Annotated in this window: 35 protein-coding genes and 1 pseudogene; 21 read left to right on the top strand and 15 right to left on the bottom strand. The window is 38.5% G+C overall.

Annotated elements, in window-relative coordinates:
• From CAPGI0001_RS10235 to CAPGI0001_RS10280, 9 genes and pseudogenes are all read right to left on the bottom strand, one after another.
• Window positions 1-267 (bottom strand): DUF1963 domain-containing protein (locus CAPGI0001_RS10235; RefSeq protein WP_002669682.1); only part of this gene is annotated, 267 nt, incomplete at its 3' end.
• Between the two features lie 24 nt (window positions 268-291).
• Window positions 292-3,197, bottom strand: a pseudogene (locus CAPGI0001_RS10240) (serine hydrolase domain-containing protein).
• Between the two features lie 325 nt (window positions 3,198-3,522).
• The gene (gene trpA, locus CAPGI0001_RS10250; protein WP_002669639.1) at window positions 3,523-4,284 is read right to left on the bottom strand and encodes a tryptophan synthase subunit alpha; all 762 of its coding nucleotides are present in this window, start codon (window positions 4,282-4,284) and stop codon (window positions 3,523-3,525) included.
• Window positions 4,277-5,464 (bottom strand): tryptophan synthase subunit beta, encoded by a 1,188-nt coding sequence (gene trpB / locus CAPGI0001_RS10255; RefSeq protein ID WP_002669677.1) that lies wholly within the window; start codon window positions 5,462-5,464, stop codon window positions 4,277-4,279. Before trpB ends, trpA begins: the two co-directional genes overlap by 8 nt.
• Window positions 5,465-5,473: 9 nt before the next feature.
• Entirely contained in the window at window positions 5,474-6,118 is a 645-nt protein-coding gene (locus CAPGI0001_RS10260) for a phosphoribosylanthranilate isomerase (protein ID WP_002669687.1), read from the bottom strand.
• Window positions 6,118-6,846, bottom strand: a complete 729-nt coding sequence (locus CAPGI0001_RS10265; RefSeq protein ID WP_002669695.1) for an indole-3-glycerol phosphate synthase TrpC — start codon at window positions 6,844-6,846, stop codon at window positions 6,118-6,120. Before CAPGI0001_RS10265 ends, CAPGI0001_RS10260 begins: the two co-directional genes overlap by 1 nt.
• A 22-nt stretch (window positions 6,847-6,868) precedes the next feature.
• On the bottom strand, window positions 6,869-7,306 hold the full coding sequence (locus CAPGI0001_RS10270) for a hypothetical protein (protein WP_040360252.1): 438 nt from the start codon (window positions 7,304-7,306) through the stop codon (window positions 6,869-6,871).
• Window positions 7,307-7,320: 14 nt separating this feature from the next.
• The gene (gene trpD / locus CAPGI0001_RS10275) at window positions 7,321-8,964 is read right to left on the bottom strand and encodes an anthranilate phosphoribosyltransferase (protein ID WP_002669641.1); all 1,644 of its coding nucleotides are present in this window, start codon (window positions 8,962-8,964) and stop codon (window positions 7,321-7,323) included.
• Window positions 8,961-10,241 (bottom strand): anthranilate synthase component I family protein, encoded by a 1,281-nt coding sequence (locus tag CAPGI0001_RS10280; RefSeq protein ID WP_002669681.1) that lies wholly within the window; start codon window positions 10,239-10,241, stop codon window positions 8,961-8,963. Before CAPGI0001_RS10280 ends, trpD begins: the two co-directional genes overlap by 4 nt.
• Before the next feature lie 221 nt (window positions 10,242-10,462).
• On the opposite strand from CAPGI0001_RS10280, the gene radA reads away from it, so the two are divergent.
• The 6 genes from radA to CAPGI0001_RS10310 all read left to right on the top strand — a co-directional run bounded on the left by radA (window position 10,463) and on the right by CAPGI0001_RS10310 (window position 18,098).
• The gene (radA, locus tag CAPGI0001_RS10285) at window positions 10,463-11,836 is read left to right on the top strand and encodes a DNA repair protein RadA (protein ID WP_002669643.1); all 1,374 of its coding nucleotides are present in this window, start codon (window positions 10,463-10,465) and stop codon (window positions 11,834-11,836) included.
• Between the two features lie 97 nt (window positions 11,837-11,933).
• Entirely contained in the window at window positions 11,934-12,944 is a 1,011-nt protein-coding gene (locus tag CAPGI0001_RS10290) for a hypothetical protein (RefSeq protein ID WP_002669652.1), read from the top strand.
• A gap of 14 nt (window positions 12,945-12,958) precedes the next feature.
• The gene (locus CAPGI0001_RS10295) at window positions 12,959-14,131 is read left to right on the top strand and encodes a hypothetical protein (protein ID WP_002669667.1); all 1,173 of its coding nucleotides are present in this window, start codon (window positions 12,959-12,961) and stop codon (window positions 14,129-14,131) included.
• Between the two features lie 12 nt (window positions 14,132-14,143).
• A complete protein-coding gene (locus CAPGI0001_RS10300) occupies window positions 14,144-15,469 on the top strand; it encodes a hypothetical protein (RefSeq protein ID WP_002669691.1) in 1,326 nt (441 codons plus the stop codon).
• Between the two features lie 14 nt (window positions 15,470-15,483).
• A complete protein-coding gene (locus tag CAPGI0001_RS10305) occupies window positions 15,484-16,887 on the top strand; it encodes a hypothetical protein (protein ID WP_002669663.1) in 1,404 nt (467 codons plus the stop codon).
• A 14-nt stretch (window positions 16,888-16,901) separates the two neighbouring features.
• Window positions 16,902-18,098, top strand: a complete 1,197-nt coding sequence (locus CAPGI0001_RS10310; RefSeq protein WP_002669637.1) for a hypothetical protein — start codon at window positions 16,902-16,904, stop codon at window positions 18,096-18,098.
• 25 nt (window positions 18,099-18,123) lie between these two features.
• Here the strand turns inward: CAPGI0001_RS10310 and CAPGI0001_RS10315 are convergent, their stop codons facing one another.
• Together CAPGI0001_RS10315 and CAPGI0001_RS10320 are read right to left on the bottom strand one after the other, a co-directional pair.
• Window positions 18,124-18,483, bottom strand: coding sequence for a ribosomal maturation YjgA family protein (locus CAPGI0001_RS10315; RefSeq protein ID WP_002669685.1), 360 nt, complete (start codon window positions 18,481-18,483; stop codon window positions 18,124-18,126).
• Window positions 18,480-18,995 carry an NUDIX hydrolase gene (locus CAPGI0001_RS10320; RefSeq protein WP_002669669.1) on the bottom strand — a complete coding sequence of 172 codons (516 nt, stop codon included), beginning with the start codon at window positions 18,993-18,995 and terminating at the stop codon, window positions 18,480-18,482. Before CAPGI0001_RS10320 ends, CAPGI0001_RS10315 begins: the two co-directional genes overlap by 4 nt.
• Before the next feature lie 143 nt (window positions 18,996-19,138).
• On the opposite strand from CAPGI0001_RS10320, the gene CAPGI0001_RS10325 reads away from it, so the two are divergent.
• On the top strand, window positions 19,139-20,680 hold the full coding sequence (locus CAPGI0001_RS10325) for a YifB family Mg chelatase-like AAA ATPase (protein WP_002669673.1): 1,542 nt from the start codon (window positions 19,139-19,141) through the stop codon (window positions 20,678-20,680).
• Between the two features lie 12 nt (window positions 20,681-20,692).
• Here CAPGI0001_RS10325 and CAPGI0001_RS10330 read toward each other — a convergent pair whose 3' ends face one another.
• The 3 genes from CAPGI0001_RS10330 to speB form a co-directional block, all read right to left on the bottom strand.
• Window positions 20,693-22,216, bottom strand: coding sequence for an SGNH/GDSL hydrolase family protein (locus CAPGI0001_RS10330; RefSeq protein ID WP_002669671.1), 1,524 nt, complete (start codon window positions 22,214-22,216; stop codon window positions 20,693-20,695).
• 76 nt (window positions 22,217-22,292) lie between these two features.
• Window positions 22,293-25,028 (bottom strand): PD-(D/E)XK nuclease family protein, encoded by a 2,736-nt coding sequence (locus CAPGI0001_RS10335; protein ID WP_002669662.1) that lies wholly within the window; start codon window positions 25,026-25,028, stop codon window positions 22,293-22,295.
• Window positions 25,029-25,098: 70 nt separating this feature from the next.
• The gene (gene speB / locus CAPGI0001_RS10340) at window positions 25,099-25,989 is read right to left on the bottom strand and encodes an agmatinase (protein ID WP_002669634.1); all 891 of its coding nucleotides are present in this window, start codon (window positions 25,987-25,989) and stop codon (window positions 25,099-25,101) included.
• Between the two features lie 192 nt (window positions 25,990-26,181).
• Between speB and CAPGI0001_RS10345 the strand changes: the two genes are divergently transcribed.
• The 5 genes from CAPGI0001_RS10345 to CAPGI0001_RS10365 all read left to right on the top strand — a co-directional run bounded on the left by CAPGI0001_RS10345 (window position 26,182) and on the right by CAPGI0001_RS10365 (window position 32,582).
• Window positions 26,182-27,303 (top strand): DNA polymerase III subunit, encoded by a 1,122-nt coding sequence (locus CAPGI0001_RS10345; RefSeq protein ID WP_050769247.1) that lies wholly within the window; start codon window positions 26,182-26,184, stop codon window positions 27,301-27,303.
• Between the two features lie 137 nt (window positions 27,304-27,440).
• Entirely contained in the window at window positions 27,441-29,513 is a 2,073-nt protein-coding gene (metG, locus tag CAPGI0001_RS10350) for a methionine--tRNA ligase (RefSeq protein ID WP_002669665.1), read from the top strand.
• A 15-nt stretch (window positions 29,514-29,528) separates the two neighbouring features.
• Window positions 29,529-30,023: a hypothetical protein gene (locus CAPGI0001_RS10355; protein WP_002669670.1), complete on the top strand. Its 495-nt coding sequence runs from the start codon at window positions 29,529-29,531 to the stop codon at window positions 30,021-30,023.
• A 4-nt stretch (window positions 30,024-30,027) separates the two neighbouring features.
• On the top strand, window positions 30,028-30,354 hold the full coding sequence (locus CAPGI0001_RS10360) for a nucleotide pyrophosphohydrolase (RefSeq protein WP_002669672.1): 327 nt from the start codon (window positions 30,028-30,030) through the stop codon (window positions 30,352-30,354).
• A 20-nt stretch (window positions 30,355-30,374) separates the two neighbouring features.
• Window positions 30,375-32,582, top strand: a complete 2,208-nt coding sequence (locus CAPGI0001_RS10365; protein WP_002669648.1) for a patatin-like phospholipase family protein — start codon at window positions 30,375-30,377, stop codon at window positions 32,580-32,582.
• Here the strand turns inward: CAPGI0001_RS10365 and CAPGI0001_RS10370 are convergent.
• On the bottom strand, window positions 32,579-33,292 hold the full coding sequence (locus CAPGI0001_RS10370; protein WP_002669660.1) for a tRNA threonylcarbamoyladenosine dehydratase: 714 nt from the start codon (window positions 33,290-33,292) through the stop codon (window positions 32,579-32,581). The two genes, CAPGI0001_RS10365 and CAPGI0001_RS10370, sit on opposite strands and share 4 nt — an antisense overlap.
• A 277-nt stretch (window positions 33,293-33,569) precedes the next feature.
• On the opposite strand from CAPGI0001_RS10370, the gene dapF reads away from it, so the two are divergent.
• From dapF to CAPGI0001_RS10415, 9 genes are all read left to right on the top strand, one after another.
• Window positions 33,570-34,376: a diaminopimelate epimerase gene (gene dapF, locus CAPGI0001_RS10375; protein WP_040360255.1), complete on the top strand. Its 807-nt coding sequence runs from the start codon at window positions 33,570-33,572 to the stop codon at window positions 34,374-34,376.
• Window positions 34,377-34,380: 4 nt separating this feature from the next.
• Window positions 34,381-34,878, top strand: a complete 498-nt coding sequence (locus CAPGI0001_RS10380) for a GNAT family N-acetyltransferase (protein WP_002669661.1) — start codon at window positions 34,381-34,383, stop codon at window positions 34,876-34,878.
• A 117-nt stretch (window positions 34,879-34,995) separates the two neighbouring features.
• Window positions 34,996-35,997, top strand: coding sequence for a beta-ketoacyl-ACP synthase III (locus tag CAPGI0001_RS10385; protein WP_002669693.1), 1,002 nt, complete (start codon window positions 34,996-34,998; stop codon window positions 35,995-35,997).
• Between the two features lie 152 nt (window positions 35,998-36,149).
• The gene (gene accB / locus CAPGI0001_RS10390; RefSeq protein ID WP_002669679.1) at window positions 36,150-36,653 is read left to right on the top strand and encodes an acetyl-CoA carboxylase biotin carboxyl carrier protein; all 504 of its coding nucleotides are present in this window, start codon (window positions 36,150-36,152) and stop codon (window positions 36,651-36,653) included.
• Between the two features lie 89 nt (window positions 36,654-36,742).
• On the top strand, window positions 36,743-38,098 hold the full coding sequence (accC, locus tag CAPGI0001_RS10395) for an acetyl-CoA carboxylase biotin carboxylase subunit (protein WP_002669633.1): 1,356 nt from the start codon (window positions 36,743-36,745) through the stop codon (window positions 38,096-38,098).
• Window positions 38,099-38,122: 24 nt separating this feature from the next.
• Window positions 38,123-39,064 (top strand): thioredoxin-disulfide reductase, encoded by a 942-nt coding sequence (trxB, locus tag CAPGI0001_RS10400; protein ID WP_002669666.1) that lies wholly within the window; start codon window positions 38,123-38,125, stop codon window positions 39,062-39,064.
• Window positions 39,065-39,080: 16 nt separating this feature from the next.
• The gene (gene ung, locus CAPGI0001_RS10405; protein WP_002669658.1) at window positions 39,081-39,749 is read left to right on the top strand and encodes a uracil-DNA glycosylase; all 669 of its coding nucleotides are present in this window, start codon (window positions 39,081-39,083) and stop codon (window positions 39,747-39,749) included.
• A 90-nt stretch (window positions 39,750-39,839) separates the two neighbouring features.
• Window positions 39,840-41,753, top strand: coding sequence for a molecular chaperone DnaK (gene dnaK, locus CAPGI0001_RS10410; RefSeq protein ID WP_002669629.1), 1,914 nt, complete (start codon window positions 39,840-39,842; stop codon window positions 41,751-41,753).
• 285 nt (window positions 41,754-42,038) lie between these two features.
• Window positions 42,039-43,391 (top strand): Fic family protein, encoded by a 1,353-nt coding sequence (locus CAPGI0001_RS10415; protein ID WP_002669678.1) that lies wholly within the window; start codon window positions 42,039-42,041, stop codon window positions 43,389-43,391.
• Window positions 43,392-43,500 lie beyond the last annotated feature (109 nt).

Raw genomic sequence — 43,500 nt, forward strand, 5'->3', positions numbered from 1 at the left:
TATCCAAAACTGCAAGAGTCCTTTTTGGGGGTACAAAGTATTCTCCAGCAACTGCTCACAATTGATTTGCGCCAACATAAACAGCGGTTTGCCATTGACACTGGTAGGTAGAGTGCCGTCCTTAGGGATATAGGGTGTTCCACCAAATTTGCTATCGGTAAGGGCTAAGTTATCAGCTAAAGACAGCGAAATACGAATCACCTCCCGCTGGGTAGTAGCATTGAGGTTAGCAACGAATTGTTCGATTTGTGCTTGTGTAGGGGTCATATACTAAAAATTAAAAACTCAAAACTACATCAAGGATTCTTGTACTACCTTTTGGATTTTGGCGCGGATATTCTCGGTAATCAGTTTTTTGTTATCAGAAGTGGGAAAGGTACGGTTGGAGAGGAATACATAAATGGTCTGAGTGGCGGGGTCTGCCCAAGCCAAGGTACCTGTAAAACCTGTATGACCAAAGCTCTCAGGCGATACACAGCCACAGGTATAACCTCCCTGCCCTGGAAGCTGAGGTTTGTCAAAGCCCAAGGCACGGCGATTGCGTTCGGAGATAAAATAACTCTTATTAAAAGCATCAAAAGCATTGGCGGAGAAGTAGCGCACTCCCCCATAGTAACCTTTCTGTAGGAAAAGCTGCATCATCTTGGCTACATCATTGGCCGTACCGAAAAGCCCTGCATGACCAGCTACTCCACCGAGCATCGCCGCTCCCTGATCATTTACATAACCTCGAAGAAGCTGTTGGCGAAAACTCTTATCATCCTCAGAAGGCGCTATCTGTTCTTTAGGAAAGTGCTTTAGGGGTAGAAAAGTGAGCTGATAAGCACCCATACTTTGGTAAAAATCCTTTTCCACAGCCTCATTCAGTGGTTTTCCCTTAGTCATTTCTATATATTTCTGAAAAAGGTAATAGGAAAGATCACTATAAAGGTATTTTTTTGCTTTATAAGATCACTTTGGGCTATTGATTGAAGGATAGTATCGCGATAATTTTCCTTTATAAAAATATTCTCCGCTACTTGAGTAGGATATTTTGATGTAAGTGTTGCATTATAGATGTCAGTAGAAAGAACTTTTGTCTTGCTATCAATAGTTTTACGATAGAAAGGTAACCAAGCTTGTAACTGTCCATAGTGAGAAAGAGCTTCCTTGACTGTGATATCTGCTTTGTTGGTCCCGCTAAGCATAGGCAACAGGGTAGCGAGAGAAGCATTGAGTTTGATTTTTTGTTTGTCATACAGATCAATCAACTCAGGTACTGTAGCGAGTATCTTGGTAAGAGAAGCTAAGTCATATAAAGTATTATTGGTTACTTGTTCGGCATTCTTGTCATAGGTGCAGCGTCCAAAACTTTTTTGATAAACCACTACTCCATTGCGTGCCACCAATACTTGTGCCGAAGGAGTCATCTGTTTTTGGATAGCATCGGTTACAATGGAGTCTATTTTGTAGAAATTGGCTGAGTTCAACCCTGCATTCTCCGCTAATCCATAAGCCAAGCGGTTCAGGGGCTTGGTCGGAAGGTTACGCCCAAAAAGAACTCCTTTGTGAGCTGTTACTGGTAATACCCCTTCAAAGGGAATCGCCCCATAGATGAGTTGGGCGGCCTTCTGCTGAGCAAAAGGAGCATTCTGATAAGCTACAACCACCGCAGCAAAAGGGCTTAGGTCTGGCACATCCAAAAGCGCATAGGGCTTAGTAAAGACCGTAAGTATCACTTCCTTCTTCTCACCTATTATTTTTTGTAGTAGAGCAAGCTCTTGGGCATTGAACTTATAGTCTGCCCAAGGAGAAGCATTGGATCGGTGCAAACCTATGATAATACGATCAAAGGGTGCCATTTCCTTCTTGAGTGATTCCCAAGAGCCACTCTTGAGCTGTACTACATCCTGATAGTAGCGCAAGTTCTTGAAAAACTCCCAACCTGAATCGTCTCCAAACTTGATATAAGCAGTTTTCTTAGTATCTAAGTTCTTCAAAGGGAGTACATTTTTGGCATTCTGCAGAAGAGTAATAGCTTTCTCATAAATCTTCTCAGTAAGAAGATCGTCCTCCTTGGTATTGAGGTCTTTGGTCAGATTAGTCAGAGCCACTGGTTTGTACTTATTGAGTCCTGCCCAATACTTAGCTTTAAGAATTTTCTTGACAGAATGTGCCAAACGATATTCGTTGATGGTACCAGCACTATACGCATTTTTGAGTGTCTCTATTCCCTTAATAGGATCAGAGGACATAAGTAGTACATCATTTCCTGCCAAAAAGGCCTGTAAATCCACCTGAGAGGATTCTGCATAATCGGCTACCCCTTTCATCCCTAAAGCATCAGAGAAGATCAGCCCTTGGAAACCCAGCTGTTGCTTTATGAGCCCAGAGACGATTTTATAAGAAATAGATGCTGGCTTACCTTCGTCCAAGGCAGGAACATTCAGGTGTCCTACCATTAGGGAGGCTACCCCTGCTCCAATGAGTTTTTGGAAGGGGAAAAACTCGGTACTTTCCAAGCGTTCGCGGGAAAAAGAAACTGTAGGAAGGGTCTTATGAGAATCTTTTTCAGTATCACCATGCCCAGGGAAGTGCTTTCCACAGGCCAAGACTCCTACACTCTGCATCCCTTTGGTAAAAGCCACCCCCTTTTGAGCAACATTGAACTTGCTTTCGCCAAAGGATCTGTTGCCTATGATAGGGTTTTGTGGATTGGTATTGATATCTATATCAGGAGCAAAATCAATATGTACGCCTAAGCGCTTACAGTGCTGAGCGATACGCTTTCCTGCTTGCTCCACCAAGGCATTATCCTTGAGAGCTCCGAGAGTCATATTCCACGGAAAGGCATATACAGAGTCCAAGCGCATAGCCAGTCCCCATTCGGCATCCATGGCTATCATTAAGGGTACCTGAGCGGCTTCTTGAAACTCATTGGTGAGCTTGGCTTGAGCTACAGGACTTCCCTTGGAGAAGATAATCCCTCCTATATGGTACTTTTTGACAAGTTCCTTGATAGGTTTTTGTTGCTTGGCTGTATGTGAGCTAAATGCTTGTACCATAAAAAGTTGCCCTATCTTTTGCTCTAAGCTCATCGTTTTATAGATACTATCGACCCAGCGGGTTTGTGCTTGTTCGTCTTTGGTACGAAGTGGATCTATATTCTGCGAAAAAGAAAAAATAGGAATAAAAAGTAGTAAGGTAAAAAATCTCATTTTTGGTTTTTGTATTTTAAAGAGCAAAAATAAGGAAAAATAGCTCCTCACCAAAAGATAATTTATAAACAATTGCTAAATGAGCTCATTAGCAATTTGGCGGATCATCTACTGCCTTAGTGAGATAATAAAAGAACAAATTGAAGAAAATACATGGGGTGAATTGAAAGAAATACATAGGGTAAATTACAAAATACAAAGGGAAATTTGTAAAAATACAAAAGAGCGAATTGCAAAAATACAAAAGGGCGAATTGTAAAAATATAAAAGGGCGAATTGCAATTCGCCCCTACGAGATTAACAATTAACCATTAACAATTAATAATTATTTAAAAAGTGTATTTATCTGAATAATGGTTTGATCAAGGTCGCCCGAGGAGGTAAGAGCGACAATGCTGGTACCGACAATCACTCCATCAGCATACTGCCGCATCTGTTCCACATCGGCATGGGTTTTGATGCCAAAACCTAAAGATACGGGAAGGGAAGTCTGTGCTCTTACCTGAGTGATAAACTCCTTGAGACGTGGTAGATCCACCTGCTTACTTCCTGTAACCCCCAAGGAACCAATTGCATATACAAAACCTTCTCCCAAGGAAACAATAGGAGCAATACGCCCCTGAGAGGTTACACTTACCAATGGGATAAAGGCTATATGATGTGCTCTAAGCTTTTCTACTAACTCTTGTGCTTCTTCATAAGGCAAGTCTGGAATAATCAATCCTCGAATGCCTACCACTACACATTTCTCTAAAAAAGCATCTATCCCATAGGCAAAAATCAAATTGTAATAAACTAAGAAGACCAAGGGCTTATGCACCTGCCCTTTTACCGAAGAGAGCAGGTCAAAAACGGTATCGGTGGTTACTCCTGCTTGGGAAGCAGCAAAGGAGGCCTGTGAGATGAGCTTACCATCGGCCAAGGGATCAGAGTAAGGAATACCTATTTCCAAGATATCTATAGCAGTTCTATCAAGCTGAGAGAGAAACGCCTTAGTAAAATCCACATTGGGATAACCCGCTACAATATAGCCTATATTGACCTTTTCTTTTGCTGCGAATACTGAATTTATACTATTATTATTCATATTTTTCTCCTTTTAAGATTGAAAAAACGGTGTGCATATCCTTGTCTCCCCTACCCGATACATTCACTACAATAGTTTGTTTCTTATCCTTAGGAAGCGTCGGACAGAGTTTGCTTAGATAAGCCAAAGCATGGGCGCTCTCTATAGCGGGGATAATTCCCTCCTTACGAGTCGTGAGCAATAGAGCCTCCATAGCCTCAGTATCGGTAATAGGAGCATAGTGAGCTCGCTTGGTTTGGAACAGATGGGCATGCTCAGGGCCTATACCTGGGTAATCTAAGCCAGCAGAGATAGAATGTACAGGGCTTATCTGGCCGTACTTATCCTGCAGAACATAGGTTTTCATCCCGTGAATAATTCCCTCTCGCCCCAGAGTAAGAGTAGCCGCATGTCGGTCTGTATCTATCCCTTCACCTCCGGCTTCTACCCCATAGAGCTGAGTGGCAGGATCGTCCAAGAAACCTGCAAAGATACCTATAGCATTGCTTCCTCCTCCTACACAAGCGATAACATGATCGGCATGCTTGTCCTGAGTAGATAGTTGCTTACGAGCTTCACGACCTATCACGGACTGAAAATCTCTCACTATAGTGGGATAAGGATGAGGTCCCACCACAGAACCAATCACATAGAAAACAGTTTCTATCTCGGCCACCCAAGACTGTATGGCCGCTGTAGTAGCTTCTTTGAGGGTCTTGAGACCGTCCTCTATAGCCACCACCTTGGCACCCAAGAGCTCCATACGAAAGACATTCAACTGCTGACGCTCCATATCTACAGCTCCCATATACACCTCACATTCTAATCCTAAGAGGGCAGCAGCGGTGGCGGTAGCCACTCCATGCTGACCTGCCCCTGTCTCGGCAATCACCTTTTTCTTGCCCATACGCTTGGCTAAGAGTACCTGTCCTAAAGCATTGTTGATCTTATGTGCACCTGTATGGTTAAGATCTTCCCGCTTAAGAAAGATATCATGTCCGTAGTGTGCGCTAAGGTTCTTTGCATAGTATAAGGGTGTTGGGCGTCCTACATAATTCTTAAGCAAATCCTCCAATTCTGCCTGAAAACAAGGATCATTTTTAGCTTTTTCATATTCTTTCTCCAACTCTATGAGAGCAAACATGGCCGTTTCAGGCACATATTGCCCCCCAAAGTTTCCAAAATAGGCTTTATTTGTCATATTATTAGGTTATTTATTATATTTCTGTATTCCACTCCTATATTTCTCTATTTCTTTTATCAGCTTTTCTATAAGCTGGCGACTCTTTCGGTTGTTCTGCTCCACTTTGCTATTGACATCTATGATCGCAGGTTGGTAGCTAAGTGCCTTTTGTACATTCTCTACAGAGATTCCTCCTGCCAAGATAAAGCTATAAGGTGTAAGCCTCTCCAATAGTTGCCAATTGAAAACCAATCCATTGCCTCCTTCGGATACCCCCTTAGTATCCAACAGAGGTAAATCCATATAGGGCAAATAGTCCTCCATAGGTAAAAGCTTATCCTTTATAGAAAATACCTTCCATACCGTTATCCCTTTTGTTGTCAGCATCTTACAAATATCTGGAGATTCTTCTCCATGGAGTTGTACCACATCTATCCCTGTAAGGTTCACTGTATCTGCTATTTGCTCAAGTGGAGCATTTACAAAGACTCCTACAGTCTGCTTGCCTTCGCTATGAGCTATCTCGGTAATTTCTTTGGCTAATGCCACTGATACACAGCGAGGACTCCTTGGAGCAAAGATACACCCAAAATAATCAATGGGCAAGTCCTTCAAGTCTTGTATCTCCTCCAAACTACGGATACCGCATATTTTCAAAGCTGTTTTTTCCATCAGAATAAAAGTCCTTTCATGAGAGCTTCCCCTATAAGAAGTGCATCCACTCCAAGAGTCTCGGCATAATGTAGATCTTCCTTACTAAGGTAGCCACTCTCACTTACCACCAGGAGTGAAGTGCGTTGCTCTTCGGAAATCAAAGAAAGCAAACGTTCAGTAGTCTGCAGGGAAACCTCAAAAGTATTGAGGTTACGGTTATTAATTCCCAATATCTTCAACTGAGGAATACGTAATGCTCTCTGCAGTTCAGCTTCATCATGCACCTCCACCAATACATCCATTTGCAAGTCATAGGCCAAGGCATGTAGTGCTTGTAATTGCTCATCAGAAAGCATTCTGACAATCAACAAGATAGCAGAAGCCCCTAAGAACTTAGCTTGTGCTACCTGAAAAGGAGTATAGATAAAGTCTTTTCTAAGGATTGGCACTTTAGGAAAAGCCTCCACCACTTGGGGAATAAAAGTGTTATCTCCCTTGAAATAAGCCTCTTCCGTTAGGATAGAAAAAGCTGCTACCCCATGCTCCACGTAATGAGTTGCCTGTTTTAAGAGGTCGAAATTCTCCAGTGCGATCTGTCCCTTGGAGGGAGAAGCCCGCTTGATCTCGCCTATAATACGTATGCCTTCTTGTGACAGCGCTTTATGGAAAGAAGGACGCACCACAGAGTCCAGCTCCCGCTGGAGTTGGAGGTCTCTTTGCTGTTTTATTTGTGATAGTATATCCAAAGTAACTGTTAATTATCAATTATTAATTATTAATGCTTTCTATTTCTTTAATGAGCCTATTTGTCAGAAGAACATATATAAGCATAAGCATAGGAAAATACCTATAAGAATCCCAAAATATGGTAATCCATGTCTCCTTTAGAGAGTAAGTACTCCAAGCGGCTACTCTATCTACAAAGAGCATATAATCAATACTGTAGAATATGGATAATAGAGAAATCAAAATCAGCCCATACAAATACCCTCTTTTTTTCACTATTCTAAATAAAATAGTGAGTAGTATAGCCAAAACACCCATTCCTATAAGTAAAAATACAAAAATATCTTTCCAAAAAGAGCATTCTAAGCAAGAGGAGGACATACTATCCTTATAATCCTTCATGGATAAGAATAAGAAAACAGCATCTGTTACAAAGATAGCCATTATAAATAGTACGTATTTTAGTAGTTTTTGTCTCATTATTTCTGAAATGATTACTCTTTGTTGGCATTAATCATTTTAAGATAGTGTTCATACACTTTTCCACTACGAATAGCCTCCTGAATAAGAGGTTTAGCATCGGCAGGGTGCTTGACAAAGTCAGCTGTATAGAGTGCAAACATAGCATTAAGAATCACTATATCCGACTTGGGAGATTGCTCTTCTCCCTTGAGCGTTCTTAGAAGTATCTCAGCATTTTCCTCTGGGGTGCCTCCCTGTATATCCGCATGGAAAGCCCTTTTGAAACCAAACATCTCGGGAGCGATGGTATATTCAAGGATCTTTCCGTCCTTGACTTCTACTATCTTAGTCTCATCGCAGAGAGTAATCTCGTCCAAGCCATCATTACCCCTTACGACCAAGGCATGTTTCCTACCCAATAGCTGGAGTGTCTCGGCATATAAGCGCTGTACAGGCTCGTGGTAGAGACCTACCAGCTGATACTTGAGCTTGGTATTGGGGTGTAATAGAGGGCCTAACACATTGAATACTGTACGTATACCAAGCCTCTGTCGTACCTCCTTCACCTCCCCTACCAAAAGATGGAAAAAAGGTGCATGGAAGAAAGCCAAGTGTTCCTTTTGTAGGTGTTCCAGTTGGGTTAAAAGGTTGCTTTCCAAAGGAATCCCCAACCGACCTAATACATCGGAGCTACCACTCTGGCTGGTTACTGAGCGGTTGCCATGCTTGGCTACCTTCACCCCCATAGCTGCTACAATAAAGGCTACCGTGGTAGAGATATTGATTGTTTTGAGGCCATCCCCCCCTGTACCACAAAGGTCTATCATAGGACTCTCATCAGCAAAGGTGGCACTATAGGCTAAAATATTCCTTACAAAAGCTGTTAAGGATTCCGGATAGAGACTTTTTTCAGAGATTAAAACCAAAAGAGCTCCTAACTGAACGATATCATACTGTTTGGTATGGATAACTGCACAAATTTCCTTGAAATCTCCATCGGTTAAAGGAATATTTTCCTGTAACTTCTTTAGTGCTGTCTTGAACACCTCATTGGCTCTTGCCCTCTCTTGAGCATGGTTGTCAGCCACTGAGGGTTGTAGCTTCTGAGTATAGGTGATAAAGTTCTTAATAATGTGTTTGCCATACTCAGTAAAGAACGATTCGGGGTGAAACTGTATACTATATATAGGCTTTTCCTTATGTTCTAAAGCCATAATGATATCATCGTCTGAAAGAGCTGTAATACGAATATTCTCAGGAAGTTGCTCCTTTCCTACATAGAGAGAGTGGTAGCGCATTACCTGAAACTGCTTAGGCAACCCTCTAAAGAGTAAGGTGTTATCATCAGTTACCCTTAGAGCAGAGGTTTTCCCATGTAGCGGCACTTCCATACGGTTAATTTCTGCCCCATTGACCAAGCCAAAAGCCTGATGTCCTAAGCAAATTCCTAAGACAGGAATAGTAGTGTTTTTCTGAAGAATCTCCAAACAAATTCCACTATCCTTAGGATGCTTTGGTCCTGGGGAAAGTACGATGCGAGAGGGATTTAGAGCTGTGATCTCCTCCCATGTAATGGCATCATTACGCACTGTTTTGACCTCCTCTTCTGTGAGTTCCTGGAGATATTGTGCTACATTGAATACAAAAGAATCGTAATTATCTATCAGTAGTATCATTTCTCTTTGCAATTTTTAGTAAATACATTCAGTACAGAAGCCCGCTTGTGGCAGATCTCGTCATATTCCTTCTCCGAAACCGAGTCATATACAATACCGGCTCCTGCTTGGATAAAGACCTTTGATACTTGCTCATTCTCAGCATTGGCTTTTTCAAAGAAGGCACTACGTATAACTATGGCCAATTGTACATTGCCGTTGAAATGCAGAAATCCGATCCCCCCTCCATAGACATTGCGCCTAAAAGATTCTAATTCATTAATAATCTCCATAGCCCGTATTTTCGGAGCACCACTGAGGGTTCCTGCAGGAAAGACGATGGAAATCACCTCAAAAGGAGACACTTCAGTTCGCTTGTCTCCATACACATGGGATTCTATATGCATGATATGTTCGTAGCGAAGTATGTGCATCATGTCCTTGACTACCACAGAACCCTTTTGAGCGAATTTGCCTATATCATTACGCGCCAAATCCACCAACATACGATGCTCGGCACACTCTTTAGGATCAGCCAATAGCTCCTGTTCCAAGCGCAAGTCCTCATTAGCATCCTTCCCACGTGGACGTGAGCCTGCTATAGGGGCTATATGAATCTGACTACCTATGATATCTACCAGAATCTCAGGCGAAGAGCCTACTACCTCGCCATAAGGAGTAGGAAAGTGAAACATATAGGGAGAAGGATTGGCCTGACTTAGGTAACGATAGAAATCTAATGAATCCAAGTTACTTTCCAAAGATAACTGCTCACTTAGTACCACCTGGAAAATATCGCCAGAGCGTATATACTCCTTGGCTTTCTCTACCATTTGGTAGAAATGAGCCCGCTCTTGTGCAAGATCTGTATGCAATTGGTAGAAAACCTCAGGACTTGTAGGATTCTCTTGAACGGTAGCTTCTTCTAAGAAGTGAAAATACTGCTGCTCATCCCCATAAAAAGAATATACTTTGCTCACCTTAGAATAGTGCAGATAAGCCTTGGCGTTGGCAAAAACAAAAGCAGGAAAGTCATATTGCTTTTGACTTTTCTCAGGAATTTGTTCAAAAAAATGAATAGTCTCATAAGAGAACACCCCGAAAAGCCCTGCAAAAGGAGCAATAGATTTCTGTCTTTGGTGGTATTGCTCTAAGGAAGTATAACTATACTTGTAGGCATCCAAGTAATCACAGTCAATCCCAATAATCACCTGATTGACATCCTCGGCCAAGTAGGAATTCTTATATCTTTCTTTGATAAAAGTATAATAAAAAAGAGGAGGAGCAGTTAAGAACATATTTTCAGTTGTTAGTGATTAAAGGCGCAAAGATATTAAATTAATTAAAGAAAAACAAGAAAATTTTCATACATTTGAGAAAGAAAATAATTTTTTTATCTAACATAAGCTATCAAACAATAAATATTCGTATCTTTGTCCCCAATAGCTTCTATGTAAAGAAACTGGCAAGACTTTTGCATATAGAAATCTTAAAAAATTTATTTTAAAAGTAAAATAAAATGGCGAAGACAAAAACCGCTTTTTTCTGTCAGAATTGTGGGGCTCAATATAGCAAATGGCAAGGACAGTGTTATGCCTGTAAGGAGTGGAATACCATTGTGGAAGAAGTAATCCAAAAGGAAGAAAAGCACCAATGGAAAAAGGACGATGAGTCAGATACTCCTCGCTCGAAGAAAACTAACAAATACATTCCCCTGCATGAGATTACCACGGAAAAGGAAATGCGATTGGACAGTGGTGACCAAGAACTGAACAACGTACTTGGGGGCGGGATTGTCCCTGGATCGGTGGTGCTTATAGGAGGCGAACCTGGAATAGGAAAAAGTACATTGTTGCTACAGATTGCCATGCGCATGCCCTACAAAACCCTATATGTATCGGGTGAAGAAAGCCAAAAGCAAATCAAAATGCGTGGGGAGCGTATCACCAATGCCCGCAACAACTGCTATATACTTACCGAGACGAAGACTCAAAACATCTTCCAACAGATAAAAGAACTTGATCCTGAAATCCTTATCATAGACTCTATACAGACCCTCCACTCGGACTATATAGAGGCCTCTGCAGGAAGTATCTCCCAAATACGAGAATGTACAGCAGAGCTCATCAAATATGCCAAACTCACAGGAGTACCCGTGATCATTGTAGGGCATATCACCAAGGACGGTACCATAGCAGGCCCTAAAATATTAGAACACATGGTAGATACTGTTCTACAGTTCGAGGGCGACCGCAACCATGTATTCCGTATCCTCAGAGCGCTGAAAAACCGCTTTGGTTCTACCTCCGAATTGGGCATCTATGAGATGCTTTCCACAGGCCTTAGAGAAGTGAGCAATCCCTCAGAAGTACTGCTCTCCAAGACAGATGAAAACAGTTCTGGTACCGCCATTGTAGCTACTATAGAGGGTATGCGCCCACTCATGATTGAGATACAAGCCCTTGTGAGTAGCGCTGTATATGGAACCCCTCAACGCTCTACTACAGGATTCAATGCTAAGCGCCTGAATATGCTCCTCGCGGTACTGGAGAAGCGTGCAGGCTTTCGCTTAGGGAGTAAGGACGTGTTTCTGAACATCACAGGGGGTATCTCGGTAGATGATCCTTCCACGGACTTGGGTGTGGCTATGGCGATACTCTCCTCCAACGAAGATGTGGCGATCCCTAAGACCTTTTGCTTTGCCGCCGAAGTAGGTTTAGGAGGAGAAATACGACCCGTACAGCGAGTAGAACAACGTATCTCGGAGGCAGAAAAGCTCGGTTTTGATACCATTTTTATCTCCAAATACTGTAAGCTCACCGCTGGTAAAAGCAATATCAATGTCATCACTTATGCCAAAGTAGAAGAGGTCATCGCTCACCTATTTGGCTAACTGAAATATTCCGACAAGGCACTCATAATTGGAAATTTTAGAAGGAATCACTACCAAAAATACTCCGTTCTGTAAGATAATTTTAATTTATAATACTATGAAAAACTATTTATTCCCCGTTTTATTCCTTTTCTCTATTGTTATATGGGGACAAAATGATCCTTTACCGAGAAAAAATAGAAAAACACATAAAACAATAGGCGATTTTTTTGGAAAAGTAAAATCTCTAAGTTCTATTAGCTGTAAGGTTATAAACAATTATAAAGGAGATATCATAAGAACGACTTGTGAGAATTATGATCATGAATATTATTATCTTTTTGATGAAAAAGGTAATATAACTCAAACTAATAAATATGATAATTCAAACAAACTCATAGAAGAGAAAAAATTTCTATACTCCTATAATGAAAATGACTTACTTATAAAAGAATTATATTATAAAAACAATGATTTGATAGGAAGCTATACTTACAAATATGACAAACACGCCAATAAAATAGAAGAAACCTATGAAGATACTCAAAAAAACTACAAATATATAAGAAAATATAAGTATGATAACAAAAACCGCCTTATTTTTGTAAAAGAAAAAAACACCGATAGAGAAGACACACTCAATATTTTCAAAAGAACTTACAAAGATGATTTACTAATGGAAGAATATTATGGAGAAAAAAACTATTCTTATACCCATACTTATTTCTATGAAAATAAAAAATTAAAAACTAAAAAAGAAGAAAGTAGCAGTTTTGAAGGGTGTTATTTTACAAATACAGAAACTATATATACACACAATGACAAAGAACTTCCTATATCTTGTGATGTCTATATAAGTCATAAATTACAAAATAACATAACATATGAGTATGATGAAAAAGGAAGAAAAATAAAAAATGTCTACACCTTTCCTGATGATAGTCAATATAATTCTTATGCTACATACCAATATGATAAAAAGGGAAATTTGATTGAAGAAAATAATAGTCGTCTTTCTCAAAAAATAATCTATTTTTATGACGAGCATAATAACTGGATCAAGCAGGAAGTATATTACAACGACAAACTATCCCATATCTACGAAAGAATCTTTACCTATTATGAATAAAATATTTTAGTCTTATGAAACAGCTTTTAATTCCCTTTCTATTCTTTTGTATCACCATAGTTACTCAAAATACAGCTAATAAAGATACTATTCCCTATAAAACAAACGAAAGATACGATCAGTTTTTTCCTAAACCTCTTCGTGGAAAAATAAAAACGATCCATACGGTCGGTTGTAGGATAGAATATCAGGGAGATACTCCTGTTGCTGTATATCATCTTTTCCATAAGAATAAAATTAATCCTTATACCTACACTTATCACTTTGATAAAAGAGGTAATGATATAGCTTTTTATACTTATGATGCGCTAGGAAATCTTATGGATTGGGAGATAAAAACATTCAATAAGGCAGACAGTCTCACCTACCGAAAAATCTCTTATGTAATAGATAGTATTCGCCACTCTGCAGAAAGGTTCAATCTATATAATGATAAAAACTTACTTGTAGAGAGAGAAGACATAGACCGTTATGGTTCAAAAGTTTCTCTATATTTTTATAATGAGGCAGACAATATAATCAAAGAGGAAGACTATTATAAGGACAAATTATTCTATACTGCTCTCTATACTTACGATGCTAAGGGTAAACTCCTCGAAAAAAAAGAAAAAGAGAAAAATCCTAAAAAACATTCCACTACTATATACGAATATGATACCTTAGGAAATCTTATTCGTATTACAGAAAAAGAAAAAGGAGAAAAAACCTATGTCCTTACCAATAGAATTTATGAAAATAATACACTTATTAAAGAATATGATGATCATTCCTACTTATTATACACTTATAAAGAAGGAAAACTTATAGAAACAGAAAGTTACTATACAGGAATAGGAATTGACTATATCATAGATAGAAAAGTTATTACAAAATATAACGAAAAAGGTCAAATAATTAAAAAATTAGAATATCAAGGAAATATTTTAGAGCAAGAAACGAACTATTTCTATGATGAAAACAGAAAAGAAATCAAAGGTACTTCTTATAAGAAAGGACAAGAAAAATCCACTTGGGAAAATAAGTATTCTCCTGAAGGATACCTTATAGAAAAAGCTTGGAAAAGGGAAAAAGGAAATCCAAAAACACTTTACTATTATGATGCTATAGGAAATTGTATCAAAATAGAGGAATATTATAAAGGAAAACTAACTAATATCTATGAAAGAATTTTTACCTACTACAAATAATATTTTAGTCTTATGAAACATCTTTTAATCCCATTTCTATTCATTACTACTGTAATAGTTGCACAAAATACAGCTAACAAAGTAGAAAAATACAAAATAGATTCTGACTTAGCTTATCCTTTTGAGAAACCTCTTTTAGGAAAAGTAAAAAAAGTACATACAGCTCACTATTCTACAGTTGTAACTGTATTGAAAGATACTATCAAACGAGGACATTTTGTTGAAAATTATACTTATGGCTTTGATGAAAGAGGAAATGAAATAGAATTTATCAAGTATGATAAAGAAGGGAATATTTGGAATAAAGAAATAAAAAAATATAATGAAAAAGACCGTTTGCTCTATTCAAAAGAGACAAAAATCTTGGGTGAAGATGAAACTTATATAGAAGAAAACTCCTATTCATATAATGATAAAGGGTTTCTCATTGAAGAAAAAAGTTATGAAGAAGATCCTGATACAGGTATCTCCCATAGAAGAGAACTTTATAAATACAATAATGATCAAAAACTTATAGAAAACTCTTATTACTCAAATGATTCTTTGAAGAGACAAGTTCTTTATTGGTATGATAATAAAGGAAATCTTTTAAGGAAACTTTTTTATCTTGATAATAAGCCATATACTGATACAAAATTTGAATACAATCATATCGGAAACCTTATAAAAAAGACTGAAAACTATATAAAAACAGATTATAAACACGTAAAACAATACGAATATGATGCAAAAAACAGACTTATTCTTTTTACAAAGGAAGATGATGATACAAAAGAAATTATTTTAAAGATTATATATAAAGATGACTTAATTATAGAAATTTATGATAATAGAGATGATGAAGAGGTACATATTTTTTATTCTTACAAGAATAAAAAATTGATAAATAAAGTTATTTCTAAAAGTTTCTTTAATGGATGTTATTATGATTATATCAAAGAGAAGATTTTATATGATGAAAAGGGTCGTATAAAAAAATCATTTGATTACAAACAAAATAAAATAAAAAAAACCTACACCTATTATTACGATAACAAAGACAGAGTCATAAAGACAGAGCTATTATATACAGGAGACAAAAAGGAATATTGGATAGATAATTATGACACAATAGGAAACCTAATAGAAACTATTTATAAGAACAATGATTATAGAGACAAAGATAGCTATACTTATGACAACAACAATAACTTGCTTTCTAAAATAACTTACAAAGGAAATAAAGCAATAGAAAAAACATTTTATACTTATGATAAGTACCAAAATATTATAAAAATAGAAAAATATAATAATGGAAAGAACTATATTTACAAAAGAACATTTACCTATTATGAATAAAATATTTTAGTCTTATGAAACAGCTTTTAATTCCCTTTCTATTCTTTTGTATCACCATAGTTGCTCAAAATACAGCTAACAAAGTAGAGAAATACAAAATAAATCCTGCTATAAATGATGAGTTCAAAAAACCTCTTTTAGGAAAGGTAAAAACTATGCATACTGCCCATTATTTTATAGAGTATAATAAATATGACACTATAAAAAAGGAGCTTTTTGATAATAATTATACTTATGGCTTTGATAAAGAAGGAAGAGAAATTCTATTTATCAAATATGATATGCACGGCAATATAAGTAGCAAATATGAAAGGAGATACAACGAAAAAGATAGTCTTATTTATCTAAGAGAATTTATATGGGGAGAAAACTTTGGAACTTATATAGAAGAAAAATCTTATTTCTATAATCCATTAGGACTATTACAAGAATTAAAAGGTTATAGTCTTAAAGAAAGTGATCCCCTTTCTCTTTACCGAGAGCTATACAAATATAATGACAAGCAACAGCTCTTAGAAAGTCATTATTACAACAAAGATACACTCACAGAAACTGCTATCTATTCTTATAATAACAAGGGAAAGCTTATAAAGAAGCTTGATTATTCAAAAGGAAAATTACGCTCTGAATACAAACTTGAATATGATGAAAGAGACAACCTTATCAAAAAAGATTATTATTTTACACAATTCTCTATCAGTCAAAAAAGTATCACTAAGTACCAATATGATGACCAGAACAGACTTATCTTGGCTACAGAAAATATAGATGGAGATGAGAATATTCTCATTAAGAACATTTATAAAGACAACTTACCTATAGAAATTTATGAGAAGAATAGAAGTGGAGACGAAATACATATATTTTATCATTATAAAGACAACCAACTTATAGAAGAAAAATCTACCAGATTTTTTAATGGACATTATTACAGTACTACTAAAGAAAAAATACAATATGATGAAAAATGTCGTATAAAGAAATTCTATGATTATGAAGGAAAAGAAATAGCAAGAACTTATATTCATTATTATGATGATAAGGATAGAATAATAAAAACAGAACTATTATACAGCAATAATAAAAAAGAATATTGGACAAATAGTTATGATATGGCTAATAATCTTACAAAAACTATTTATAATAATAATAAAGAAGCCGATAAAGATATTTATAGATATGACAAAAACAATAACTTACTCTCTAAAATAATTTATAAAGGAAATAAAGAAGTATATAAAGTACTTTATACTTATGACAAAGATAATAACTTACTTTCTAAAACAACTTACAAAGGAAATAAAGCAATAGAAAAAACATTTTATACTTATGATAGCTATCAAAATCTTATCAAAATAGAAAAATATAATAACGGAAAGAACTATATCTACGAAAGAACTTTTACCTATTACGAATAAAATATTTTAATACTATGAAACATTTTTTATTTATCTTATTATTTTATTTTTCTTCTTGTTTTTATGTATCTCTTCTGTCTCAAGAAGATGACCCTAATAGATATACTAACGAACATCTTAGAAACTTAGGTATTACTCCTCAAGGGAAAGTAAAATCAGTAGAGAAATTTATTTATCACTATGACACTAAAAATGGGAAAGAGGCAAAGATATTCCCTAAAAATGCCAAAGTAGAACGCATGCCCGTACACAGCCGATACGTCTTTGATAAAAAGGGAAATATCATAGAATTTTATAACTACTATACCGATGGAAAACTTTTCCAAAAGATATTTTACCAATACAACACGGACAATCTACTTACAAAAGCTGATGAATACAAATACATAGAAGAAAACAATCCCCAGCTCACAGAAGAAGAAATTTTCTACGAGGGAAAAGTAATGATCTCTAAAAAATACAAGATTGATGGTATTTTATCTAAAGTAGAAATGTTATTTGATAAAAACAAAAGGAAAAAAGCTATTTTGGAATACAGAAATGATACACTTATCAATAAAAAGAAGTATTCCTATAATAGTAAAGGGAATATTACACACGAAAAAAACAAATCTACCAGTCTTTTAAGTGATGAAGCTAATGAGACTTGGTATAAATATACTAAAGAAGGTACACTAGTTGCTGAAAAGAAAGAATGCTATTCTATGTTTTGCTTTTATACTACTTACCAATATTTATCCAATGGTGAAGTATATGAAGAGACTACCTATACAACACCTTTACACGATGATAAAGATATCTCTGATAAGAAAACAAAATACTACATCTATGACTCCAAAGGAGCTATAGTAGAGATACAAATATACAAAGGAAAAGAATTTCGTTCCTATCATTGTATTGAAAATGACAAGGAAGTAGAAAGTTATAGTTATTTTCTAGAAGGAGAGGTTAGAAAGACTCTTTTTTCTTACAATAAGGATAACCAACTTATCAAGGAAGAAAATTTTGATTTACTCAATGGAAATTTTATTTCTGGAACGTATTATACATATGATGAGAAAGGAAATTTGCTACAAATAAGTGATAAACCTACTTCCTCTCCTAATAGAACAATTTACCACTATGACAAATACAATAACTGTACAGAGGAAATCTATTACAAGAATAATAAGCGTGCTGCCGTTGTAGAAAGAATATTCACCTATTATTAATGACTAATGACAAGAGGCTTCCCTTCTACTTATCAAAGACAAATGCTAAAAAGCATCCTGTAGCATAGCAAAGAATATCTTCAAAAGAGAAATAATTTCCTAGCAGAATATACCCAAGGGTACCTTTGCCAAAGCCAAAGAAAGCTGCCAGTTTAAAGTATTGTAGTATCTCTACAAATACGGCAAAGCAGAAAATCCCTATAAGTAATTTCTTGGTGTTCTTGATATGAAAAAAAGCTCTAATAAAACAATAGATGAGTATTACTACCAAAATATCTCCTAAGTATGCCCTTACAAAGGGAACACTCTTGAATACAGTGGCTATGGCTACCTCTACCAAAAAGATAATTAGGGCAGCGAAGAAGTATTTGGAATTGAATTTCATTGGTTTAAGTAATATTTTTCAATGACTGTTTTTACAGAGACAAAACCTATTTTACCTAAGTCTATTTCAGATATGGGAATCCATTGTAAAGACTTGATTTCATCTTCCGCTCTTACAGAAACAGGGACATCCAAAGGACATTCATAAAAAATATCCATAGTACGATAAGGAATATTTTTGTACAAATAGTGATTGGGCTGGGTAGTAAGGTATTTTAGCTGATTAGATACTATCTGCAAACCCAATTCCTCATTTACTTCACGACAAACAGCGGCTTCGGCATTCTCATCAGGATCTATAAATCCCCCAGGTAAGTCAAGCTTGCCCTTGTCTGGGTCTATATTGCGCACTGTAAAAAGGATTTCATCCTTACGCCTAAAGATAACCGCTACTGCAGCAGCTATATTGTGATAATACACAAAGCCACATTGGTGACAAAGAAAACGTACCAAGCGAGGAAACTCGACATCTGTGCTGCCACAATGAGGACAATAGGTAAAAATATTCTCCATGATTACTCATTTTACAAGGACAAAGGTAGTAAAAATTGCACATATAAACACACAGAAAAAGAAAAATCATTTTATAGTCCAAAAGTCATTATTTTTTTGTATATTTGCTCTGCACAAAAATTATCTATTCAAAAACAAAGATCATGTTAGTAAAGATCTATGGCAGTGCTGTTTATGGTGTAGAAGCCATCACTATTACCATTGAAGTAAATATAGATAAGGGTGTAGGCTATCACTTAGTAGGTCTCCCAGACAATGCCATCAAGGAGAGTAACTACCGCATAGAAGCCGCCCTACACAACAACCAATATAAAATCCCAGGAAAGAAAATCACCATCAATATGGCTCCTGCCGATATGCGCAAGGAGGGCTCGGCGTATGACCTAAGTTTTGCTATAGGAATTTTAGCTGCTAACGGACAGATACAATGTGAGGAGATAGAGCGATATATCATCATGGGAGAACTCTCTCTGGATGGCAGCCTGCAACCCATCAAAGGGGCACTCCCTATTGCCATACAAGCCAGAAAGGAAGGGTTCAAGGGCTTTATTCTACCTATACAGAATGCCAAAGAAGCCGCTATTGTGAACAACTTAGAGGTATATGGAGCAGAGAATATCAAGCAGGTTATAGACTTTCTCAATGGAGAAAATACCCTCCAGCGAGTGGAGATCAATACCCGTGAGGAGTTTTTCAAACATGTAGAGACCCCTGAGTTTGACTTTGCCGATGTAAAAGGCCAAGAGAGTGTCAAGCGGTGTATGGAGATTGCTGCAGCGGGTGGGCATAACATCATACTGATAGGCCCTCCAGGTTCAGGAAAGACGATGCTCGCTAAGCGCCTTCCTGGCATACTTCCGCCTATGACCCTACAAGAAGCCTTAGAAACCACTAAAATTCATAGTGTAGTAGGGCGGGTAAAGGACAACGGACTTATCTGTCAGCGCCCTTTTCGTAGTCCGCACCATACTATTTCGGACGTGGCACTGGTAGGAGGGGGCAGCTATCCCCAGCCTGGGGAAATCTCCTTGGCACACAATGGTGTGCTCTTTTTGGACGAACTGCCAGAATTCAAGCGTAGTGTATTGGAAGTGATGCGCCAACCTTTGGAGGACAGGGAGGTTACCATCTCACGTACTAAGTTCTCCATCACCTATCCCGCTTCGTTCATGTTGGTCGCCAGTATGAACCCTTCACCCAGTGGTTACTTCAATGACCCTGACGCGCCTATGACCAGCTCTCCTGCCGAGATGCAGCGCTACTTGAGCAAAATCTCAGGCCCCTTGCTTGATCGTATAGACATTCATATAGAAGTGAATCCAGTACCCTTTGAGAAACTTTCTCAACGGGAAAAAGCAGAAAGCAGCACCTCTATCCGTGAACGGGTGATACAAGCTCGAGAGATACAAACACAGCGGTTTGCCCAGTACGAACACATCCACTACAATGCCCAGATGGGGAGCAAACAGATCAGGGAATATTGCCATGTAGAAGAAGCCTCCTTAGCTATGCTCAAGAAGGCAATGGAGCGACTAAGCCTCTCGGCACGTGCCTACGACCGTATCCTTAAGGTAGCCCGTACCATAGCCGATTTGGAAGGTAGTGAAAGCATTAAGGAATACCATATAGGAGAGGCCATCCAGTACCGAAGTTTGGATCGTGAAGGTTGGTTAGGAGGACTTTAGCAAGTGAGAAAGCTATTTTTTGTACATTTCAACAGGTTGTACACTGAGCAAGTCCTCTACAAGATTCTGAAACAACAGCTGTGCTATACGTTCAGTTCCTTTATCTGAAAAATGTACCAAATCACTGGCAGCCATACGGTTATCATACCATATTTTCATAGAGTTTTTTCCACCCATTGCCTCATACATACTGAAGAAAGCAAAGCCATTTTCGGCGGCTTGTTTTTTCATTTCTGCTACCAGCTCAGGGATAATATCATAGGTAGTTTTGCTACTTCTACGGAGCATATCACTTGGCCCTATGAGCAAAAAGAGAGCATCAGGATTGCGCTTCTGTACCCATTGCATATTGGTAATAATACGTTTTACACTGGGAACTACCTTATTCTTGGTAAGATAAGGAACAAGATTCCCACCAAACTGGAAAATAATAATATCCGGTTTAAGCTCTCGGCTCATCGCATCATAAGTATCTTGTATACGTGTAAAATGGAAGCCAGAATCTCCACGTGTGGGAATATTATCAACTTGTACTCCCTGAGCACTCCCGACAGTTACCCCATAGAAATCAGGACTTTTGGTGCCAGAAAACTGAAATCTAAGCTTCTTCGGAGTGGCTGAGAGGTGAAGCTTATAGGCATGATAAGCACCATCGGCTATAAGTGTATCCTTCTTTATCTCTGTATTATTTTCATAGACTGTAACTAAAACAGGAACTGTACAATTACCATAGTGAACAGAAATATCTGTATATTGGCTCAGTGTAGGATAGTAGGAATAAGAGGGCGAAATAGTAAAAGAAGCTGTCTTTAGCCCAGCTGTTTCTCCACGAGCTGGTGCAAAACGACATACATTGGCATAGAGCCCATATTGGTTATTTGTCAAAAGATCTTTATTCTTACGCTGTTCAGCATTAAAGAGGGCATATCGATACCAATTTCCAGAAGTTTGCTCTATAATACTATGCTGTCCATAAGGCATCTTAATGGGGAAATACCCCGGTCCTGTCCCCCCATAGAGTAGCTGCAGGCCATTGCGCAAATAGGCTGTAATACGGTCTCCTTCTATTTTGGAATCTCCATAATGTAAAATACGACATGAAGGTTGGCTAAGCTTCTGGTGGAGCTTCTTAACAAAATCTCTTGGCGGATTAGGATAATATATCTGCCCCTCTACATTGCTCACAAGTTTAGGATTCCCGCCTTCCAAGAACACACCTATGGAATCTCTTAGCTGGGTCATATCCTCTGGAAAGACAAACGTTTTTGTATTGAATTGACCGGTTGCCAGAGTATCCTTTTTAGAAGTATTCTCTGGTGATTTCCCTTGTATAATGGCCATAGCCTTATCATTCTTGATGGCCTCTGTATGAGAGAATATATCCCAAAAGGTAGGGTATTTTAACTGAAAACTACCTATCTTTATTCCATGGGCAACCTCATTCTCTTCGTCCATATATTCATGACTGAGAAAGGTAAGCCATAGAAGAGATACCAAGACACTAATCATAAAGATTACTATTTTTTTAGGGGACATGTATGCTTCTTTTTTTCGGGTGCAAATATAGGAATAAAAATACAATCATAGGGGAACGGCTTTGTTTTTTAATCAATTACTTTTCAACAAAAGGAAGTTCTGGATCATATATTTCTTTAAGTAGTTCGATCAATTTCTGTTCAAATTCTTCACGTACTTGACTATCCACAAGGCTTATTTCCTTATCTTTTTGATTTCTAAACCCTATAAATCCCAGTTTCAATCTCCTAAAAGAATAGTTACCTACATATACATTGTCCGCATCTTGTATTATACCCATTTTGAATAATAGATAAGCATACATCAGCAGTTGAAAGGCTTTTGAATATTTGTAGTCTAATATAAGATTTTCCCAACCTTTATCCGAGAGTTTTACATCTTCCCTATCCACAATACCGGACTTATAATCCACTATATAAATATCGTTCCCTCGTCGTTCTACGCGGTCAATTGTTCCATTGAAACATATTGGGAAAGGAAATTCATCAAACTTTATATCTATCTGTATTTTTTGCTCTACAGAAAGTAATGTTACTACATTTTCAGAGACATTTTTTTCATCTATCGCTAAGAATTTCATTACATATTCTTCTATTGTCTGCTGTACAAATATATTTTTCCCAGATATTTCATCATTTTGTTGGTACTCTTTGAATACTATTTCTGTAGTTTCCCTTACTTTTTTTCTTATTTCATCTATATTCTTCTTAGAAATTATAGAATTTACATAAGGGGTATAAAGTAATTCGAGTATTCTATGTATAATGGTTCCCAAGGAACGATCCTCTACGATTTCTTCTACTTCTGCCTCATCTCTTATATCTAATATTTGTTGCTGATAGAAATCTATAGGATTTCTTACATAAGTCGTAAGAGAAGAGGGAGAGAATCCTTTTCTATGTTTGGGATCTATTTTTGTAGCTATAGCAACCAATTTCTCTATAATATTCTTATCTTTTTCGATTTCTATTTGATTTTGTTTTATTATTTTCACCTCAGGGAACTTCACTTGAGATCTTATTCTATAATCAGATAACAATTGTAATACGAATCGACTTCTTTCACTTCCTCTGAGACCATCTGTATCTGTATTATAGAGCAGTATCGCTCGGTGAGTATGCTGGAGTATTCTATAAAAATAGTAAGAATACATATAGTCCGATTCTTTGTAAGTTGGCAATCCTAAATTAGCTCTTACATCAAAGGGGATTAACGAATTTACGGCATTCCCTTTAGGAAATATGCCCTCATTCATAGAGGTTATTAGCACATTTTTAAAATGTATATTCTGTGCTTCCAACACTCCCATTATTTGCAAACCTCTCAGAGGTTCTCCTCTGAAACTTAACTTCTGTTTCACAAGTAAATCATTATATATATAGTACAAAGACTTCACACTATCTATATAATTATATTTTTTTTGCAAATAATGTATCTGGTTGAACAATTCATAGAAATTATATATATACTCTAAGTTTAATACATTCTCTTTATCACTTTTTTCTAAAGATTCTTTGATAAAAAACAAGAGTTTTATAACATTTTCTATTAATTTACTTACCGAAATATCCTTTTCATCATCAAATAAAAGATTTATAAGCTCCCTATCTTCTTCTTTTACATACAAATCTAAAATTTTCTTATATACATAAGAAAAATTATGCTCATTTATATAAGTTATTGTATCTTTTTTATAGTTTTCAGAAAGCAAATTAGTCAAAAAAGGTTGTTCTAATAGTGCTTTTATTTCCTTATGATACCATCTACCAGAGATATATAACTTAAAATAAGCTGAAATCAAGTCATGTACAGGGGTCTGCTGCAGAGGATACCCCATAGTGATATTGATTGGGAGTTTATTGGTATCTATAGCTTGTAGTAAGGGAAGTAACATATCACTATCACTAAGCACAATAGCTGTTTGTTCCCATTCCTCCTCAGGGATTTCATCTAAGAGAGTTGTCAGCAGATGTATTTGATTGACTTGCTTAGGAGTTCCATATATTTTTATCTCAGGCAAAGTCTTTTCCTCTGTAATCCATTTAGGTTTTCTTTCTCTTTGATAGTACTTCCATCTTTTTAGATAATTTTCTATAAAGTATCCTGCACTGTGTTGGTTATTGAGGAAATGCTTTTCTATGTCCCAATAGATATCCGCTTGCATTTCTTCCAGAATATATTGTATAATCTTTTCTTGAGCCACACTTAGCGCATTGAAGCCAACAAAAAGGTGTAATTTTTCTTTGTTCGCCTGTCTATAAGCATCAATCTGTTCGTAAGCTATTCTCGCGATAAATCCTTGATATCCTTGTTTTTGTTGGTACATCACCTTGTGGATTGCATTGTAGTATGTACCCAAAGTACGCCAGAACTCCAAGTGTCTTTGCTGCATAGGGGTAAGCTCCTCCCCTACCGACCAATGTTCGACCTCCTTGATTGCCTCCATATAAGGGAATATATCCTTATAGGCAATCAGGTACTGGTCTATATCACTAAAATCCTTCCACAACATTCGTCCCCAGCCAACAAATTTTTCAAAATCATCGACCTCAGATTCTGTATGTTCCTTATACACCTTATAGAGTTGAAACAATCCCTGTAAGTCTGGCATCTTCTTTATTCCAGAGATGCGCTCCAAAAGATTGTCTAAAGTAATAAATTCTGGTGATATAGCAGCTTTGTGCACTTTTTCTGAGAAAATTTTCCTTAAAAAAAGAGCAGAACGCCTATGAGGGGTTATAAATATAACCTCCCCAGTAGGCGTATCAGCATAGTTTTCTAAATAGTCCTCAATAACTTGCTCTAAAAACATAACAATTTGAGTTTTCAGTTCTTAGTTTTAAGTTTGAGCCATACAACAACTCAAAACTCAAAACTATTTATCATTTTCTCTTTTTATTCTTAGGCTCTTTGTTATTTTTATTATATTTGTGGTAGTAAGCCAACATTTTATAATAAAGCTTGGCCGCCAAGAAAGCCGTAGGTTTTGCTTGAGGACTATCCATGAGTTCTACTATATCAAAAGCTACTACATTACACTTTTTAAAAACCTTTTTCAGTAATTTTAGCGTAGGATACCACTGCAAACCACCTGGTTCAGGAGTTCCAGTAGAGGGGGCTATAGAAGGATCAAAAGCATCCAAATCTATCGTAATATATACATTACCTGATACTTTATCCAATACATCCTTAATCCAATTGTCATTCTTAGCAATCTCATGAGCGAAGAAAACTCTTTTGTGAGGCAGGTATTGCTTTTCCTCTGCATCCATTGAGCGAATGCCTACCTGCACAAGCTTGTGTTTTTGATTGGCCTCGAAAACCGCACAAGCATGATTGTTCTTAGATCCGTGATACTCAGGACGCAAGTCGGTATGTGCATCGAGCTGTAGGACAGTTAGGTTATGGTACTCCTCACCTACTGCTCTTATAGAACCTATTGAAACAGAGTGCTCTCCCCCTATTAGGGTAAATAATTTTTCTCTATCCTTAACCAATTCCTTTGTTTTTTGGTACACAGCCTCTACCATCTTCTCTGGAGAGCTTTTTTCAGAGACTTCCCCTGCCATATAGACCCCTTGCAAATAAGGTTCTGTATCTGTCTCTATATCATATAGTTCCATATTCTCAGAAGCATCCAAGAATAATTCTGGCCCTTTGTCAGCGCCTTTTCCCCAAGTGGAGGTACCATCATAAGGTACTGTTACCAATACTACTTTTGAATTTTCATAAGTCGCATTCTCAGCAGGTATACCTGCATATGTATTTTCCATCTTTGTATGTTTTTAAAATAGGGGTAAAAGTACAACTTATTAAGGAAATCACCATTGGATTTAACTGTATTTTATGAATTTTATTTATTACTTTATTTGTGTAGATATTCTTTCTATATGTGGTAAAAAATATGTACTTTTGTGCGCTTTTCTCCCCTTAGTAAGGAGAGAGACTTCTTAACCCCTCTTTTTATGGACTTTGAAACGGTTATAAGCAATTCGTTTGCTGTCAAATATCTAAAAGAAACTATCGAGAATGATCGTATAGCCCATGCCCAACTATTCTCTGGAGAGGAAGGAGTGGGTACCCTAGCGATGGCCATTGCTTATGCTACAGAACTGTTGAGCAAAACAGGAGATGCTAATACCAAGCTCAAGTGTGAGCACCTCACTCATCCAGACTTACACTTTGCCTATCCCACTGCCACTACCATCAGGGTAAAGGATCACCCTACAAGTTCACTTTTTTTAGAAGAATGGCGTGAGTTTGTTCTTAGAAATCCCTATGGAAGTCTCTTTGACTGGTATCAGTTCATTGGAATTGCCAACAAACAGGGAAAGATAGGAGTGGATGATGCTAAGGAAATCACCTCTAAACTCTCTTTGAAATCCTTCGAGGGCGGGTACAAAGTGATGATTATTTGGATGGCAGAGCTAATGAATACCGAGTGTTCCAATAAGCTCCTAAAACTCTTAGAAGAACCTCCTGCACAGACTATTTTCATTTTGGTAGTAGAGAATGAAAATCTCCTCTTGGACACCATTCTTTCTCGCTGCCAGATCACACGTTTTACCAAATTGGGAGATGAGGTTATCTCCGATGCTCTGATAAAACAAGGTATAGATCCCTCTCAAGCACAGAAAATAGCCATTCGAGCCCAGGGAAACTACAACAAAGCGCTTTCTTTTCTGAATCAGAATAACGACAACCAATTCGAAGATTGGTTTGTTCGCTGGGTACGTATGGCCTACAGTGCTAAAGGAAATACAGAAGTACTTCCTCTCATACTTGCTTGGAGTGAAGAAATAGCCAAAGAAGGACGAGAGACACAAAAACTATTCTTGGAATACTGCTTAGAGGTATTCCGCCAAGCACTCCTTGCCAACTATGGAGTAGAGAGCTTGGTATATATGCAGTTCAATTCCAATTTCAAAATACAGAATTTCGCCCCTTTTGTCCATCAGAACAATATCCAAGCCATTCAGAAGAATATAGAAGAGGCTATCTATCATGTCGGGAGAAATGGAAACTCTAAGCTGATACTTACTGACCTTTCCATCAAGCTCATTCGCCTGATTCACACCAAGGGATAAGGGGGTAAATATATTTCCCCTTGACTTTTCTCTGAAAATATTGTAACTTTGCAGTCCATAAATAAGTGAAAAGTGACGACCGACGACTGACAACTGACAACTAATTTCTGATAACTGACAACTAAAAAAACATCTAAATGTCTGAACGTTATACCATTACGGCAGCTTTGCCTTATACCAATGGACCTATACACATAGGCCATCTTGCAGGTGTGTATGTACCTGCTGATATTTTTGCTCGTTACCAACGATTGAAAAACAATGATGTTGCTTTTATCTGTGGTAGTGATGAACATGGCGTGGCTATCTCCATCAAAGCAAAAAAAGAGGGGACTACTCCTCAAGAGATTATCGACAAATACAACAAAATCATCAAGGATTCTCTCTTTGACTTTGGGATTTCTTTTGATAACTATTCCCGTACTTCCTTACCAATACATTACCAAACAGCTTCAGAGTTCTTCCGCACCCTCTATGACAAAGGAGATTTTATAGAAGAAACCTCTGAGCAACTCTATGACGAGCAAGCGGGGCAATTCTTAGCAGATCGCTTTGTTATAGGTACCTGCCCTAAGTGTGGCAATGAGGAAGCTTATGGAGATCAGTGTGAACGCTGTGGTACATCGCTCAATGCTACCGACCTTATCAATCCTAAGTCCACCCTTACAGGGAGCAAACCTGTACTTAGACAGACCAAACACTGGTTTCTACCCCTACAAGATTATACTGAATTTCTCGAAAAATGGATCATCGAAGGCCACAAAAACGATTGGAAACCCAATGTATATGGTCAGGTGAAAAGTTGGATAGATGATGGGTTACGTCCTCGTGCAGTAACACGTGACTTGGACTGGGGGATTCCTGTTCCTGTAGAGGGAGCTGAAGGAAAGGTACTCTATGTATGGTTTGATGCCCCTATCGGCTATATCTCCTCTACCAAGGAGTGGGCTGCTCGTGAGGGAAAGGATTGGGAACCCTATTGGAAAGATAAGAAAACCAAGCTCATTCACTTTATTGGAAAGGATAATATTGTATTCCATTGTATCATCTTCCCTGCCATGCTCAAGGCAGAAGGTTCCTATATCCTTCCTGAAAATGTGCCTGCTAATGAGTTTCTGAATCTCGAAGGCAACAAACTCTCCACCTCTAAGAATTGGGCTGTATGGCTCAATGAATATTTAGAAGAATTTCCTTCCCAACAGGATACACTGAGATATGTGATCACAGCCAATGCCCCTGAAACTAAGGATAATGACTTCACTTGGAAAGACTTCCAAGCCAGAAACAACAACGAATTGGTAGCTATCTACGGAAACTTTATCAATCGTGTGATGGTACTGACCGATAAGTACTACAAGGGAGTTGTCCCTTCTGTAGGAGAACTTACTCAAGTAGATAGGGAGGTTTTTGCCCAGATCAAAGAACTTATCCAAAAGATAGAACAATCCTTGGAGCGCTATCGTTTCCGTGAAGCCCAACAGGAACTGATGAACATAGCCCGCTTAGGTAATAAGTACTTGGCCGACGAAGAGCCTTGGAAACTTATTAAGGAAGACCCCAAAAGAGTAGAGACTATCATGTACATAGCTTTACATATAGCCACAGCTCTGGCTGTAACTTCTGAACCTTTCTTGCCTTTTACCTCTGAAAAACTCAAGCGCATGCTCAATTTTTCTACTATGGAAAAGGCACCTACTTGGCAGGATATACCTCTTTCGGATCGCTTGATCCCTCAGGGACACACTATAGGTGAGTCTGTCTTGCTCTTTGAAAAAATAGAAGATGAGGCTATAGAGAAGCAAATAGCAAAATTGGAAAAAAGCAAACAGGCCAATAAGCAAGCCATTACAAATGACCATACTACTGTAGTTCCTCAAAAAGAACTTATCTCCTATGAGGATTTCGCTAAGATGGATATTCGTATAGGTACTATCTTGGAGGCCGAGAAAATGCCTAAGGCGGATAAGCTCCTTATTCTAAAAGTAGATACTGGCATCGACCAGCGTACTATCGTCTCTGGAATCGCTCAAAGCTTTGATCCTAAGGAAATTATAGGAAAGAAGGTTACCGTACTTGCCAACCTCGCTCCTCGCAAACTACGTGGTGTGGAAAGTCATGGTATGATTCTTATGGTTGAAAATAGTGCTGGAAAATATGTATTCCTAAACCCTGATGCAGAGGGGATTGCCAATGGAACTGAAGTAAAATAAATTCAAAATAGCATCATGAAACAGCTTACATTACCTTTATTTTTATTAGGAAGTACCCTTGTACTTTCTTGTAAGAATAACACAGAAGAGAAAAAGATCTCTGAGAAGGAGAATACAACCATATCAGTAGAACGCCTGCAAGATTCCATTCAAAAGCTTTCTGACGATTTGGCTGAAGAGCGGTATTTTGATATCTCCTTTAACGAAGATGCGAGATACTTCTTCCATGAAAATGGAATAGATGACCCAAAAGAGTTTGTATTACAGCAACTTATGGCAACCAATATCACCAAGGACGAAAACCACCCCTTGATCTCTTACCGCCCTCGTCGCAACGCTAAGTTCCAAATCAATAAGATAAAACTGCTCAATCACCGATGGGTAATTTGCGACTTTTCGGATGGTTTGGATTGGGGAGAATTGTTACTGAAAATGACTCTTAATGACAACAAAACGCTTTCCTTTGAAGTATTGGATCAAACACTCTATGTAAGCGAACAAAAACCTTAGTATTATGAACATAAAGAATGCACAACTTGCCGTAGATAATTGGATAAAAGAACATGGTGTACGCTACTTCAATGAGTTAACAAATATGGCTCAGCTAACCGAAGAAGTTGGTGAAGTGGCGCGTATTATTGCCCGCCGTTATGGTGAGCAATCTGAGAAAGAAAGTGACAAGGCCAAAGACCTCGGAGAGGAACTTGCCGATGTTGTTTTTGTGGTGCTCTGTTTGGCTAATCAGACAGGGATTGACCTACAAGAGGCCTTTGATAAAAAAATGGAAGCCAAGACTAAGCGTGACCACGACCGACACCAAAACAATCCTAAGTTGAAATAACTCCTTTTTGACACCTATCTATGAAGCAGTTTTTCCTCTACCTATTACTTTTCTTTGTAGGCAACTCTCTCTATAGCCAAGAAAAAATCCGTTCGCTTACAGATCTCAAGGGCAAGGACCTCAAAGTAGGTTTAGTCCTTAGTGGCGGTGGTGCTAAGGGGCTGGCTCACATAGCTGCCTTGGAAGCAATTGAACAGGCAGGGGTAAAGATTGACTATATAGGAGGTACCAGTATGGGGGCTATCATTGGGGGGTTATATGCTGCGGGATATACCTCTCATCAGTTGGATTCTATCTTCCATTCAGTAGACTTTGAACGCATCATTCAGGACAATGTTCCCCGCTCAGCACAGAATTTTTACGAAAAGGAAAACCGAGATCGGTATATGATTTCTTTAGCTTTGCGCGATGGTAAGTTTGGTCTCCCTGCGGGACTCTCTCAGGGAGTGAATCTCTATAATTTCCTTAGCCAACTCACCTTTGGAGTCAGAAAGATTGATGATTTCTCCAAGCTGCCTATTCCCTTTCTCTGTATGGCTACCGATGTAGAGACCGGAGAGGAGGTTATCCTCGAACATGGGGATCTGGCACAAGCAATCATGGCCAGTGGCTCCTTCCCTACCCTGTTTGCTCCAGTAGAGATGGAAGGACGCTTTCTTACCGATGGGGGGGTGATGAACAATTACCCTATAGACGAAGTAAGGGCTAAGGGAATGGATATCATCATCGGGGTAGATGTACAATCTCCCCTAAAAACACGCAAGGACTTACGCTCTGCCAATAGTGTCTTATTGCAAATTACAAGCTATAAGATAGCCAATGATATGAAGGAAAAGCGGGAGAAAACGGACATCTATATTCATCCGGATATGAGCAACTACAATGTCATCTCCTTTGCTGAAGGACAAGCTATTATTGATTCCGGACGGGTAGCTACCAAAAAAGTATTCCCTCACCTACAATGGCTTGGGGACTTCCTTAAAAAAGAGGAAAAGCCTTTGCCTAAGATAAAAGTACATGATTCACTGCATATTGGCAACATAAGTTTTTCTGGTAACAAACACTATTCAGATGCCTATCTCCGTGGAAAATTAGGATTCCAATGGGGGGAAAAGATCTCTTTCAAAAATCTCAGAGATGGAGTGCAAAACATCATGGCCACTCAGAACTTTAAGAATATCAACTACCACATCTGTTCCATGGAGGAAGGGGAAGAATTACGGTTCAACATAGAAGAAGCCCCCGCACAGACTTGGCTGAAGATGGCTGTTCACTACGACAATCTATACAAAACAGGAGTGTTGCTCAATGTAAGCCGCTCCAGCCTCTTACAGAAAGACGACTTGTTCTCCTTTGATTTTATCGCAGGAGACAATATACGATACAAGCTAGATTATTATGTAGATAAGGGGTTCTATACCAGTTATGGTTTTCAAAGTCGGTATGATCGTTTCCGTCGAGACATTGCCTTCACTGGGTTTTCCCTCAACACAGGAGATACCAATATAGCACTCACCAGGCTCAAGAACCAATTCTATATACAATCCATCTTCCTTAGACAAAAATTTCTTGTAGGAATAGGCGGGGAACACGAATTGTATAATATAAAGCTACAACCTGATAACTTCAACGGTCAAGTGAACTACTACTCTGCTTTTGGATACCTAAGATATGACTCCCTGGATGATGCTCATTTCCCAACAGAAGGAATATACTTCAATGCCACAGGACACTGGTACTTACATTCTCAAGGATATGGAGAAAGAATCAACCCCCTCTTTTTAGCTAAAGCAGATTTAGGTGGTGCTTGGAGATTTTCAGAAAGACTTTCTGCTAAGGCTATTTTCTCTGGCGGATTTCATTTAGGGCTTCCCAATGCACCCTTTCTTCAGTATGTGTTTGGAGGACAAGGAGATAACCTATTCGGCAACTTACTTCCTTTCTATGGATATGATTACCTCAGTTTTGGGAATTATGACTTTCTCAAGGGGGAAATGACCCTAAGCTATCGTTTCTATAAGCGAAACTACATAAAAGCCATTGCCAATATAGCCAATGCCGAAGATAACATGTTTACTGAAAACAAATGGTTTTCTAGGCCTAAGTATACAGGATATGCCTTAGGGTTGAGTTCGGATACTATCATAGGCCCTATTGAGATCAAAGCCACTTACTCGCCCGAGACGAATAAGTTTCTTTGGCTTTTTAACATTGGTTTTTGGTTCTAATTTTCAAGTAGTTTTTGGATAATTGCCCCTGCCATATGTATACCAAAAAGGGCAGGCATATAGCTCATAGTCCCATAGTAAGAACGCTTGAAATTGGCACCATCGGTAAGTTCCATCATATCTTTGGCAGGCAATTCCAAGGAAAAGACAGCCTTGAACTTAGGATTAATTTTTTCCTTTTTGAGACGTTTGCGTATATGTCGAGCTAAAGGACAGTCTCTTGTTTTGGAAATATCAGCTACTTTTACCTTGGTAGGATCCAGTATGCCCCCTGCTCCCATACTACTGATAACCCTCATACGGTTGTCATGGCAGGCTCTTAGTAGGTTTAGCTTAGGGGTTATACTATCTATGCAATCAGCCACGTAGGAAAAAGTCTGCTCACTGACCAATTGATAGGCCATCTCAGGGGTGAGGAATTCATTGATAATAGTAAGTTTTAAGTCTTTATTGATGTCCTTAAGGCGTTCACCCATGAGTTGCGCTTTGCTTTTACCCATAGTAGAATCAAGGGCAACGAGTTGTCGGTTTTTATTGGTTGTATCCACCACATCTCCATCTACAATAGTTAGTTCTCCTACCCCAGCACGAGCTAAGAATTCTGCTACAAAGGCACCTACTCCTCCCAATCCTACCACAAGGACATGTGATTGCTCCAGCTTATGTATTCCTTCGTCCTTAATTACTAATCTTGTTCTTTCTCTCCACATGGTATTTAATGATTAATGTTCAATGATTAATGATAATAATCCAAATATTTATGCTATAGGCGAATTTTCTGACATATTCAATGATTCCAACTCGCAGACTTCACCCCTATACAATACTTTTCTGTCTTCATTTTTCATTCTTCACCGAATTTTGGCGGGCAAAGATACAATCTTTTTGTTAAAAGACAAAGTAAAAAACACCTTAACTCAAAATATTTCTCTAAGCCATTGTATTTCTTATTATTTTTCCCTACTTTTGCCCCTAAAAACATATACCATGAGAGTAATACATTTCTACAAATATCAAGGCACTGGCAATGATTTTATCTTAATTGACAATCGACTCAATACCTTTCCTAAAGAGGATACCAAGCTTGTAGCTCAACTATGTGAGCGCCGCTTTGGGGTAGGAGGCGATGGACTTATCCTTTTAGAGGATGACCCTGAGCATGACTTTTCGATGATATATTACAATTCCGATGGGAACCCAAGTTCCATGTGTGGTAATGGAGGGAGATGTATTGTAGCCTTTGCCCAAAAATTAGGCGTTATCCAAAAAGAAGAAACTACCTTCTCTGCCCCAGATGGACTGCACAAAGCACTTTTCAAAAACAACCTTATCCACCTACAAATGCAGGATGTAAGCCATATTGAAAAAGTAAAAAAAGGACTATTCCTCAATACTGGCTCTCCTCATTATGTAGAAGTAGTAAAAAACTTGGATAGCATGGATGTCAAGAAAAAAGGAGCAGAAATACGCTATGGAGTCCCCTTCAATATAGAAGGTGTCAATGTTAATTTTGTAGAGCCTATCGACGAAAATCATTTTAAGGTACGCACCTATGAGCGTGGCGTGGAGGATGAAACCTATTCCTGTGGCACCGGTGCTACTGCCACCGCTATTGCTATGTACAAAGGAGGGAAAACCAAGGCTGAGTACATCATCCTAGAAACCAAAGGAGGAAACTTAGAAGTTACTTTCGAAGTAAAAAAAGAATTTCTTGGACTAAAAATAAAAGAGTATACCAATGTATGGCTCATCGGAGAAGCGAACTTTGTTTTTGAAGGAACGATAACTGTATAGTTTTATGGTACGATTACGCGCTTTGGAGAAAACTGATTTGGATTTCCTTTACCAGTTAGAGAACGATCAGAGCCTATGGGAGGTGAGTGAGACACAAGCTCCTTTTTCCCATGAGACCCTCAGAAGCTACCTCGAAAATGCCCATCTGGATATATATGAGGCACGACAACTGCGTTTTGTCATTACGTACAAGGACAAAGCAGTAGGATGTATTGACCTATATGATTATAACCCGAAGAACAACCGGGCTTCTATAGGCATTGCTCTTATGGATTCTTTCAGGGGAAAAGGCATTGCCCATAGTGCCTTGCAACAATTGTGTAATTATGCTTTTTCTTACCTGAATATACATCAGTTGATAGCCTATATACCTCAGGACAATCTCCCTAGCCAAAAGCTTTTCAAAAACATAGGTTTTTTATGTATAGCCACTCTCAAGGATTGGTTGTTCTTCGAAGGAAAATACAAAAATGTGCTCATGTATCAGTACTTAAAAACTTAACCATAAGAGGTCTGTTAAGAAAAAATATACTTTATTGCACCACAATTCGTATTTTTTTCGTAACTTGCGCCTCTATTTCATAGGCTCTTTTTATAGAGCCATTAAACTTGGATTCTTATGACAAAAATTACAGCTGCTATAACAGGTGTAGGAGGATATGTACCTGATTTTGTGCTATCTAATAGTTTATTAGAGCAAATGGTTGATACTACTGATGAGTGGATTACCACTCGTACAGGTATCAAGGAAAGACGTATTTTAAAGGAAGAAGGCAAGGGGGCTTCATTCTTAGGAAAGAAAGCCGTGGAGGATTTGTTCAGAAAAACAGGAACCAATCCAGCTGATATTGATTTGGTAATTTTCGCCAGTGTGACCCCCGATATGCCTGTGGCCATCTCTGGTGCTTACTTGGCTACCGAAATAGGTGCTGTCAACGCCTTTGCTATTGACCTTCAAGCAGCTTGCTCCAGTTTCCTATATGGAATGTCGGTAGCTGCCCGATACATTGAGTCTGGAAGATACAAAAAGGTACTCTTGGTAGGTGCTGACAAAATGTCCTCTATCATTGATTATACAGACCGAGCCACTTGTATCATTTTTGGAGATGGAGCAGGAGCAGTACTCTTTGAACCTAATTACGAAGGATTAGGAGTACAGGACGAGTACTTACGCAGTGATGGTACAGGGCGTGAATACTTGAAAATAGAAGCAGGAGGCTCTATACTTCCCACTACTATAGAGACTCTACAAGAGGGTAAAAACAACCTCTACCAAGATGGTAAAACTGTCTTCAAATATGCAGTATCTCGTATGGCTGATGTGACTGATATCATCCTTGAGCGCAACCACCTGAATGCTGAAAACTTAAATTGGTTGGTTCCTCACCAAGCCAACAAACGTATTATTGATGCGACTGCTGATCGTATGGGACTTACTCATGACAAAGTAATGGTCAATATCCAACACTATGGAAATACCACTTCGGCAACTCTTCCTTTGGCTTTGTATGATTACGAAAAGCAGCTCAGAAAGGGCGACAATATCATCTTTGTTGCTTTCGGAGGAGGATTCACTTGGGGAGCTTTGTACCTCAAATGGGCATATAACCCCATACAATAACCTTTAGATTCTGGCAAAAAAGATAGAATTTGTTTAGGAAAATAGAAAGTGATTCCTATATAAAATAATTTTAGTATCTTTGCGCAGAATTATTTCACCTTTTATTAACTTATTAGATAATGTTTAACTCATTGAAAATATAATTATTTGCTATGGATTTAAGAGACATTCAGAATCTGATCAGATTCGTTGCCAAGTCAGGTGCCAGTGAAGTAAAATTAGAAATGGAAGATATCAAAATCACCATTAAAACCTCTGGAGAGGAAGGACGCCCTGAGACTGTTTTTGTTCAACAACCTTATGTAGCACAAGGACTTCCACCACAAGTACCTGTAGCTCCAATACCTCCTATGCCTGTGAGTGATCCTGCCAACATAGTGGCTACCAAAGAACATGATGATGAAGAAAACGGTAAGTATATCACCATCAAATCCCCTATTATTGGTACTTTCTACCGAAGACAAGCGCCTAACAAACCCTTATTTGTAGAGGTAGGTGATAATATCGTACAAGGACAAACCCTTTGCGTGATTGAGGCCATGAAGCTATTCAATGAAATAGAATCCGAAGTATCTGGTAAGATCGTCAAAGTATTGGTGGACGATGCTTCCCCTGTGGAGTATGACCAACCTCTCTTCTTGGTAGATCCTTCCTAAGATGTTGTGCTAACAAACACTTCCTTAAGAGAAACAACTTAACTAACATTATATACTATATTGTATAGTATGACCTAAATAGTAAAGAAATGTTTAAAAAAATATTGATTGCTAATCGTGGTGAAATTGCTCTTAGAGTGATTCGTACCTGTAGAGAAATGGGAATAAAGATCGTTGCGGTATATTCCACAGCGGATGCCGATAGCCTACATGTACGCTTTGCCGACGAGGCTGTATGTATAGGCCCCGCTCCTAGCAAAGATTCCTACCTAAAAATAACAAATATTATCGCAGCAGCGGAAATCACCAATGCTGATGCCATCCACCCTGGTTATGGTTTCCTTTCAGAAAACGCTAAATTTTCTAAAATATGCGCAGAGAATGGAATCAAATTCATTGGGGCTTCTGCAGAAATGATTGACAAAATGGGAGACAAGGCAACAGCCAAAGCTACCATGAAAGCGGCTGGAGTACCTACCATTCCTGGCTCTGACGGGCTACTGAAGGACATTGCTGAAGCTAAGAAAATAGCTAAAAAAATGGGCTATCCTGTAATGCTCAAAGCCACTGCCGGAGGTGGAGGAAAAGGAATGCGTGCTGTATGGAAAGAAGAAGATCTTGAAAAAGCGTTCGAGAGTGCTACTCAGGAGGCTGCTGCAGCTTTCGGTAATGATGGTATGTATATGGAAAAACTCATAGAAGAGCCTCGCCATATCGAAATCCAAATCGTAGGTGACCAATATGGAAAAGCTTGCCACCTTTCCGAACGAGATTGCTCTGTACAACGCCGTCACCAAAAACTCACAGAGGAGACTCCTTCGCCTTTTATGACCGATGAACTTCGTGCCAAAATGGGGGAAGCAGCTGTAAAGGCAGCTGAATCCATCAAATATGAGGGTGCTGGTACTGTAGAATTCTTGGTAGACAAGCACCGCAACTTCTACTTTATGGAAATGAATACACGTATCCAAGTAGAACACCCTATTACCGAACAGGTAATTGATTATGATCTTATCAAAGAGCAAATCTTAGTGGCTGCTGGAGTACCTATCTCCGGACGCAACTATACTCCAAAACTACATGCTATTGAGTGCCGTATCAATGCGGAAGATCCATTCAACGATTTCCGTCCTTCCCCTGGTCGTATCACTGCTTTCCATGCTCCAGGTGGCTTCGGGGTACGTCTTGATACCCATGTGTATGCGGGTTATACAATCCCACCTAACTATGATTCCATGATCGCCAAACTTATCGTTACTGCTCAGACCCGTGAGGAAGCAATTGCTAAGATGAAGCGCGCCTTGGACGAATTTGTAGTAGAAGGTATCAAAACAACTATTCCTTTCCACAAACAACTTATGGAAAATCCTGACTATATAGCAGGAAACTACACTACCAAATTCATGGAAGATTTCGTCCTCCAACCTAAAGAGGAAGACGAATAGTATTATCTCTTAGAATATACAACTATGTCTGTTGAAAAAATAAAATGCTTAATTATAGGCTCTGGCCCAGCTGGCTATACTGCAGCTATCTATGCTTCTAGAGCCAACCTTTCTCCTGTCCTTTACCAAGGGGAACAACCAGGAGGACAACTTACTACTACCAATGAGGTAGAAAACTTCCCTGGCTACCCTGAAGGAATTACAGGAACTGAGATGATGATGCAGTTTGAACAACAAGCCCGCCGCTTTGAGGCTGATATTCGTTCTGGCTGGGTTACCAAAGTAGATTTCTCTGCCAAACCCCTCAAAGTATGGGTGGAGGATAAGGAAATTCATGCCGATAGTATCATCATTAGTACAGGAGCTTCGGTCAAGTATCTCGGACTACCTTCCGAACAACATTATTTGCGAACAGGAGGAGGGGTATCTACCTGCGCCGTATGCGATGGCTTCTTTTACAGAAACCAAGAGGTGGCTATCGTAGGAGCAGGAGACTCTGCTTGTGAAGAAGCGCTCTACCTTTCCAAAATCTGTAAGAAGGTAACCATGATTGTACGCCGTGATGCTTTCCGTGCCTCCAAGATTATGGAAGAACGTGTAAGAAAAGTGGAAAATATTACTATTTTGTTCAATACAGAAACCGAGGAGATCCTCGGTGATGGACAAGTGGTTTCTGCTATCAGAGTACGTAACAACAAGACTCAAGAACTTTCCGAATTTCCTATCACAGGCTTCTTCGTAGCTATCGGTCATAAGCCTAATACGGATATTTTCGCTCCTTACCTCTCTTTGGATAAGGAAGGATATATTGAGAATGTACCAGGCTCCAGCCGTACCAATGTAGAAGGGGTATTTGTAGCGGGTGATGCTGCTGACAAGCACTACCGACAAGCTATTGTTGCTGCAGGAAGTGGTGCTATAGCTGCTATGGATGCTGAACGTTATTTAGCTTCTTTAGAACATTAATATTAATCTATTACTTATGGAGGTACATATCAGCCCTTCTTGGAAATCGTTATTAAGCGAAGAATTTGAAAAACCTTATTTCAAATCCCTAACCGATTTTGTCAAAAAAGAATACAAAGAGCACACTTGCTATCCAAAAGGGAAAGATATCTTTGCCGCCTTCGACCAATGCCCTATAGATAAGCTAAAAGTAGTACTCTTAGGACAAGACCCCTACCACGGAGAAGGACAAGCCAATGGCTTATCCTTCTCTGTCAATGAAGGAATTGCCCACCCTCCTTCCTTAGTGAATATTTTTAAGGAAATCCAAGAGGATATAAATGTACCTTATCCTGAGAGTGGTAATCTCTCTCGCTGGGCACAACAAGGAGTACTTCTGCTTAATGCCACTCTTACAGTACGCGCCAACCAGGCCGGTAGCCATCAGCATCAGGGATGGGAAACTTTTACCGACACTGTCATCAAGCTTGTCTCTGACAACTGCCAAGGGGTTGTCTTTCTTCTCTGGGGTGGTTTCGCCAAAAAGAAAACTTCCTTGATTGACACTAAAAAACATTGTGTACTCACCTCTGGACACCCCTCTCCCCTTAGTGCTAACCGAGGTTATTGGTTCGGGAACAAACACTTTAGTCAGGCCAATGCATACCTCTCCTCAGTAGGCAAAGAAATCATTGATTGGAAATAAAAACTGACATTTTGTCACAATTTTAGATTTGGCATAGTCCTTGAAGATAGGTAAAGCGTACTAATTAAGATAAAAAAGATCAATACGATTATGAGTAAAATTATTGGAATAGACTTAGGAACCACCAACTCGTGTGTTTCCGTAATGGAAGGTAATGACCCTGTAGTTATTACCAATGCCGAAGGCAAGCGTACTACTCCTTCCGTAGTTGCCTTCGTAGATGGAGGGGAAATAAAGGTAGGAGATGCCGCTAAGCGACAAGCTGTTACCAACCCTAAAAAGACTATTTATTCTATCAAACGATTCATGGGGAATAAATTCTCTGATTTAGGAAAAGAAATAGCTCGTGTACCCTACGCTGTAGTTCAAGGGGATAACGACACTCCTCGTGTGGATATTGATGGTCGTCTATATTCTCCTCAAGAAATCTCTGCGATGATTCTTCAGAAAATGAAAAAGACTGCTGAGGACTTCTTGGGACAACCTGTAAGCCGTGCCGTAATCACTGTGCCTGCTTACTTCAACGATGCACAGCGCCAAGCTACCAAAGAAGCGGGTGAAATCGCTGGATTGAAGGTAGAACGTATCATCAATGAACCTACTGCTGCTGCTCTTGCTTACGGGCTTGACAAGCAACACAATGATCATAAGATTGTAGTATTCGACTTCGGGGGCGGTACACACGATGTCTCTATCCTTGAATTGGGAGATGGGGTTTTTGAAGTACTTTCTACTGACGGGGATACCCACCTTGGAGGAGACGATGTAGATGAAAAAATCATCAACTGGCTTGCTGAAGAATTCGAAAAAGAAGAAGGTCTTGACCTCCGCAAAGACCCTATGGCACTACAGCGACTCAAAGAAGCTGCTGAAAAAGCTAAAATAGAACTTTCTTCTTCTATGCAGACAGAGATTAACCTTCCTTATATCACTGCTACTGCTACAGGACCTAAGCACTTGGTACGTACTCTTACCCGTGCTAAGTTCGAACAGCTTATTGAAGATTTGGTAGCTCGTACTATCGAACCTTGTAAGAAAGCGCTTGAGAATGCAGGTCTTCAAGTAAGTGACATCAATGAGGTAATCCTTGTAGGAGGTTCTACTCGTATCCCTGCTGTACAGGAAGCTGTAGAGAAGTTCTTTGGAAAGAAACCTAATAAGAGTGTAAATCCTGATGAGGTAGTAGCTATCGGTGCAGCTATCCAAGGTGGAGTACTTACTGGAGATGTAAAAGATGTATTGCTCCTTGACGTAACTCCGCTTTCCCTTGGTATCGAAACTATGGGTGGGGTGATGACTAAACTCATCGAAGCCAATACAACTATCCCTGCTAAGAAATCTCAGATATTCTCCACTGCCGCTGATAACCAGCCAAGTGTAGAAATACATGTACTACAAGGGGAAAGACCTATGGCTGCGGACAATAAGACTATCGGACGCTTCCACTTGGATGGTATCCCACCTGCACCACGTGGTGTGCCTCAGATCGAAGTAACTTTCGATATCGACGCCAATGGTATCATCAATGTATCTGCTACAGACAAAGGAACAGGCAAAACTCATGATATTCGTATCGAAGCTTCTTCTGGACTTACCCAAGAAGAAATCGAAAGAATGAAACGAGACGCTGAAGCCAATGCCGAAGCTGATAAAAAAGCACAAGAAGTAGCTACTAAAATGAATGAAGCTGATGCGCTTATCTTCCAAACTGAAAAACAATTGAAGGATTTCGGTGATAAGATCCCAACTGATAAGAAAAGTGCTATCGAAAGTGCTTTAGAAGAACTCAAAGGTGCTTACGAAAGTAAAGACATTGCCGCTATCAATGTAGCTTTAGAAAAAATCAATGAAGCATGGAAAAAAGCTTCTGAAGATATCTACAAAGCACAACAAGAAGGCGGTGCTGCAGGAGGTCACTCCTCTTATGAAGCACAAGACCAACAGCCTAACAATGGCGGTGGCGACAACAATGTTCAAGATGTAGATTTTGAAGAAGTAAAATAAGCGTTGATTAGCAACGATTAGTAAATATTAAAAACTACTATAAACACTTGGTTTATAGTAGTTTTTTTTAAATTAACGAGTAATATTTGTTTTTCTCATTTTTAAAATTATTATTAGATGAGGTATTATATTATTTTTAAACTAATCAAATAATTCAACTTGTTAATTGAATTATTTATTGTATCTTTGTCCAAAGTTCCCAAATTTTAGTGCCTTTTTCTAAATCACAAAACACTGATTTTTGGAAGCTTTTACTTTATTGAGAAAGTTTAAACAACTTCATGTATGAATCCAGAAACCAATCGTATAGAATACAAACAAGAACTTATAGATGATTTGGAGAAAGAGGTAGTCGCTTTTCTGAATTATCAAGAAGGAGGAATAATTTATATTGGAATTGACAAGAAAGGAAAGGCTGTGGGTGTTTCAGACATTGATGGGGATATGCTTAAAATCAAAGACCGACTAAAAAATAATATTATGCCTTCTTGTATGGGTTTGTTTGATGTATCTGCAGAAACTATAGATTCAAAAAATGTAATTAAAATCACATTGGCAAGTGGTACTGAAAAACCTTACTATATCAAGAAACTTGGGATGTCGGAAAAAGGTACATTTATTCGTATTGGAACAGCTGCCGAGCCAATGCCCATAAAAATGATAGAATCTCTGTTTGCCAAACGCACTCGTAACTCTATAGGCAAAATCAAGTCTCCAAACCAAAATCTTACTTTTGAGCAACTCAAAATATATTATGAAAGCTCAGAAAAGATGTTAAATCAGCAGTTCACATCTAATTTGGAACTTCTTACAGAAGAGGGGTTGTACAATTATGTAGCATATCTATTAGCCGATACTAATGGAATATCTGTAAAAGTTGCAAAATATGATGGTTTGGATCGTGTTGACTTGATCGAAAACAACGAGTATGGGTATTGTTCATTGATAAAAGCAACCAAGCAGGTATTGGATAAGATAGGAGTAGAAAATAAGACATTAGCAAAAATCACACCCAAAGAACGAAAGGAAACCAAATTATGGAATCCCGTTGCCTTGCGTGAGGCTGTAATTAATGCTATTGTTCATAACGATTATACCTCTGAAATACCTCCCAAATTTGAGTTCTTTGATGATAGAATTGAGATTACCTCATTTGGTAGTTTGCCACAAGGCATGACAGAGAAGGAATTTTTTGAAGGCTATTCGGTACCACGCAATAAAGAGCTGATGCGTGTATTTAGAGATTTGGATTTAGTAGAACATTTGGGGTCAGGAGTCCCTCGTATTCTAAGAAGCTATGGAAAAGAATGTTTCAAGTTTACAGAGAACTTTTTACGAATGATATTTCCCGCTACCGAGCAAGTCACCGCGCAAGTTACCGCGCAGGATACCGCGCAGGATACCGCGCAAGTTACCGCGCAAGTCAAAGAATTGATTGAAATACTATCCAAAGAGATGGATAGACAAGAAATACAAGATATGTTAGGACTTTCTCATAGGGAAAACTTTCGATTAAAATATTTAAAACCTGCATTGGAACAAGGATTTATAGAAATGACTATTCCCGAGAGACCTAGTAGTAAGTTACAAAAATATCGACTAACCATCTTGGGCAAACAATTGAAAGACAAACTATAACCTTTGATAGAAGCAGTAACTACCCAAGAAAGTGCTACTAAGTCAAGTAAGCAAATCACAACCTAATTTGCATCATAAAATATCAAGTAATTGATTTTCAATGATCTTT

The sequence above is a fragment of the Capnocytophaga gingivalis ATCC 33624 genome (genome assembly GCF_000174755.1).
Lineage (GTDB): Bacteria > Bacteroidota > Bacteroidia > Flavobacteriales > Flavobacteriaceae > Capnocytophaga > Capnocytophaga gingivalis.

What these genes read in the sequence shown, in the direction of transcription:
- CAPGI0001_RS10345 (WP_050769247.1), top strand. Translation starts at nt 26,182, where the DNA reads ATGGACTTTGAAACGGTTATAAGCAATTCGTTTGCTGTCAAATATCTA.
- CAPGI0001_RS10325 (WP_002669673.1), top strand. Translation starts at nt 19,139, where the DNA reads ATGTTAGTAAAGATCTATGGCAGTGCTGTTTATGGTGTAGAAGCCATC.
- trpA (WP_002669639.1), bottom strand. Translation starts at nt 4,284, where the DNA reads ATGAATAATAATAGTATAAATTCAGTATTCGCAGCAAAAGAAAAGGTC.
- CAPGI0001_RS10360 (WP_002669672.1), top strand. Translation starts at nt 30,028, where the DNA reads ATGAACATAAAGAATGCACAACTTGCCGTAGATAATTGGATAAAAGAA.
- ung (WP_002669658.1), top strand. Translation starts at nt 39,081, where the DNA reads ATGGAGGTACATATCAGCCCTTCTTGGAAATCGTTATTAAGCGAAGAA.
- accB (WP_002669679.1), top strand. Translation starts at nt 36,150, where the DNA reads ATGGATTTAAGAGACATTCAGAATCTGATCAGATTCGTTGCCAAGTCA.
- trpD (WP_002669641.1), bottom strand. Translation starts at nt 8,964, where the DNA reads ATGATACTACTGATAGATAATTACGATTCTTTTGTATTCAATGTAGCA.
- trxB (WP_002669666.1), top strand. Translation starts at nt 38,123, where the DNA reads ATGTCTGTTGAAAAAATAAAATGCTTAATTATAGGCTCTGGCCCAGCT.
- CAPGI0001_RS10385 (WP_002669693.1), top strand. Translation starts at nt 34,996, where the DNA reads ATGACAAAAATTACAGCTGCTATAACAGGTGTAGGAGGATATGTACCT.
- CAPGI0001_RS10380 (WP_002669661.1), top strand. Translation starts at nt 34,381, where the DNA reads ATGGTACGATTACGCGCTTTGGAGAAAACTGATTTGGATTTCCTTTAC.
- CAPGI0001_RS10270 (WP_040360252.1), bottom strand. Translation starts at nt 7,306, where the DNA reads ATGAGACAAAAACTACTAAAATACGTACTATTTATAATGGCTATCTTT.
- CAPGI0001_RS10320 (WP_002669669.1), bottom strand. Translation starts at nt 18,995, where the DNA reads ATGGAGAATATTTTTACCTATTGTCCTCATTGTGGCAGCACAGATGTC.
- CAPGI0001_RS10280 (WP_002669681.1), bottom strand. Translation starts at nt 10,241, where the DNA reads ATGTTCTTAACTGCTCCTCCTCTTTTTTATTATACTTTTATCAAAGAA.
- CAPGI0001_RS10330 (WP_002669671.1), bottom strand. Translation starts at nt 22,216, where the DNA reads ATGTCCCCTAAAAAAATAGTAATCTTTATGATTAGTGTCTTGGTATCT.
- CAPGI0001_RS10305 (WP_002669663.1), top strand. Translation starts at nt 15,484, where the DNA reads ATGAAACAGCTTTTAATTCCCTTTCTATTCTTTTGTATCACCATAGTT.
- CAPGI0001_RS10355 (WP_002669670.1), top strand. Translation starts at nt 29,529, where the DNA reads ATGAAACAGCTTACATTACCTTTATTTTTATTAGGAAGTACCCTTGTA.
- CAPGI0001_RS10310 (WP_002669637.1), top strand. Translation starts at nt 16,902, where the DNA reads ATGAAACATTTTTTATTTATCTTATTATTTTATTTTTCTTCTTGTTTT.
- radA (WP_002669643.1), top strand. Translation starts at nt 10,463, where the DNA reads ATGGCGAAGACAAAAACCGCTTTTTTCTGTCAGAATTGTGGGGCTCAA.
- CAPGI0001_RS10295 (WP_002669667.1), top strand. Translation starts at nt 12,959, where the DNA reads ATGAAACAGCTTTTAATTCCCTTTCTATTCTTTTGTATCACCATAGTT.
- CAPGI0001_RS10260 (WP_002669687.1), bottom strand. Translation starts at nt 6,118, where the DNA reads ATGGAAAAAACAGCTTTGAAAATATGCGGTATCCGTAGTTTGGAGGAG.
- accC (WP_002669633.1), top strand. Translation starts at nt 36,743, where the DNA reads ATGTTTAAAAAAATATTGATTGCTAATCGTGGTGAAATTGCTCTTAGA.
- dapF (WP_040360255.1), top strand. Translation starts at nt 33,570, where the DNA reads ATGAGAGTAATACATTTCTACAAATATCAAGGCACTGGCAATGATTTT.
- CAPGI0001_RS10370 (WP_002669660.1), bottom strand. Translation starts at nt 33,292, where the DNA reads ATGTGGAGAGAAAGAACAAGATTAGTAATTAAGGACGAAGGAATACAT.
- metG (WP_002669665.1), top strand. Translation starts at nt 27,441, where the DNA reads ATGTCTGAACGTTATACCATTACGGCAGCTTTGCCTTATACCAATGGA.
- CAPGI0001_RS10290 (WP_002669652.1), top strand. Translation starts at nt 11,934, where the DNA reads ATGAAAAACTATTTATTCCCCGTTTTATTCCTTTTCTCTATTGTTATA.
- CAPGI0001_RS10315 (WP_002669685.1), bottom strand. Translation starts at nt 18,483, where the DNA reads ATGAAATTCAATTCCAAATACTTCTTCGCTGCCCTAATTATCTTTTTG.
- trpB (WP_002669677.1), bottom strand. Translation starts at nt 5,464, where the DNA reads ATGACAAATAAAGCCTATTTTGGAAACTTTGGGGGGCAATATGTGCCT.
- CAPGI0001_RS10300 (WP_002669691.1), top strand. Translation starts at nt 14,144, where the DNA reads ATGAAACATCTTTTAATCCCATTTCTATTCATTACTACTGTAATAGTT.
- CAPGI0001_RS10335 (WP_002669662.1), bottom strand. Translation starts at nt 25,028, where the DNA reads ATGTTTTTAGAGCAAGTTATTGAGGACTATTTAGAAAACTATGCTGAT.
- dnaK (WP_002669629.1), top strand. Translation starts at nt 39,840, where the DNA reads ATGAGTAAAATTATTGGAATAGACTTAGGAACCACCAACTCGTGTGTT.
- CAPGI0001_RS10365 (WP_002669648.1), top strand. Translation starts at nt 30,375, where the DNA reads ATGAAGCAGTTTTTCCTCTACCTATTACTTTTCTTTGTAGGCAACTCT.
- speB (WP_002669634.1), bottom strand. Translation starts at nt 25,989, where the DNA reads ATGGAAAATACATATGCAGGTATACCTGCTGAGAATGCGACTTATGAA.
- CAPGI0001_RS10415 (WP_002669678.1), top strand. Translation starts at nt 42,039, where the DNA reads ATGAATCCAGAAACCAATCGTATAGAATACAAACAAGAACTTATAGAT.